The 53,133-nt window shown below is 36.9% G+C and carries 48 protein-coding genes, 1 other RNA gene and 1 CRISPR repeat array (1 of these 50 cut by a window edge); of the genes, 19 read left to right on the forward strand and 30 right to left on the reverse strand.

The window, feature by feature from the left end; all coding sequences use genetic code 11:
- On the reverse strand, positions 1–72 hold the 5' portion of the coding sequence (gene glyA / locus JEP40_RS11570) for a serine hydroxymethyltransferase (RefSeq protein ID WP_198623667.1). Its footprint begins 1,182 nt before the window's first position; only the first 72 of its 1,254 coding nucleotides appear in the window; the start codon lies at positions 70–72; its stop codon lies off the left edge, out of view.
- Between the two features lie 366 nt (positions 73–438).
- Between glyA and hmpA the strand changes: the two genes are divergently transcribed.
- Positions 439–1,635 carry an NO-inducible flavohemoprotein gene (gene hmpA, locus JEP40_RS11575; protein WP_198623668.1) on the forward strand — a complete coding sequence of 399 codons (1,197 nt, stop codon included), beginning with the start codon at positions 439–441 and terminating at the stop codon, positions 1,633–1,635.
- A 112-nt stretch (positions 1,636–1,747) separates the two neighbouring features.
- On the opposite strand, the gene JEP40_RS11580 is transcribed toward hmpA, so the two are convergent.
- From JEP40_RS11580 to purL, 7 genes are all read right to left on the reverse strand, one after another.
- Complete coding sequence (locus tag JEP40_RS11580) at positions 1,748–2,377, reverse strand: hypothetical protein (protein ID WP_232799261.1); 630 nt, start codon at positions 2,375–2,377, stop codon at positions 1,748–1,750.
- A 277-nt stretch (positions 2,378–2,654) separates the two neighbouring features.
- Positions 2,655–2,993: a nitrogen regulatory protein P-II gene (gene glnB / locus JEP40_RS11585; RefSeq protein ID WP_109392985.1), complete on the reverse strand. Its 339-nt coding sequence runs from the start codon at positions 2,991–2,993 to the stop codon at positions 2,655–2,657.
- Between the two features lie 15 nt (positions 2,994–3,008).
- Positions 3,009–4,625 carry an NAD+ synthase gene (locus tag JEP40_RS11590; RefSeq protein WP_198623670.1) on the reverse strand — a complete coding sequence of 539 codons (1,617 nt, stop codon included), beginning with the start codon at positions 4,623–4,625 and terminating at the stop codon, positions 3,009–3,011.
- Between the two features lie 73 nt (positions 4,626–4,698).
- Positions 4,699–6,036, reverse strand: a complete 1,338-nt coding sequence (glrR, locus tag JEP40_RS11595) for a two-component system response regulator GlrR (protein ID WP_087803278.1) — start codon at positions 6,034–6,036, stop codon at positions 4,699–4,701.
- An 11-nt stretch (positions 6,037–6,047) separates the two neighbouring features.
- Positions 6,048–7,058 carry a two-component system QseEF-associated lipoprotein QseG gene (qseG, locus tag JEP40_RS11600; protein WP_232799262.1) on the reverse strand — a complete coding sequence of 337 codons (1,011 nt, stop codon included), beginning with the start codon at positions 7,056–7,058 and terminating at the stop codon, positions 6,048–6,050.
- Positions 7,058–8,506, reverse strand: a complete 1,449-nt coding sequence (locus JEP40_RS11605; RefSeq protein WP_198623671.1) for a sensor histidine kinase — start codon at positions 8,504–8,506, stop codon at positions 7,058–7,060. Before JEP40_RS11605 ends, qseG begins: the two co-directional genes overlap by 1 nt.
- 689 nt (positions 8,507–9,195) lie before the next feature.
- Entirely contained in the window at positions 9,196–13,086 is a 3,891-nt protein-coding gene (purL, locus tag JEP40_RS11610; protein WP_198623672.1) for a phosphoribosylformylglycinamidine synthase, read from the reverse strand.
- Positions 13,087–13,350: 264 nt separating this feature from the next.
- On the opposite strand from purL, the gene mltF reads away from it, so the two are divergent.
- The 6 genes from mltF (at position 13,351) to JEP40_RS11640 (ending at position 21,291) form a co-directional block, all read left to right on the forward strand.
- Positions 13,351–14,823, forward strand: a complete 1,473-nt coding sequence (gene mltF / locus JEP40_RS11615) for a membrane-bound lytic murein transglycosylase MltF (RefSeq protein WP_198623673.1) — start codon at positions 13,351–13,353, stop codon at positions 14,821–14,823.
- 813 nt (positions 14,824–15,636) lie between these two features.
- On the forward strand, positions 15,637–16,185 hold the full coding sequence (locus JEP40_RS11620) for a fimbrial protein (RefSeq protein ID WP_198623674.1): 549 nt from the start codon (positions 15,637–15,639) through the stop codon (positions 16,183–16,185).
- A gap of 180 nt (positions 16,186–16,365) precedes the next feature.
- Complete coding sequence (locus tag JEP40_RS11625; protein ID WP_198623675.1) at positions 16,366–18,852, forward strand: fimbria/pilus outer membrane usher protein; 2,487 nt, start codon at positions 16,366–16,368, stop codon at positions 18,850–18,852.
- A gap of 30 nt (positions 18,853–18,882) precedes the next feature.
- Entirely contained in the window at positions 18,883–19,647 is a 765-nt protein-coding gene (locus JEP40_RS11630) for a molecular chaperone (protein WP_198623676.1), read from the forward strand.
- Positions 19,648–19,672: 25 nt separating this feature from the next.
- Positions 19,673–20,743 carry a fimbrial protein gene (locus tag JEP40_RS11635; RefSeq protein WP_198623677.1) on the forward strand — a complete coding sequence of 357 codons (1,071 nt, stop codon included), beginning with the start codon at positions 19,673–19,675 and terminating at the stop codon, positions 20,741–20,743.
- On the forward strand, positions 20,743–21,291 hold the full coding sequence (locus tag JEP40_RS11640) for a fimbrial protein (protein ID WP_198623678.1): 549 nt from the start codon (positions 20,743–20,745) through the stop codon (positions 21,289–21,291). Before JEP40_RS11635 ends, JEP40_RS11640 begins: the two co-directional genes overlap by 1 nt.
- A gap of 8 nt (positions 21,292–21,299) precedes the next feature.
- On the opposite strand, the gene tadA is transcribed toward JEP40_RS11640, so the two are convergent.
- Together tadA and JEP40_RS11650 are read right to left on the reverse strand one after the other, a co-directional pair.
- A complete protein-coding gene (gene tadA, locus JEP40_RS11645) occupies positions 21,300–21,827 on the reverse strand; it encodes a tRNA adenosine(34) deaminase TadA (RefSeq protein ID WP_198623679.1) in 528 nt (175 codons plus the stop codon).
- 107 nt (positions 21,828–21,934) lie between these two features.
- Positions 21,935–22,570 carry a LysE family translocator gene (locus JEP40_RS11650; RefSeq protein ID WP_198623680.1) on the reverse strand — a complete coding sequence of 212 codons (636 nt, stop codon included), beginning with the start codon at positions 22,568–22,570 and terminating at the stop codon, positions 21,935–21,937.
- Between the two features lie 354 nt (positions 22,571–22,924).
- Between JEP40_RS11650 and JEP40_RS11655 the strand changes: the two genes are divergently transcribed.
- Positions 22,925–23,185 (forward strand): YfhL family 4Fe-4S dicluster ferredoxin, encoded by a 261-nt coding sequence (locus JEP40_RS11655; RefSeq protein WP_198623681.1) that lies wholly within the window; start codon positions 22,925–22,927, stop codon positions 23,183–23,185.
- A gap of 40 nt (positions 23,186–23,225) precedes the next feature.
- Here JEP40_RS11655 and acpS read toward each other — a convergent pair whose 3' ends face one another.
- From acpS to trmN, 12 genes are all read right to left on the reverse strand, one after another.
- Positions 23,226–23,606: a holo-ACP synthase gene (gene acpS, locus JEP40_RS11660; RefSeq protein WP_198623682.1), complete on the reverse strand. Its 381-nt coding sequence runs from the start codon at positions 23,604–23,606 to the stop codon at positions 23,226–23,228.
- Positions 23,606–24,337: a pyridoxine 5'-phosphate synthase gene (gene pdxJ, locus JEP40_RS11665; RefSeq protein WP_198623683.1), complete on the reverse strand. Its 732-nt coding sequence runs from the start codon at positions 24,335–24,337 to the stop codon at positions 23,606–23,608. The genes acpS and pdxJ overlap by 1 nt, the downstream gene beginning before the upstream one ends.
- 69 nt (positions 24,338–24,406) lie before the next feature.
- Complete coding sequence (gene recO, locus JEP40_RS11670) at positions 24,407–25,147, reverse strand: DNA repair protein RecO (RefSeq protein ID WP_072068721.1); 741 nt, start codon at positions 25,145–25,147, stop codon at positions 24,407–24,409.
- Positions 25,148–25,156: 9 nt separating this feature from the next.
- Complete coding sequence (era, locus tag JEP40_RS11675) at positions 25,157–26,065, reverse strand: GTPase Era (protein ID WP_198623684.1); 909 nt, start codon at positions 26,063–26,065, stop codon at positions 25,157–25,159.
- Positions 26,062–26,742 carry a ribonuclease III gene (rnc, locus tag JEP40_RS11680; protein WP_198623685.1) on the reverse strand — a complete coding sequence of 227 codons (681 nt, stop codon included), beginning with the start codon at positions 26,740–26,742 and terminating at the stop codon, positions 26,062–26,064. Before rnc ends, era begins: the two co-directional genes overlap by 4 nt.
- 195 nt (positions 26,743–26,937) lie before the next feature.
- Positions 26,938–27,909: a signal peptidase I gene (lepB, locus tag JEP40_RS11685; protein WP_198623686.1), complete on the reverse strand. Its 972-nt coding sequence runs from the start codon at positions 27,907–27,909 to the stop codon at positions 26,938–26,940.
- A 14-nt stretch (positions 27,910–27,923) separates the two neighbouring features.
- The gene (lepA, locus tag JEP40_RS11690; RefSeq protein WP_115350079.1) at positions 27,924–29,720 is read right to left on the reverse strand and encodes a translation elongation factor 4; all 1,797 of its coding nucleotides are present in this window, start codon (positions 29,718–29,720) and stop codon (positions 27,924–27,926) included.
- 302 nt (positions 29,721–30,022) lie between these two features.
- Positions 30,023–30,487: a SoxR-reducing system protein RseC gene (gene rseC, locus JEP40_RS11695; protein WP_198623687.1), complete on the reverse strand. Its 465-nt coding sequence runs from the start codon at positions 30,485–30,487 to the stop codon at positions 30,023–30,025.
- Between the two features lie 12 nt (positions 30,488–30,499).
- On the reverse strand, positions 30,500–31,468 hold the full coding sequence (gene rseB, locus JEP40_RS11700) for a sigma-E factor regulatory protein RseB (protein WP_198623688.1): 969 nt from the start codon (positions 31,466–31,468) through the stop codon (positions 30,500–30,502).
- A 46-nt stretch (positions 31,469–31,514) separates the two neighbouring features.
- A complete protein-coding gene (gene rseA, locus JEP40_RS11705; protein WP_232799263.1) occupies positions 31,515–32,144 on the reverse strand; it encodes an anti-sigma-E factor RseA in 630 nt (209 codons plus the stop codon).
- Positions 32,145–32,182: 38 nt separating this feature from the next.
- Positions 32,183–32,761, reverse strand: a complete 579-nt coding sequence (rpoE, locus tag JEP40_RS11710; RefSeq protein WP_023581594.1) for an RNA polymerase sigma factor RpoE — start codon at positions 32,759–32,761, stop codon at positions 32,183–32,185.
- A gap of 295 nt (positions 32,762–33,056) precedes the next feature.
- The gene (gene trmN, locus JEP40_RS11715) at positions 33,057–33,812 is read right to left on the reverse strand and encodes a tRNA(1)(Val) (adenine(37)-N(6))-methyltransferase TrmN (RefSeq protein WP_198623690.1); all 756 of its coding nucleotides are present in this window, start codon (positions 33,810–33,812) and stop codon (positions 33,057–33,059) included.
- Between the two features lie 264 nt (positions 33,813–34,076).
- Between trmN and srmB the strand changes: the two genes are divergently transcribed.
- The gene (gene srmB, locus JEP40_RS11720; RefSeq protein ID WP_198623691.1) at positions 34,077–35,441 is read left to right on the forward strand and encodes an ATP-dependent RNA helicase SrmB; all 1,365 of its coding nucleotides are present in this window, start codon (positions 34,077–34,079) and stop codon (positions 35,439–35,441) included.
- 145 nt (positions 35,442–35,586) lie between these two features.
- Here srmB and grcA read toward each other — a convergent pair whose 3' ends face one another.
- On the reverse strand, positions 35,587–35,970 hold the full coding sequence (grcA, locus tag JEP40_RS11725; protein ID WP_023581591.1) for an autonomous glycyl radical cofactor GrcA: 384 nt from the start codon (positions 35,968–35,970) through the stop codon (positions 35,587–35,589).
- A 334-nt stretch (positions 35,971–36,304) separates the two neighbouring features.
- On the opposite strand from grcA, the gene ung reads away from it, so the two are divergent.
- Complete coding sequence (ung, locus tag JEP40_RS11730; RefSeq protein ID WP_198623692.1) at positions 36,305–36,985, forward strand: uracil-DNA glycosylase; 681 nt, start codon at positions 36,305–36,307, stop codon at positions 36,983–36,985.
- A gap of 117 nt (positions 36,986–37,102) precedes the next feature.
- On the opposite strand, the gene grpE is transcribed toward ung, so the two are convergent.
- Positions 37,103–37,714 carry a nucleotide exchange factor GrpE gene (grpE, locus tag JEP40_RS11735; protein WP_087803270.1) on the reverse strand — a complete coding sequence of 204 codons (612 nt, stop codon included), beginning with the start codon at positions 37,712–37,714 and terminating at the stop codon, positions 37,103–37,105.
- 100 nt (positions 37,715–37,814) lie between these two features.
- Between grpE and nadK the strand changes: the two genes are divergently transcribed.
- From nadK to bamE, 3 genes are all read left to right on the forward strand, one after another.
- Positions 37,815–38,714 (forward strand): NAD(+) kinase, encoded by a 900-nt coding sequence (nadK, locus tag JEP40_RS11740; RefSeq protein ID WP_198623693.1) that lies wholly within the window; start codon positions 37,815–37,817, stop codon positions 38,712–38,714.
- A gap of 87 nt (positions 38,715–38,801) precedes the next feature.
- Positions 38,802–40,463, forward strand: coding sequence for a DNA repair protein RecN (recN, locus tag JEP40_RS11745; protein ID WP_198623694.1), 1,662 nt, complete (start codon positions 38,802–38,804; stop codon positions 40,461–40,463).
- 113 nt (positions 40,464–40,576) lie between these two features.
- On the forward strand, positions 40,577–40,939 hold the full coding sequence (bamE, locus tag JEP40_RS11750; protein ID WP_036935295.1) for an outer membrane protein assembly factor BamE: 363 nt from the start codon (positions 40,577–40,579) through the stop codon (positions 40,937–40,939).
- A gap of 202 nt (positions 40,940–41,141) precedes the next feature.
- On the opposite strand, the gene JEP40_RS11755 is transcribed toward bamE, so the two are convergent.
- Positions 41,142–41,438 carry an RnfH family protein gene (locus JEP40_RS11755; protein ID WP_369961909.1) on the reverse strand — a complete coding sequence of 99 codons (297 nt, stop codon included), beginning with the start codon at positions 41,436–41,438 and terminating at the stop codon, positions 41,142–41,144.
- Positions 41,428–41,862 carry an SRPBCC family protein gene (locus JEP40_RS11760; RefSeq protein WP_006533588.1) on the reverse strand — a complete coding sequence of 145 codons (435 nt, stop codon included), beginning with the start codon at positions 41,860–41,862 and terminating at the stop codon, positions 41,428–41,430. Before JEP40_RS11760 ends, JEP40_RS11755 begins: the two co-directional genes overlap by 11 nt.
- A 155-nt stretch (positions 41,863–42,017) precedes the next feature.
- Here JEP40_RS11760 and smpB point away from each other — a divergent pair, with 155 nt between their 5' ends.
- Together smpB and ssrA are read left to right on the forward strand one after the other, a co-directional pair.
- Positions 42,018–42,500 carry an SsrA-binding protein SmpB gene (gene smpB, locus JEP40_RS11765; RefSeq protein ID WP_109407355.1) on the forward strand — a complete coding sequence of 161 codons (483 nt, stop codon included), beginning with the start codon at positions 42,018–42,020 and terminating at the stop codon, positions 42,498–42,500.
- A gap of 59 nt (positions 42,501–42,559) precedes the next feature.
- Positions 42,560–42,926, forward strand: a transfer-messenger RNA (tmRNA) gene (gene ssrA, locus JEP40_RS11770).
- A gap of 191 nt (positions 42,927–43,117) precedes the next feature.
- Positions 43,118–43,445: a CRISPR direct-repeat array (repeat unit 28 nt; unit sequence TTTCTAAGCTGCCTACGAGGCAGTGAAC).
- A gap of 536 nt (positions 43,446–43,981) precedes the next feature.
- On the opposite strand, the gene JEP40_RS11775 is transcribed toward ssrA, so the two are convergent.
- Positions 43,982–44,431 (reverse strand): DNA translocase FtsK, encoded by a 450-nt coding sequence (locus JEP40_RS11775; RefSeq protein ID WP_198623695.1) that lies wholly within the window; start codon positions 44,429–44,431, stop codon positions 43,982–43,984.
- 733 nt (positions 44,432–45,164) lie between these two features.
- On the opposite strand from JEP40_RS11775, the gene JEP40_RS11780 reads away from it, so the two are divergent.
- Entirely contained in the window at positions 45,165–46,040 is an 876-nt protein-coding gene (locus JEP40_RS11780) for a leucine-rich repeat domain-containing protein (protein WP_198623696.1), read from the forward strand.
- 411 nt (positions 46,041–46,451) lie between these two features.
- Here the strand turns inward: JEP40_RS11780 and JEP40_RS11785 are convergent, their stop codons facing one another.
- Positions 46,452–47,033 carry a histidine phosphatase family protein gene (locus tag JEP40_RS11785; RefSeq protein ID WP_198623697.1) on the reverse strand — a complete coding sequence of 194 codons (582 nt, stop codon included), beginning with the start codon at positions 47,031–47,033 and terminating at the stop codon, positions 46,452–46,454.
- 482 nt (positions 47,034–47,515) lie between these two features.
- On the opposite strand from JEP40_RS11785, the gene JEP40_RS11790 reads away from it, so the two are divergent.
- Positions 47,516–49,066: a methyl-accepting chemotaxis protein gene (locus tag JEP40_RS11790; RefSeq protein ID WP_198623698.1), complete on the forward strand. Its 1,551-nt coding sequence runs from the start codon at positions 47,516–47,518 to the stop codon at positions 49,064–49,066.
- A 228-nt stretch (positions 49,067–49,294) separates the two neighbouring features.
- Here the strand turns inward: JEP40_RS11790 and yafC are convergent, their stop codons facing one another.
- Together yafC and JEP40_RS11800 are read right to left on the reverse strand one after the other, a co-directional pair.
- On the reverse strand, positions 49,295–50,194 hold the full coding sequence (yafC, locus tag JEP40_RS11795) for a DNA-binding transcriptional regulator YafC (protein WP_198623699.1): 900 nt from the start codon (positions 50,192–50,194) through the stop codon (positions 49,295–49,297).
- A 254-nt stretch (positions 50,195–50,448) separates the two neighbouring features.
- A complete protein-coding gene (locus tag JEP40_RS11800; RefSeq protein WP_198623700.1) occupies positions 50,449–50,739 on the reverse strand; it encodes a putative quinol monooxygenase in 291 nt (96 codons plus the stop codon).
- A gap of 309 nt (positions 50,740–51,048) precedes the next feature.
- On the opposite strand from JEP40_RS11800, the gene JEP40_RS11805 reads away from it, so the two are divergent.
- Both JEP40_RS11805 and JEP40_RS11810 read left to right on the forward strand, forming a co-directional pair.
- The gene (locus JEP40_RS11805) at positions 51,049–52,209 is read left to right on the forward strand and encodes an MFS transporter (protein ID WP_198623701.1); all 1,161 of its coding nucleotides are present in this window, start codon (positions 51,049–51,051) and stop codon (positions 52,207–52,209) included.
- A 228-nt stretch (positions 52,210–52,437) separates the two neighbouring features.
- On the forward strand, positions 52,438–52,581 hold the full coding sequence (locus JEP40_RS11810) for a hypothetical protein (protein ID WP_198623702.1): 144 nt from the start codon (positions 52,438–52,440) through the stop codon (positions 52,579–52,581).
- Positions 52,582–53,133: the final 552 nt, after the last annotated feature.

The raw sequence follows: 53,133 nt of genomic DNA on the forward strand, positions 1-53,133 counted from the left end.
AGTCACTTCACCTTCCATTGCATTCCATAATTCTGGATCGTAATCAGCAATATTCATTTCACGTTTTAACATTCAGATCTCCTGACTCAGCTAACTTCACTAAAGACAAACTCCCATACGGGAGAAAGAATGGCATACAGTGTAAACTCTTTTTCTTCATTGAGATAGCCCCTAATGAAAAAATACGCAATCGTTTGCCATTCAATTATAACAGTACCTTATTACTTTTTAACAACCTCATTTTATCCTGTGCTTATTCCTCTTTTTGAGGCACATCTCGCCTTATTATGCAAACGTCCCGCATCATTCTCTAAGATTTGAGATTTTTTGTTAAAAAATAAAAACAATTATTTACAAAATAATCAAAAAGAGATAAGTTGCATATAAAATGCAATTTATAAAAATTCACAATAAACTGAAAATTTTTCAGGAGCAATTATGTTAGATGCACAAACTATCGCGACGATTAAATCAACAATTCCTCTTATTGCTAAAACAGGCCCTGCATTAACCGCACATTTTTATGATCGAATGTTCTCTCGTCATCCTGAGCTAAAAGATATCTTCACCATGAGCCACCAAAGTAATGGTGCTCAACGTGAAGCCTTATTTAATGCTATATGCGCTTATGCAACCAATATTGAAAATTTATCTACAATCTTACCGGCCGTTGAAAAAATCGCACAAAAACACACCAGTTTAAATATTCTTCCTGAACACTATCCCATCGTAGGTGAAAATTTATTGGCTACAATTGATGAAATGTTTAACCCAGGGCAAGAAGTGTTAGACGCTTGGGGAGCTGCTTATCAAGTATTAGCGGATGTCTTTATTAGTCGTGAAGAACAAATTTATCAACAAAAAGAACAAACAAGTGGTGGTTGGAGGGGATTGCGAGCTTTTAAAGTCACACATAAAGTAAAACAAAGTGATGTCATCACCAGCTTTGAATTAGCACCTGAAAACGGCCTTGATATTACGCCTTATCAAGCAGGGCAATATTTAAGCATTTATATCCGTGATGAACGTCTTGAAAACCAAGAAATACGTCAATATTCATTAACTCAATCGTCAAATAATAAAACCTATCGCATCGCGGTAAAACGCGAAGAGAAAGGTATTTTATCGAATTTTCTTCATGACCATATTCAAGAAGGGGATGTTTTACAAGTCGCCGCACCAGGGGGGGATTTCTATTTAGAGGTATCACCAACAACACCTGTTACATTAATTTCAGCGGGTGTGGGTTTAACCCCCATGCTATCAATGTTACACACACTTTCGGCTCATCAAGCCAATGTCAATTGGTTACATGCTGCTGAACATGGTGGTGTTCATGCCTTTAAAGGTGAAATTCATCAAGTCGGTAGCCAAATTCCACATTATCAACAAGCAGTTTGGTATCGCACACCACGGCCTGAAGATGTACAAAATAAAGAATATCAATTTGAAGGTCTAATGACATTAAAACAAGTTGAAGATTGGATAAGCATTCCTGATATGCATTTCTATTTTTGTGGGCCATTACCTTTTATGCAATCTGTTGCAAAACAACTTATTGAATTAGGTATTAATCGTGAAAAACTGCATTATGAATGTTTTGGTCCTCATGCTGTTATTATGCAAGATTTATAATCAATAAATAATCAAGCCATTAAGACTAAGCTTTAAAATAGAATAAATAAAAAGCGCTGATAGAGTTATATTTATCAGCGCTTTTGTTATTTATATCATGCTATTTTTATGGTCAGTATTTATTTTCAATCGCAGTGGGAATAACATGATCTTTAGCAGAAAAACCGTACCAAATAACACTAATTAGACAAAGTGTATAACCAAATAATTCACTGCCCTCTTCCACCATGTTTTTAACAGCGCGGTTATAATCCTCACCTAATAGTTTATTCCATAGTATTCCCATACCAAATAGACGAGAGAACAACAAAATACATAATAAGCCAGCAACTAACATTCCATGGCTTGGATGAGTAATAAAGTGAATTAAGCCTTTTAATGTTCTCTTACCTTCTCTAATCGCAATGGCAATACAGACAAACGTCACTGTCAACGCGAACCAAACCCAAGATCCGTGTGCAATCTGATCAAATACACCATCTAACTCACGAATTAAAATACACAGGAAAAAGCCCATAATTAGAGTGAACGCTCCCCGTTGTTCACTTTCTTGACACGCTTTAACAAAAAAGAATAAGCAAATCATTGCGACAATAATTTCTTGACCCAATTCAGTTACTGACGTTTCTGAAATGCCATTATCAAGAACCAAAATATCAAGAAAAATAAATCCCGTAGTGATAGCAATTAACACTGCCGCACATAAAAATAAAGCAAGACGCTTTAATAAATAATTAAACATTATTCTTCCCACACCTTAATGATTTTTTAATATAGATGATAATAACTTACTTAAAAGTTATTGAATAACATTTTGTGCCTTAATATTTATAAAAAATAGTAAAATAAATTGTTAACAATCATCAATAGACTTGAATAAGATATAAATAGCATTTTAGGTAAAACATAAAAAAAATAATTATGCGCAAGAAAAAGAAAAAGCCCGATATTTTGATTAAAAATATCGGGCTTTAATAAAAATAAATAATGTAACGATTTGGATTAAGCTTAATCAATAATTAAATAGCTTCTTCGTCTTGCTCGCCAGTACGAATACGAATAACACGATTCACATCAAAAACAAAAATCTTACCGTCACCAATTTTACCTGTTTGTGCTGTTGTCATAATTGTATCAACGCAAGTTTCAACAATTTCGTCAGCAACAACAATTTCAATTTTTACTTTAGGTAAAAAATCGACCATGTATTCTGCACCGCGATAAAGCTCAGTATGCCCTTTTTGGCGACCAAAACCTTTCACTTCAGTTACGGTCATTCCCGTGATACCGACTTCACCAAGCGCTTCTCTTACATCATCTAACTTAAACGGCTTAATTATCGCTTCAATTTTTTTCATCGTATTATCCTGCTATTACCAGTTGTGGCGACCAAAACCGCTTGTTATTGGGTATCTGCGATCTTTACCAAAATTACGACTTGTAATACGTGGCCCTACAGGGGCTTGACGCCGCTTGTATTCATTAATATCGACTAATTTTATCACTTTACGGACTGTTGCTTCATCAAATCCAGTGGCAACTAAATCAGAAATAGATTTATCCTGTTCAACATAACCTTCAAGAATAGCATCCAAAATGTCATAAGGTGGTAAATTATCTTGGTCAGTTTGTCCCGGCGCCAGCTCTGCTGATGGTGGTCTATCAATCACACGTTGAGGAATAGCCGGTGAAAGTGTATTACGATACTTAGAAAGTTCAAAAACCAATGTTTTAGGGACATCTTTTAACACATCAAAGCCCCCCGCCATATCACCATACAATGTCGAGTATCCCACAGCGGATTCACTTTTATTGCTTGTGGTGAGCACTAAGCGACGGCGTTTATTCGACATCGCCATCAAGATCACTGCGCGACAACGAGCCTGTAGATTTTCTTCTGTAGTATCAGCAGCAGTATCTTTAAACATTGGTGCTAGCTGTGCCATAAAGGCATCAAACATTGGTTCAATAGACACCGTATCGAACTCAACACCTAATAGATCTGCTTGTTCTTTGGCATCATGAATACTCATTTCGGAAGTATAACGAAATGGCATCATGACTGCTTGAACACTCTCTTTTCCTAATGCATCAGCAGCAATAGCAACCGTTAATCCAGAATCAATCCCACCAGATAACCCGAGAATTGCCCCTTTAAAACCATTTTTAGTGACATAATCACGCGTTGCAAGCACTAATGCTTGATAAACTTGTGCTAAAGGTGAAAGTTCTGGCGCTGGATCCACCATCGGGATAATGGTTAATTCATCAAGCTCTACAATTGCTGTTTGCTCATCAAATGCAACTAAACGATGAGTGATCGTGCCTCTTTCATCAAATACTTTAGAACAACCATCAAAGACCAACTCATCTTGACCACCAATTTGATTAAGATAGATCACGGGAAGGTGCGTTCTTTGGCAATGTTCTTTAATTAACTGTGTACGAACATGGGGTTTTTCACGGTTATATGGTGAGGCGTTTATAGATAAAACAAGATCTGCACCTGCTTGTTTTAATGCATCAATAGGCTCATTAATCCAGATATCCTCACAAATTAACAAACCTAAGTGGTAACCTTTAAATGGCACAACACAACGCTCATTTCCTTGTTGGAAATAGCGTTTTTCGTCAAACACACCGTAATTAGGTAATTGCTGTTTAAAATAACGTGCTTGTAACTCACCTTTATAGAAAAATGAGAGTGCGTTATAAATTTTGCCGTTTTGCCACCAAGGATGTCCCACAACAATCGCTGTTTTTTTACTTGCTTGTTCTAAACGTGTAAGTTGTGTTTCACAACGTTGCTGGAAATCAGGACGAAATAGCAGATCTTCAGGAGAGTAACCGCACAAAGCAAGCTCAGAAAACATGACCAGATCAGCCTCTTCTTGCGCTTTAACGGTAGATAACATGCGTTCACAGTTACCTTCTATATCGCCAACAACCCAATTGAGTTGGGCCATTGCGAGTTTTAATTTACGACTCATAAAAATTAGTCTCTCCGCTATCTTTCGCATTAAAGGAAAGCTAGTTTAAAAATATATTCGTTATCTGAAAAGGTTATTCTTTAAAATCATTCGCATCTAGCTCATGACGAGATAACAATTTGTAAAACTCAGTTCGATTGCGTCCTGCCATACGTGCGGCTTGAGTCACATTGCCTTTCGTCATTTGCAGTAACTTTCTCAAATAAGTCATTTCAAAATGCCCTCTTGCCTCAGCAAAAGTGGGTAAAGCGGTATTTTCACCTTGCAAAGCTTGTGTCACTAAAGCTTCACTAATAACTGGAGCTGTCGTTAAAGCGACACATTGTTCAATCACGTTAACTAATTGACGCACATTTCCGGGCCAACTTGCTGTCATTAAGCATTTCATAGCATCAGTGGAAAAACTTCGGACAAAAGGCTTATGACGTTTAGCTGATTCACGTAATAGATGATTTGCAAGAACAGGAATATCTTCAGCTCTCTCACTTAATGTCGGAATTCGTAAATTCACCACATTTAAACGATAAAACAAATCTTCACGAAATTCATTACGTTCCATCGCTTTAGGTAAATCACGATGTGTGGCAGAAAGGATACGGACATCAATATCAATATCACGGTTGCTTCCTAATGGGCGAACTTTTCGCTCTTGTAAAACACGTAATAATTTAACTTGTAATGCCATTGGCATATCGCCAATTTCATCTAAAAACAGTGTACCGCCTTCTGCCGCCTGAAATAGGCCTTCACGACTACTTACTGCTCCTGTAAAAGCGCCTTTTGCATGACCAAATAGTTCAGATTCTAAAAGTTGCTCTGGTAAGGCACCACAGTTAATGGCAATAAAAGGTTTTTTGGCTCTAGGGCTTGCACGATGAATAGCTTGAGCAAGAACTTCTTTACCTGTCCCACTTTGGCCGTTAATAAGCACACTGACATCAGATTGTGCAACTAACTTTGCTTGCTCTAATAAACGTAGCATTTGTGGGCTACGTGTCACGATATCTTTTGACCACTCTTCATCTGAAACCGTGGTCACTAATTCCAGCGCTTCATCAATTGCCTTGTAAAGTGCGTCTCGATCAACGGGCTTAGTTAAAAAGCTAAATACACCTTGTTGTGTTGCTGCGACTGCATCTGGAATAGAGCCATGAGCAGTTAGAATAATCACTGGCATTCCGGGTTGCTGACGCTGTATTTCAGCAAACAATGCCATACCATCCATTTCATCCATGCGTAGATCGCTAATAACAAGGTCTATTTTTTCTTTTAAGAGAAGTTTTAGTGCTTCTTGCCCACTTTCAGCGGTGAAGATATGAAAACCTTCACTTGTTAACCGCATACCAAGTAACTTTAATAACCCAGGATCGTCATCGACAAGTAAAAGATTTGCTGATTTATGGCCAGCCATGCACATTCTCCTTATTTAGATCCTGCTTCAGTTGGTTTAGCATCCTGTTTTTCTATTTCAGTTTTAACAGGCTCAGGTTTAACCACTTCAGGTTTAGTAGATTCTGGTTTTGAAGGTTCTGGTTTAACCGTTGTTGCAGGAGGTGTTTTTTCCTCACCCTTTGGCTTTTCTGTTATCGATTGTGTAGAAACAGGCTTCTCTGTCGGTTTTTCAACAACTGTTTTTTCTGTTTCAGGAGAAGTGGTTGCCATACTCTCTGTTAAATCCTCATTTTGAGATAACGAATCAACAGAACCACTTTGTTTTCTATTCGATAACTGCCTTTCAATTTGGGTAAGGCTTTCAAGCTTTTTCAGTGTGACATTAAGTTCATGCTGTAATGCGTTATTCTCTTTTCTTAGAGTATCTATTTTATTATCTGTTTCTGTAGTTAAACGACGATAACGATTTTTTTCTTCAGCTAAAGAGAGAATGAGTGTTTGATTTTCAATCCATGTCGATAATAAAACACGCATAGAGCTTGGAAATTGTAGTTTGTAGCTTTCTAGTAACACTAATTGTGTTCGACGATCAGCTATCGTCATACCAGCACGTTCTAATAAAATGCTTTTATAAAACGCATCATCCCAACCTGTAACGACAACACTATTTGCTTGGCGTTGTGCTTCTGTAGTCATAATGCGGTTCGTACATTCAATTGTGCGTAACCAATAAAGTGCATTGTTAATGCCTTCATCATAAAAAGCACTTAATGTTTTACATTCTGCCCAACGGTAATCAATTGTTCTTTGTTTAACAACGGGTATATCGGGCTCGGGTTCTAACGACGCAGTGAGCGACTTTGGTGTACAGCCTGAAAGAACCAGTGGAAGCATAATAAACAAGACACACTGTTTCCAATTTAATGCGATTTTTCTAGTTGATGCAGGAGCCATAGATAACGGTTCAGTACCAAGCATCTGTTTATTTATTTTTTTATACCCATGAGGAGGAGATGCTTGTATTTGTGACCTGATTTGCATTATTTATTCTCAGAAAGTAGCGGTAATTCAATACGAAAACAGACATCGGCATAGTCAGAAGGAACAACACTTAAGTCACCTTCCATTCTTTTGATACAGTCATGAGCAATGCTTAAACCTAAACCGCTTCCTTTTACAGCACCTTTGCGGAGTAAAGAACCTTGAAAAAAGGGCTCAAAAATCATTTTTTGTTCAGATTCAGGGATAGGCGTTCCTTTATTGGCTATATCAATCACTATCTTCTGTTCAACTTGATAACTAGAGATCCAGATATTACCTGATTCAGCACCATAGTGCACCGCATTCGAGTAGAGATTGTCGATAACTCGTGATAATAATGTCGCCTCTGCTCGACATTTTGTCAGATTAAGTGAAATTATCGTTTTAATCTCCTTTGCTCTAGCAGGTAAGCTGTGTGCTAATACCACATCATTCACTAAATGAGTTAAATCGACTTCTTCAATTTGCTGAGGAACCTCAGAAAGTTTACGATTATAATCAAGTAGTTGTTCAATCAACAACTGTAACTGCTTACTACTATTATCAAGAATCGAAACCACTTCTTTTTGATCTAGCGTCAAAGGGCCAGCAACTTCATCAGCTAATAATTCTGTTCCTTCCCGCATACTAGCAAGTGGCGTTTTTAATTCATGAGAAATATGGCGTAAAAACTCATGACGTTGTGATTCAAGCCATGCTAATCGTTCACTTAACCAAATAATACGTTGAGCTAATGATCGAAGTTCCCGAGGCCCTTGAAAAGAGTCCAAATTATTACTAAGTGTTCGCCCTTCTCCCAATCGATTGATCATCTTTTCAATCCCCTTAACAGGACCGATGATCATTCGTGTAAATAGTGCGATGAGGATCAAACTGAATACGAACACAATAAGACTTTGCCAGCCGAAATAACGTCCTTTCTCAGCAATTGCCATTTGTAACTGTTCGCCACGGCTAAAAATAATTTCTTTTGTTAGCATCACAATACGGTTATTGGCATAAGAAAACTGCTCTAGTGCTTGTTGCATATCTTTCGTAGGTTCACTGCTTTCGCACTGAATAGACTTTAGCTTTTCAAGTGAAGAATTAAGCACGTCGGCTTCTTTAGATGAAGAAAGTGGAATTATGGTTTGTTGTAATGTTGAGAAGAGTTTGGTGTATTGCTGATAGCGTTGTTGGTACATATCGTCATCAGTCTTATCACGTAATACACAATAACGACGATAGTTTCCTTCCATCTCAATAGCTAAATTTCGCATGACTTCACTTCGTTCAGTGTCTGCCAATGCATTTTTATTAGTAATTGCTGCTTGATTACTTAATTGATCGAGACTTTGATAAGCTTGATAAGCAAGGACAAGTAAAGGCAATAGCACCATCCAAAATGCCATTATCACAAGCTGTCTTAAAGAACGAGGAAAAATACGCCACTTTTTCAATGAAATCATCTCAACACCTATTAGAGTAATGCGATGCTACATGACTTGATAACAAGAAAAAAGTCCGACATTAGAAAATCAGGTAAGGATAACAAACACAAGCGAGAAAATATGACAGGCTCTAGAAGTGGGAGAGCGGAATATCTTACTGAGATATTCCGCTCGTCAATATTTCATCTCTTTTCTCTCTAAAAGAGAATGAAGGTGGTGCCTCACTCCACGTGTCGCCCTGTGTTTGATAAGGTCCGAAGACGAGTATCATGATGTTGGACGGTAGGCACCTTACTCTGGCGTCATTCCTGGCTTATGTGGTATGTTCCCACCCATATTGTGGACCGACATAAAAAGTTGAATGAGCAACTGATTTATATAATGCACAAGGCGTGCCAACTTTAAAAATAATTTATTAAATAACTGAAATAGAACAAAAAATAAAAAAATTCCTATGATATTTTATTTATGTCTCTCTTTTATCTAGTCACAAAGTAACCAAGCTGTCTCCATATCCAGACAGAGTTACCTTAAATTTTATAACTACTTATATTTCAATAATTTAAATGTCGCCAAAAAGAGACAACTTAATTACCAAGTGTCGCCGTTTTTACACAACAAAAAATAATACCTTTATTATCAATACAATAAAGCCTCTCGCAAAGTAGAGGCTTTATGTATTTACTACTAAGATAATTTGCCACTAATTAATCAAACTGCTTCCTAGCATTGCGGAATAATCGCATCCAAGGGCTATCTTCCCCCCAATTATCTGGATGCCAAGAGTTACTGACCGTTCTAAATACACGCTCAGGGTGAGGCATCATAATAGTTGAGCGTCCATCCCTTGTTGTGACAGCAGTGATCCCTTTTACTGAACCATTAGGATTTAACGGGTATTGTTCTGTTGGCTGACCATAATTATCAACAAAACGTAATCCTACTAAATTTTGTGCCTCTAATTGTGCCAATTGTTCAGCATGACGGAACTCTGCAAAGCCTTCCCCATGAGACACAGCGATAGGCATTTGCGAACCCACCATGCCTTGCAACAATAACGATGGGCTTTCTGTTACTTTGACCAAACTAAAGCGAGCTTCAAAACGCTCAGAACGGTTGCGAACAAAACGAGGCCATAAATCCGCTCCCGGAATAAGTTCAGATAATGTTGACATCATTTGACAACCATTACAGACACCAAGTGATAAGGTATCTTGGCGCTCAAAGAATTGAGCAAATTCATCACGTAAACGAGAATTAAATAGAATAGATTTAGCCCAACCCTCGCCTGCACCTAATACGTCACCGTAAGAGAATCCTCCGCACGCCACCAGCACATCAAAATCACTTAATGAACGCCGTGACGAATGTAGGTCACTCATATGAACGTCAATAGCATCAAAACCAGCTCGGTCAAAAGCAGCCGCCATTTCAACATGAGAGTTAACACCTTGCTCTCTTAGTACGGCAATACGAGGACGACTTCCTGTTGCAATATAGGGAGCCGCAATATCTTCGCTTGGATCAAAGGTCAAATGTACGTTTAACCCCGGATCATTGATATCTTGTTTTGCCTGATGTTCTTCATCAGCACACTCAGGGTTATCGCGTAAACGTTGCATTTGCCATGTTGTTTCAGCCCACCAAAGACGTAGCGTACTACGTTTTTCATTATAAACTTCGGTTTCACGGCTTTGAATTATAATGGCATCATCTTGTGTTGCTTGACCTAAATAGTGCAAGCAATCTGCTAAACCGTATTGTGCAAATAATGATTCAACTGTATCTTGATGTTCAGTACTAATTTGGATCACACCACCTAGCTCTTCATTAAAGAGCCCCGCTAAGATATCTTCATCATAAGCACTAATATCAACGTTTAACCCACAGTGCCCCGCAAACGCCATTTCTGCAAGCGTGACAAATAAACCACCATCAGAGCGATCATGATAAGCCAACAATTTGCCTTCATTAACCAATTGTTGCATCACATTAAAGAATTGTTTTAGTTGTTCTACATTACGGAGATCTGCAGCTTTTTGACCTAGCTGGCGATAAACTTGTGCTAAGGCTGTCGCACCCAATGCATTATGTCCATTACCCAGATCAATCAGATATAAACAGTTGCCTGATTGTGTCGATAATTCAGGCGTTACCGTTTTACGTACATCTTCAACACGAGAGAATGCCGTAATGACTAAAGAAAGTGGAGAGGTAACTTCTTTGTTTTTTCCATCTTTATCCTGCCAGCGCGTTTTCATTGACATCGAATCTTTACCAACAGGAATGGTGATGCCTAACTCTGGGCATAACTCCTCACCAATAGCTTTCACCGCGTCATATAAACCAGCATCTTCACCAGGATGCCCCGCAGCTGACATCCAGTTAGCCGAAAGCTTAATACGATTAAGTGATTGCACATCACTGCCAGCCATATTCGTTAAGGCTTCACCCACTGCCATTCGTGCAGATGCAGCAAAATCTAATAGCGCGATTGGCGCTCGCTCACCAATCGACATTGCCTCACCATAATAGCTATCTAATGTGGCTGTCGTAACAGCACAGTTAGCAACCGGGATTTGCCAAGGACCAACCATTTGATCACGAGCAACCATGCCTGTTACAGTGCGATCACCAATAGTAATTAAGAAAGTTTTTTCAGCAACGGTAGGTAAATGAAGCACTCGATAAACTGCATCTTTTAAATCAATATCTTTACGATCTAGATACTCACCTTCTGTTTTTTGTGATTTCACATCACGTAACATTTTAGGCGCTTTACCTAATAATATGTCCAATGGCATATCAATAGGTTTATTATCAAAGTGTGTATCGTTTAATACTAATTCACGCGCTTGCGTAGCTTCACCAATTACGGCGTAAGGTGCTCTTTCACGCTGACATAACGCATCAAACAGAGGCATTTTTTCTGGTGATACTGCCAACACATAACGTTCTTGAGATTCATTACACCAGATTTCAAGTGGGCTCATTCCGGGCTCATCATTTAAAACATCACGCAGTTCAAAACGACCACCACGACCACCATCATTGACTAATTCAGGCATCGCATTAGAAAGACCACCAGCCCCTACATCATGAATAAATAAGATAGGATTATCGTCGCCTAACTGCCAACAACGATCGATAACTTCTTGGCAACGTCGCTCCATTTCTGGATTATCGCGTTGAACAGAAGCAAAATCTAAGTCCGCATCAGATTGCCCTGAGGTCATAGAAGAAGCTGCTCCGCCACCTAGACCAATATTCATCGATGGGCCACCTAATACGATCAACTTAGCGCCAACAGTGATCTCCCCTTTTTGAACATGATCTTCACGAATATTACCAATACCACCAGCTAGCATAATTGGTTTATGGTAACCGCGAATTTCAACACCATTGTGGCTATTGACTTGTTCTTCATAAGTTCTGAAGTAGCCTAATAATGCAGGACGTCCAAATTCATTATTAAATGCAGCACCACCTAATGGTCCTTCTGTCATAATATCTAATGCATTCACAATACGTTCTGGTTTACCAAAATCTTCTTCCCAAGGTTGTTCAAATCCTGGAATACGCAGGTTAGATACCGAGAATCCGACTAAACCCGCTTTAGGTTTTGCACCACGCCCCGTTGCACCTTCATCCCGAATTTCACCACCAGAGCCTGTCGCAGCCCCTGGCCAAGGTGAAATTGCTGTTGGATGGTTATGTGTTTCCACCTTCATTAAGATATGTACGGGTTCTTGATGATAATGATAACGCCCTTTTTCAGCATCGGGATAAAAACGCCCCGCAACCGATCCTTCCATAACAGCCGCATTATCTTTGTATGCCGACATGACATAATCAGGAGTTTGCTCAAACGTATTTTTAATCATTTTAAATAATGATTTATCTTGCGCTTTGCCATCAATAATCCAATCTGCATTAAATATTTTGTGGCGACAATGTTCAGAGTTGGCTTGCGCAAACATATAAAGCTCAACATCAGTTGGATTACGTGCTAAGCGATTAAAAGCATCAACTAAATAATCGACTTCATCATCAGCAAGTGCTAATCCCATTTCAATGTTTGCTTTAACAAGCGCATCTTTGCCTTTAGCAAGCACATCTATCGTTTTTAATGGTGTAGGCGTTTGCTCCGCAAACAGTGCATTCACATCTTGATAATTTAAGAAAATGGTTTCCATCATTCGATCATGAATTAAACCATAAAGCTGTTGCCATTGCGTTTCTGTCATCGTATCGCCTTCAATAAAGTAAGCGATACCACGTTCAATTCTGACCACTTTGGATAAACCACAGTTATGTGCAATATCGGTTGCTTTAGAAGACCAAGGTGAAATCGTTCCAGGACGAGGTGTCACTATTCGCATTTCCCCAACAGGCTCATGCTCTGTTAATGAAGGCCCATAATGCAATAATTGGCTTAATTTAATGTGGTCATCTTCAGATAACTGCCCTTCCACTTTTGCGAAATGAACAAATTCCGCATATATACCTTGTACAGGAAGGTTATTTTCCTGACATTGAGTGAGTAATTTATTAATACGAAACGCGGATAAAGCGGGGGAGCCACGCAGGATTTCCATAGTATTGAGTTCTCTCTTTTAGCAGCTAGCCTGATCAATCATTCAGGGGAAACGCGCCTAGTATAATAGAATAACCCCTCAGACGAAACCGTTTGCGTGAACAAAATAACGGCATTTAACTTAGTGTGTTTTAATGATTAATTGGTGTAATCAAGTTGCGTATTACCGATATGTTAAGCAAAATGCTCGATTACTGGAAATTTATCCATGTTAAGATAACGACTTTACACACAACAACAAACAACGTTAACGAGAAATAACCTATTGAATAATATAAGGATAAACTATTTCGTTATCGTTATCATAGCGCTCTTTTCAGCGGCAATTATTGCGTTGAATATTACTTGGCCCGATAGGCAAAAAGCGCAGATAAATAAGATTTTATCTCGTGGTGAGTTAAGAATTAGTACGATGCCGTCACCATTGATAACGATGAACGATAAAAAGGACCCCGTAGGTTTCGATTATGAATTAGTGAAGCGCTTTGCTGATTATCTAGGCGTGAAGCTTGTCGTTAATATGCGGACAAATATCAACCAAATGTTTGATGATCTGGAGAACAATAAAGCAGACTTTATCGCAGCTGGATTACTTTATAACAAAGAGAGATTAGATACGACACGCAGTGGGCCTGCTTACTTTTCAGTATCTCAGCAATTAATTTACCGTAAAGGGACATTAAGACCACGTAGCTTTGATGCTTTAGATGGGCGCCTTGTCGTCACAGCAGGTTCAGCTCATGCAAGCTTATTGCGCACACTAAAAGAAACGCAATACCCCGAGCTTGAGTGGGAAGAATCAGACAATCAAACAACCTCTCAGCTACTTGAAGCGTTATCAGAAGGTAAAATTACCTATGTCTTAGCCGACTCTATCAGTGTTGCGGTACAACAACGTATTCACCCTAATGTTGCCGTAGGATTTGAAGTGACTGAAAGCCGTCCTCTTACATGGTATTTATCTGATAGCGAAGATAATAGTTTGTATGCCGCTATGCTAGATTACTTTAATCAATTATCTCAAGAAGATGTATTAGCACGATTGGAAGAAAAGTATTTTGGTCATGTAGGTTCATTTGATTACTTCGACACTATCTCTTTTATTACTGCAATTGATTCCATTTTGCCAAACTATCAACCTCTTTTTGAGAAATATGCGGATACCTTTGATTGGCGATTATTAGCGGCAATGGCATGGCAAGAATCACATTGGGATCCTCATGCAACGTCACCAACAGGCGTTAGAGGTCTTATGATGCTAACACGCCCTACTGCATCAAGTATGGGAGTCACTGATAGGCTTGATCCTGAAGAGAGTGTTCGTGGTGGTGCTCAATATCTTAAACATCTTCTTTCTCGTTTACCTGAGTCTATTCCTGAGGATGAGAAAATTTGGTTTGCATTAGCCGCCTACAATATGGGCTTTGGTCATATGCTTGACGCCAGAAGGCTGACAGAACAACAAGGCGCAGATCCCGACAGTTGGTTAGATGTAAAATCAAGGTTACCACTACTGAGCCAAAAAAAATATTATGTTGACCTTCCTTATGGCTACGCAAGAGGACATGAAGCTTATCGCTACGTTGAGAATATTCGTCGATATCAACTGAGTCTCGTAGGCTACCTTCAAGCTAAAGAGAGTAAAAACAAGATCCTATCTAAAGACAAAGAAAGTAATGAAGATACAGATCAAGAGATATCATCATTAACATTAACTCAAGAACCCTCTCGTCATTAATGATGTACTACATACCGCTCAGCCTCTTTTATAGAGGCTTATTCTAGGCTTAACACTTTTATCATGCCATTTCTGATATCCCATAGCAGATTTTTATCCTCATCAATATCCTCTTAATATTTTCTTAATATTAAAAATTGTTACATTTTTTCTTATCTTTATTTAACCAAAGTTGGAAAAAAGCCATGTTAAAAAATGGTAACACTCATTAGTTAAACCACTCACTCTATGAGTAAAACGTATCTAAAATAGCCCAGAAAGTCTTTTTTTGACTATCAGAATAGGTGAAGTATAAGAAAAAATTAACTTAAATACGTAGGAATTATCTCATCAGTTATTATTCATTTTATGATTATTCTTTTTGGGAAAACTTTATTCGCGATAAAAATTAACCTAATACCTACGTTATTAACATATAACCCTTTGAATTATATGTATTAAGATAATTTGTAATTGATTTTATTAATTTTCTTAAACTAATGTTAATAATATCAATTTTTATAAAGTTAAAGTAATGTTAATTATATTGTCTATTAAATTTATCTGCCTGATAAACTTTTTTACCCATAAATTGAGTAATAAAAAGAATAAATCTATACAAAACTCTATTAATGTGGAATAGGCCAGATTAAATCTGAAATTTGCGGAAACTGACAAAACGTTATATCAAATAGAACACCTTTGTTGATATCATATAAACCAGTCATTATTCGAAACAACTCGAAATATAATGCAAATCAATTTTTATATTCCGACATTAATATTATTTTTTCATAAATAATAATACGCACGATCTTCAAGGGATTATCTATAATGAAACTGAGTAAAATTGCTTTAGCTGCTGCTTTAGTATTTGGTATTAATTCTGTTGCAACTGCTGAAACTTCTACACCAAAAGTTGGCGCAACTAAAGGCGAAATTCAATTAAAAGGTGAAATTGTTAATTCAGCTTGTGGATTAGCAGCTTCTTCAAGTCCAGTTATTGTTGATTTCAGCGAAATCCCAACATCTGCATTAGCAAATATGCAAAAAGCGGGTAACGTTAAAAAAGATATCGAATTACAAGACTGTGATACTACCGTAGCAAAAACAGCAACTGTTAGCTATACACCAAGCGTTGTTAATGCAACAAACAAAGACTTAGCTTCTTTCGTTTCTGGCTCAGCTTCTGGTGCAGGTATCGGTTTAATGGATGCTGGTAGTAAATCAGTTAAGTGGAATACAGCAACAACACCAGTACAATTAATTAATGGTGTTTCAAAAATTCCATTCGTTGCTTACGTTCAAGCTGAATCAGCAGATGCAGCTGTAACTCCGGGTGAGTTCCAAGCCGTTATCAATTTCCAAGTTGATTATCAGTAATCGTTTTATTTATTTAAATTAATTAAATAATAAATTACTGCATTAACGCAGGGGATTTCCTCTGCGTTAAATTTGATAAAACACTTCAATTTAATAAAAAATAAAAATAAAAAGTAATTAAATAAATATTCATTATTTAATTAATTAGTTTCTATTTAATTAATAATTAGGCGTTTATTCATGTTAATTTCTTATTTTCACAGCACAATATGGAAAAACATTTGTGCCATTTTGCTATTGTGCTTAGCGTTTTTCGCTCAAGCCGAGCAAGATGACTCTGTGGAATTTAACATTCACATGTTAGATGCTGAAGATAGAGATAATGTCGATCTATCTCGCTTTGCCACTTCTAATTACATTATTCCTGGCATGTACTATCTGGACATCCGTATAAATGGACGAGATTTTCCTCGCCAAAACATTAATTATGTTGAAGTAAAACCTAATTATTCTGTTGCTTGTATTGACCCTTCTCTTCTAAAAAAATTAACCATTAACGAAGAAAATCAAAGGTTTATCGAAGAGATTTCCCCTGATTGCTTTAACATTAATCAATTACCCGGTATCTCCATCAAAAATGATGGCGGCATTCTTGATATTGTTATTCCTCGTTCATTAATGAAATACGAAGATGCAGACTGGACGCCTCCTGAATTATGGGATCCCGGGATATCAGGGATATTACTTGACTATACCTTAACAGGAACATCGACACGTCCTAATAAAGGTAACAATAACAACTCGCTGACAGGTTATGGCCAAGCGGGTATTAATTTTGGTGAATGGCGTTTACGTGCTGAATACCAAGGAAATTATTCATCTGAATATTCATCAAACAATAGTTTTGATTGGGATCAGATCTATGCCTATAAACCACTACCCAATCAAGCAGCTAAACTAACGTTAGGTGAAACGTATTTAAACTCCCAAGTTTTTGATAGTTTTCGTTTTACTGGTGCCAACATCCAAAGTGATGAAAGAATGTTGCCACCATCTTTGCAAGGTTATGCACCAGAAATTCATGGTATTGCAAATACCAATGCTAAAGTTACCGTCACTCAGAATGGTCGTTTAATTTATGAAACTACTGTTCCTGCTGGCCCTTTTGTTATTAAACATTTACAAGATACAGTACAAGGCCAATTAGATGTCAGAGTGGAAGAACAAAACGGTAAAGTAAACGAATTTCAAGTACAAACAGCCAATCTACCTTATATGACGCGTCCTGGCTCAGTGCGTTATAACACATCAATCGGTCAGCCATCGCTCAACAACCATAAAATGCAAGGTCCTGTTTTTTATCAAGGTGATTTTTCATGGGGGGTGAACAACACGTGGTCTCTGTATGGTGGTGTTTTATTAACAGCTAAAAATTACAATGCGTGGTCATTAGGTTTAGGCCACGATATGGGGCGTCTAGGTACGCTTTCTGGTGATGTTACTCAATCTTATAGCCAAACCTATGATAATAAAAATATCAACGGAATGTCATTCAAACTGAACTATGCTAAAACATTCGATGAATACCATAGTACAATTACTTTTGCAGGCTACCGTTTTTCAGAGAAAACATTCCGATCTTTTTCTCAATATATTGATGAGCGTTACAACGATATTAATAACAATGGTTATGAAAAAGAGATGTATACCATTACAGGTAACAAAACTTTTTGGGCTGATGATATTGAAAAATCAACAACGCTTTATCTTTCTTATCGTCATCAAAATTATTGGGATAAAAATACACAAGAGCAATATGGTGTAACAGTAAGCCGTAACTTTTCTATTATGGGTATAGAGCAGATTAACACTAATTTATCGGCTTTCCGCACTCAGCATAAAGGAAATACTGATGACAGTATTTCTTTCAATATTTCAGTTCCATTGGGCAGTGGTAAAAGTATAGGTTATAGCCTACAAGACAGTAACGGAAAAGTGAACCAAATGGCCTCTTATTCTGATAATAGCAATTATAATAATTTATGGCGTGTCCGTGCGGGGTTAAGTTCAGACCATAAAGCCAATACTGATGGTTATTATCAACACCGTTCTCAATATGCAGAAATTAATGCCAATGCAAGCTATCAACAAGATAATTATGTTGCTGTAGGTGCAACAGTGAAAGGTGGATTTACGGCTACTCGTCATGGGGCTGCATTACATAGTAGCAGTATGACATCAAGTACCGCTCGAATGATGGTTGATACTGACGGTGTTTCAGGTGTGCCGTTTAACAACCAAAGTACGACAACAAATCTATTTGGTATTGGGGTACTCACTGACTTAACCAGCTATAACAACGTTGATGCGCGTATCGATGTTGATAAAATGGATCCAGATATTGAAACACATAAAGCCATCACCTCCACAACATTAACTGAAGGGGCTATTGGTTATTACACATTCCCAGTGCGTCAAGGTGAACGTCTAATGGCTATCTTGCAAACTGCTGATCAAAAACACCCTCCGTTTGGTGCTGAAGTCACTAATAAAAAGGGTGAAAATATGGGAATGGTGATGGAAGAAGGCCTAGTTTATATTGCTGGTGTTAACCTCAATGAATCATTAAACGTGATCTGGGGTGGTAAAACCCAATGTACGATTACGATCCCGGCAACAATTAACGATCCACTAAAACGTGAATTGTTATTATGTCAGGGATTTTAATGAACAAAATGAATTACTAGAGATAAATGTATGAACACATTCAACACACTTAAAAAACTTTTTTGCGGTTCATTACTTGTATTAAGCATGGTGAATACAACACAAGCTGGTGTGTCATTAGATAGAACGCGGATCGTATTAACTGGTAATGAAAATTCAGCCAGCGTAAATTTAAAAAATACGAGTCCTGATATCCCATTTTTGGCTCAATCATGGGTTGAAAATGAACACGGGCAAAAAATTGCTTCTCCTTTAGTGGCGCTTCCCCCTTTACAACGTCTTGATGGTGACCAAAAAGGTGTTGTGAGAATAACCAAAACTGCAGAAATTGGGCTTTTGCCGCAAGATAGAGAATCGCTATTTTATTTAAACGTTCGTGAGATCCCACCAGCACCAAAACAAGCGAATGTGTTGCAAATGGCAATGCAATCACGGATTAAATTATTCTATCGACCTACGGCTATTATTCCTGAAAAACCAGGTATGATTTGGCAAGATCAGTTGATGTTTAAAAAACAAGGTAATCAATTTATTGCAGAAAATCCAACACCTTACTACATCACCATTATTGGTCTTTCGAATAAATTAAATGGTGAAGATAGTGATAAATTAACGACATTCCCTGGTTTAATGATTGCACCTAAATCGTCACTGGAAATTCCCGTTAAAACCAGTAACGTCAATCAATTTTATATGATGTATGTAAATGATTATGGTGGACATCCTGAATTGAAATTTGTTTGCCAACAAAATAGCTGCAAAGTGGCCCCGAAAGAACAACAACCAAAATATTAATTAACTTGACGCCGGTAGGAATAAAATGAAACCAACAACAGCAAATTTTTATTTCAATACGCTAAAATTATTTTTTACTGGCGCAATATTATGTACTCCAATTGTGGCATCTGCTTATATTCATGGTGAAGTCCGCACTGTTGGAGGCCCTAATATTTTTAGAGTTGAGTTAAATAACGCAACATTTCCTAATAACAGACCCGGTGAAACTGCCACAGTAAATTTTTCTTTGCCTGATAGATATTTAGCAACGGTTTACTGTCCTAAAGATCCCTTAGTTCCGAATTCTCGCACTTATTATATGGCGAATTCTGACCTACGCTATTTAGGTAATAATTACTATGAACTTAATGAATACGTCGATGTTCAAATCAAATTTTCTATTTGGGGTCCTGAATCACTTCCTATCGTTCCTTTTATTGAAAAACCTAACAATCGAAATGGACAACAAGGTTGCCGTATTCCTGAATCACCAAAACCCAACATGTCATCAGGAAGTAGCGGTGTATTAGTGTTTCGCCTGAAAAAACCGATTATTAATGGGGTTTCATTAACAGGGCAAGCTGTAGCTCAAATGTATGCCCGTGTAGGTAATGGCTTATATCGAGAGTATGGCCCTGAGCCAATTTCAAAATTAGTGATTAGCTCAGGAATATTAACCACGGAAGATAAATGCATATTTAATAATGGCTCTCCAATTACCTTTGATTTTGGTAATGTTGGTAATACTTCTGATTATTTGAATGGCCAAAACTACAAGATCACGCGCAATATTCCAATTAAATGTGAAGGTGGTAGTTTTACTAATCCTAACAGTCGAATTATGTTTAAAATTCAAACAGGAAGCTCAGGTGTCGCTAGCTTTAACCCTAATTATCTCGGCACAACAGGACCTGTAGATAGAACAAATTTAGGTATTGTTTTAAGAGACAAATCAGGAACGATTGTGCCACCTAATAAATATTTTTCTGTCGGGAAGCTGAATAATTTTAAAGGTAATTGGGAAGTCACTGCGGCTCCTATTGCAAAGACAGGGAGCAAAATTACAGAAGGTGAGTTTTCAGCACATGCCACATTAGTTGCGGAGTTTATGTAATGGAAAATCCACTAATAAAATCTGCTATTTCTCTTTTATTGTTACTGTCGCCTTCTACCTTTGCTGCAACAGAGCTTATTGGCGGTGATATGGAGTTTAAAGGCGTTGTGGTTGCACATGGTTGTACCATAGTTGCTGGTGATGAAAATAAAGTAATCGACTTCAAGCAGATATCCGCAAAAGATCTCTATACCTTTCAAAAAAGTGAACCCGTTGCTTTTAGTATTAGTTTAGAAAATTGCAGCCAAGATATTTATAAAAGTGTCACAATTACACTTGATGGAAAAGAGCATCCGACAATGCCGGATCATCTTGCTGTTATTGGAACAGGATCTGAAGATCCTAAAAGTATCGGGATTGTATTTACCGATATTCAACGCAATGTTATTCAATTAAAAAAGCCGAGCACTACTCGACTTCTTAATAATAAACGTATTCAATTTAATTTTATAACGTATGTTGAGGCATCACCCTCTGCGCTGAAAAATCAAACATTGCTAACAGGACCTTTCCAAGCACAAGCAACCTATACCCTTAATTATCAGTAAATAGATATTTATTTTGTTGTTTGTTCCGTATTGACTAAAACAGGGCTAATCTTTTGCTTTTTAAGTTGTTTCTTTTCAGCCCTTCTCATCTTAAAAAATTGACTTAAAAGCTGTGAACACTCTTCGCCTAATACACCTGATGTTATCTCAACTTTATGGTTCATTCCGGGATGCTGTAAGATATCAATAAATGAGCCAGCCGCACCTGTTTTTAAATCAGACGCACCATAAACCACTCGTTTTACACGACTATGCACAATCGCTCCAGCACACATCACACATGGTTCGAGAGTAATATAGAGGGTAGCATCGAGAAGACGATAATTTTGCAAATGCTTTCCCCCTTTACGTAATGCCATAATCTCTGCATGTGCCGTGGGATCGTTATCGATAATTGAATGATTCCATCCTTTAGCAATGATTTTATTATCGACGACTAATACAGCACCCACCGGTATTTCACCGATTTCTTGTGCTTTGTGCGCTTGCTCAATCGCTTTATGCATCCAATAAATATCATCTTTAACTTTATTCACAAGGATATCTCTTCATTATCATATAGCGGGATATTGTACCCTGTTTTCTATTGATAACTAAAGAGATTGCCATGAATTGTTTATGATAAAAATAGCCAGATATAACTTTAGTTTACACGGACTTCTGTTGCTAATTTAATCGCTAAAGCCCCTAAAATTGTTGCCATAAACCAACGTTGAATTAATGCCCAACGTGGTCTTTGTATAAAGATCCCTGCAATTGAACCCGCAGCAATAACAATCAAGGCATTCACCGCAATACTAATAATAATTTGGATACTGCCAAGAACTAATGATTGATTTAATACACTGCCATTTCCAATAGTTATAAATTGGGGCAAAAGTGAAAGGTACATCAATGCAATTTTAGGATTGAGAAGATTAGTGACAAATCCCATCACAAAGAGCTTTGTCGTATTACCTGAAAGGAGTTTTTTCGGATGAAAGATAGAACGACCACCGGGTTTAATAGACTGCCAAGCAATATAAAGCAGATAAATTGCACCACAAATTTTCAAGGTATCATAAGCATAAGGCACTGCCATAAAAATTGCGGTAATACCAAATGCAGCCAATAACATATAAAAAATATAGCCAACAGCCACACCGATTAATGAAATAAATCCAGCTTTTTTTCCTTGAGAAATTGAGCGTGAAATCAGGTAAATCATATTAGGGCCCGGTGTTAGCACTAAACCCAAGGATAAAAGTGCAAACGTCCACATATTAAACAGTGTTGGCATAGTATCCCCCCTTATTTGAACATTATCACCAACAGAAAACCCAACATTAAAAATATTACGTAATAATATTAGTGCAACTGACTTTCATTTTTCTTCATTGGCAAGTATTTAATATTTTATTTATACATTCTAATAAACCATTTGGGCGATGCTACTTTAGGAAATTCCCTATAAATGGTAATCTTACTCCCCCTTACTTAATGCCTATTAAGCAAAAAGATTGGGGTAATATTCCTATTTGAATGATAAAACACTACTTTATCGGATATAGCGACACACAACTGATAGATGGTAACATATAAGTGCAAGATATAAGTTACTGAAATTTAATAATTTATATATTAAGTGACTGATATGGCTTTACTAATTACGAAGAAATGCATCAACTGCGATATGTGTGAACCCGAGTGCCCGAATGATGCTATTTCAATGGGGGATGATATTTATGAAATTAATCCTGACCTTTGCACTGAATGTGTAGGACATTACGATAAACCAACTTGCCAATCGGTTTGTCCCATTACCAACACGATCATCACTGATCCTGCTCATACTGAATCTCAAGATGAATTATGGGAAAAATTTGTGTTGATCCATCACGCAGATAAGATCTAAATCTTAATCCATAATTTTGTGGGTGATAAATCTAAGAGAGCTATTTTTCTAAAATAACTGTCGCACAAGCATAGCGCTGTTCATCAGCAAGTGTTACGTGAATAGAGTTTATCCCCGCTTTCTCTGCCATTTCTTTGGCAACCGCTAAAAAATGCAGTGTGGGTTTGCCTAACTCATCATTGCGCACTTCAAAATGATTAAAAGCCAACCCTAAACGGATACCAGTACCTAATGCTTTTGCCGCAGCCTCTTTTACTGCAAATCGCTTGGCCAAAAAACGTATAGGTTGTTTATGTGACTGATAGATTTCCCACTCTGTTTCAGTAAGAATTCGACGGGCAAGGCGTTCACCAGAACGCCCTATAATTCCTTCGATACGCGATATTTCAACAATATCCATACCTAAACCAACAATAGCCATTAGCGACGCGCTTCTCGCATTAAACGTTTCATTTCTTCAACTGCAGGTGCTAAGCCACTAAATACTGCTCTGCCAATAATGGCATGACCAATATTCAGTTCATACAATTCAGGTAAGGCAGCAATGCGCTGTACATTGTGATAATGCAAACCATGCCCTGCATTCACTTTTAAGCCTTTAGATGCAGCATAAGTCACTGCATCACGAATACGTACAAATTCTTTTTCTTGAGCCAATTCATCTTCAGCGTCAGCATAAGCGCCAGTATGGATCTCAATAAAAGGTGCGCCAACACGATCTGCAGCGTTAATTTGTTCATGGTCAGGATCAATAAACAGAGAAACTTTGATACCCGCTAAAGATAAGCGTTTAATGGCATCTGCTATTTTTTCTTCATTAGCAACAACATCTAAACCACCTTCAGTTGTTACTTCTTGGCGTTTCTCAGGCACTAAACAACAAAAATCAGGTTGTGTTTGGCACGCGATCTCAATCATCTCTTCAGTGACTGCCATTTCCAGATTTAATCTTGTCTGAACTGTTTGGCTTATCAGCATTAAGTCACGGTCAGTGATATGACGTCTATCTTCACGTAAATGAATAGTGATACCATCAGCGCCCGCTTGTTCTGCAACAAAAGCCGCTTGTACAGGATCGGGATATGTTGTGCCACGGGCATTACGAAGGGTGGCGATATGGTCAATATTAACGCCAAGTAGAATATCAGTCATGCTCTTCTCCTGAAAAATAACGTTGCATTACCTTAGTTTACACATTCCATAGAGAAGAAAAAGACAATATTACTGTTCTACTATCAATGCCCTTTTCTTTGGGGCTTTTTTAATAGCAAATTGTCTAAAAAGTTCTCTACTTTTTAATGGTTTTCCGCCTAAATAGGGTTTTAATGCCATTCTGGTAAATCTTTTTGCCGCTTTTAATGTTTCCACAGTAGGAAATTCGCGACTGGCTAAGGATTTTAATTCAAATCCAGTAAAACTATTATGATCAACCACTAAACTCGCAATAAAACCTTTTTCTTCTCGATATCGATAGGTCATCGAATCTGAAACAGGCTCTCCACTTCCGGCACAATGCAGAAAATCTAGGCCATAACCAAGTTGAGTTAATAACGCCAGTTCAAAGCGTCTTAAGGCCGCTTCAGATGTAGTGTCACTAGCCGCAAGAATTTGTAAGCAAGAAAGATATTCAAAAAAAAGCACACTGTAAGAAGTGCCATTTTCCAAAACACGAGATAAGAGTTCGTTAAGATACAGGCCACTATAAAGAACAGAGCCTGTCAGCGGTAAAGCTAAAGAGATAGGTTCAGCATCACGAAGTGTTTTAACTTCTCCTCGCCCACTCCAACGAATGAGCAAAGGAGTAAAAGGTTGAAGTGCCCCTTTTAGGGGTGAACGACGGCCTCGAGCACCTTTTGACAATATGCGTACTCGCCCTTCATTTTCAGTGAAAAAATCGAGTAATAAACTCGTTTCACTGTAAGGTCGAGCATGGATAACGAATGCACGTTGCCAGCCATCCACTTCAGTTACCTACTTTAAATCGTCCACATAGCCAAGGCTACGTAAAGCACGTTCATCATCAGCCCAGCCAGCTTTAACCTTCACCCAAAGTTCTAAGTGAACTTTGTTTTCAAATAGGTCTTCCATATCCATACGGGCTTCAGTACCAATTTTCTTGATTTTTACGCCTTTATTACCAATAACCATTTTTTTCTGGCCTTCACGTTCAACCAGAATTAATCCGTGGATATCGTAACCACCGCGTTCATTAGTAACAAATTGCTCAATTTCAACAGTGACAGAATAAGGTAGTTCCTCACCTAAGAAACGCATCAATTTCTCACGAATAATTTCTGACGCCATAAAACGTTGAGAGCGATCAGTAATATAATCTTCAGGGAAATGATGAATAGCTTCTGGCAGACATTTACGAACAATTTTAGCAATCGTATCGATATTCATGTCTTTTTCTGCACTAATTGGCACAACATCAAGAAAATCCATTTGTTGGCTTAAAAAGCCAATATGTGGAAGTAACTTGGTTTTATCAATAACATTATCCACTTTATTAATTGCTAATAAAACAGGGCAACGCAATGATTTTAATTTGTTTAATACCATTTCATCGTCAGGCGTCCAGTTGGTACCTTCAACAACGAAAATCACCAATTCAACATCACCAATCGAGCTACTTGCCGCACGATTCATTAGTCTATTGATGGCTCGCTTTTCTTCAATATGCAAGCCTGGTGTATCAACATAAATCGCTTGATAAACACCATCAGTATCAATACCCATGATACGATGACGCGTTGTTTGCGGTTTACGTGATGTAATAGAAACTTTCTGCCCCAATAATTGGTTCAGTAGTGTTGATTTTCCCACATTTGGGCGACCGACTATCGCAATAAATCCGCAATAGGTTTGTTCTTCGCTCATTCAAGCTCCAATTGTATTAATGCCTGTTCAGCAGCGGCTTGTTCAGCTTTTCGACGGCTTGTGCCCATCCCTTTGACGGGTTGATCGATACCGCTTATCTGACAATGGATCGTAAACTCTTGGTCATGGGCTTCACCACGAACCTGTACCACAATATAAGATGGTAGTGGTAGATGGCGCCCTTGCAGATACTCTTGCAGACGAGTTTTAGGATCTTTTTGCTTATCGCCTGGGCTGATTTCAGCCAAACGATTCTCATACCATTCTAAAATAATTTTTTCGATATTTTGAATATCACTATCAAGGAAAATAGCACCAATTAAAGCTTCCACCGTATCCGCTAAAATTGATTCTCGGCGGAAACCGCCACTTTTTAATTCTCCAGGACCTAAACGCAGACATTCGCCTAGTTCAAATTCACGTGCTAATTCAGCGAGTGTATTACCACGAACAAGCGTTGCTCTCATTCGGCTCATATCCCCTTCATCAACACGAGGGAAGCGATGATAGAGCGCATTAGCAATAACATAGCTTAGAATTGAATCACCTAAAAATTCTAAACGTTCATTGTGTTTACTGCTTGCACTACGATGCGTTAAAGCCTGTAGTAATAATTCATTTTGCGTAAAAGTATAGCCCAGTTTCTTTTGTAACTGGTTTACTAATAAAGTATTCATGTGCGATCAAGTTCCATAACTTAATTTGAAGCACACGCAACAAATCTGTTTAAGACAACGAGAGATTATCGGGTTGGATAACAGAACTGTTGCGTTTGCACTGGCTCCTGTGAATAACAGGAGCCAATCATATTTAAAGAAGTGGCATATTCTACACTGAGATAGAAAGGAATGCTGTAGCTATTTTGTCAATAGTTACTTAATGCCACCGATACGACTGAGACGAACGCCTGTAGGCCATTCATTCTCTTGTTTTTCAAAGCTCATCCAAATCGTTGTCGCTTTACCGACTAAATTTTTCTCTGGCACAAACCCCCAGAAACGACTGTCTGAACTTCCATCTCGATTATCCCCCATCATAAAATAATGATCTTCAGGGACAATCCAAGTACCAACGGGTAATCCTGGTTGGATAAACTCAGGCATCGTCATATCACCAGGTATTGTCATAATACGGTGAGAGACTTTTCCTATCGTTTCTACGCGTTCTTCTTCACGTAATTGAGTTGCTGTTGAAATAGGATCTTCAATTGGAATTGATTTCATGCCATTTATACGCTGACCACCCGGTACATTTTGTAACAACAGCGTCCATTCACTTGGATAAGCGGTACCATAAGTTACCGAAATCTCATCGTTACAAATCGCTTTATTACAATTTGGGTAGATGTGTATTTTTTTCGACATCATATCATAAACAATTTTATCACCCGGTAACCCAATAACGCGTTTAATAAAGTCAGTAGAAGGATCACGAGGATATTTAAAGACTGCAATATCACCTCGTTTTGGCTTTCCTGTATTTATTAACGTTGTTTGTGTTATTGGATCTTTTAATCCATAAGCAAACTTTTCAACCAAGATAAAATCGCCAACCAATAAGGTTGGCATCATGGAGCGAGAAGGTATTTGAAACGGCTCATACACAAATGAACGCAGAACCAAAACAATAATCAATACTGGAAAGAGAGAACCTAAGGTTTCAGCCCAGCTTGGCTTATTAATTGATTTTGCTAACTCTTGCTGATCCTCGGTACCTTGCGTCATATCTTGAAGACGCTTTAGTTTTGCTTTTCGGGCAGGTTTGAGCTTAAAACGCTCAATTCCCCAAAAAACTCCCGTTATTAGCGTTGCCAGCGTTAGGATCAAGGCAAACGTGTTAGCCATGTTTTCTCCTTAAATTATTTATCTTTACCAACATGAAGGATGGCTAAAAACGCTTCTTGTGGTAACTCTACATTACCAATTTGCTTCATACGTTTTTTACCATCTTTCTGTTTCTGTAACAGTTTTTTCTTACGGCTAACGTCACCACCATAACATTTGGCTAATACGTTTTTACGTAACTGTTTAACAGTTGAACGAGCAATAATATGGTTACCAATTGCTGCTTGAATAGCGATATCAAACTGTTGACGTGGAATAAATTCTTTCATTTTTTCCACCAATTCACGTCCACGATAAGGTGCATTATCGTTATGTGTAATCAATGCTAATGCATCAACACGATCGCCATTTATTAAGACATCGACACGTACCATGTTAGAGCCTTGGAAGCGGATAAAGTTATAGTCTAAAGAGGCATAACCGCGTGATGTGGATTTTAATCGGTCAAAGAAATCTAAGACCACTTCAGCCATTGGAATTTCGTAAGTCAATGAGACCTGATTACCATGATAGACCATATTGGTCTGAACACCGCGTTTTTCGATACATAAAGTAATTACATTACCTAAGTATTCTTGCGGTAATAACATATGACATTCAGCAATAGGCTCTCTGATTTCTTCTATATTATTCAGTGGCGGTAATTTAGACGGACTATCCACTAATACAATATCACCATTGGTCATTTCAACTTCATAAACAACGGTTGGTGCTGTTGTGATCAGGTCAAGGTCATATTCACGCTCTAAACGCTCTTGGATGATCTCCATATGAAGAAGACCCAAGAAACCACAACGGAAACCAAAACCTAACGCTGTTGAGCTTTCTGGTTCATAGAATAATGATGCGTCATTAAGACTTAGTTTTCCTAATGCATCACGGAATGATTCATAGTCGTCAGAGCTAATTGGGAATAAACCCGCATAAACCTGTGGCTTCACTTTTTTAAAGCCTGGTAATGGTTTATCTGCTGGTTTTTGTGCTGCTGTTAAGGTATCCCCAACAGGGGCACCTAAAATATCTTTAATACCACAAACAACCCAGCCTACTTCACCACAATTTAATGATGTTGTATCAATTTGTTTTGGTGTAAAAATACCAATACGGTCAATGTTATAAACTTGGCCAGTACTCATCACCTTAATTTTATCGCCTTTACTCACTTTACCGTTTTTAACACGGATCAGTGAAACAACACCAAGATAGTTATCAAACCATGAATCAATGATCAATGCTTGTAATGGGGCTTCAGGATCACCTTCAGGTGCTGGAATTTCTTTGACAAGACGTTCAATAACTTCTTTAACACCTATACCTGTTTTTGCGGAGCAACGTACTGCATCTGTGGCATCAATACCCACGATATCTTCAATTTCTTCAGCAACGCGCTCAGGTTCAGCCGCAGGTAAATCTATTTTATTTAAAACCGGAACGACGGTGAGATCCATATCCATCGCTGTATAACAGTTTGCTAATGTTTGTGCTTCAACCCCTTGTCCTGCATCAACGACCAATAAGGCGCCTTCACAAGCAGCAAGTGAACGAGATACTTCATAAGAGAAGTCAACGTGTCCAGGGGTATCGATAAAGTTAAGCTGATAAACTTCACCGTCATCTGCGGTGTAATTCAAGGTTACGCTTTGCGCTTTGATTGTAATACCACGTTCACGCTCAAGATCCATAGAATCAAGAACCTGCGCAGCCATTTCACGATCTGATAAGCCACCACAAATTTGAATAATTCGATCTGATAACGTCGATTTACCGTGGTCAATATGTGCGATAATGGAAAAGTTACGTATGTTTTTCATTCTGAAATTATTTTTCTCTATTGCTTTGCTCTATAAATCTGGCTTTGGAGTCATTCATGGACACAAAGCGAAAACTCTATATTGCAGGAGTTATTATTGATGACGCATTCTACACACTAGAGACATTATACTCAAAGAAACGTTCATCAAACACAAACATTTATGCTAAGACTTACATTTATTTGTGATTTTTTTAAGGTAATTTCCAGATATTGAAACGCGTTAATTTGAGATGAAAACAATAATGAAATTAGCCAAACAAAAAATAATGGGGCTAATGCCCCATCTTTTTTATCTGCTAACTACTCTTGAAATTGAACCTTAAGTTCATGAGGAGGAAGGCCTATTTGTAATATAACAGGCTCAAATCCTTCATCTCTACTCCACCATGTTGCCACTTTTTTTGCTAATAAAAAGCCAAGAAGACCACCAATAAGGCCACTACAAAAAATAGCAAACTCACTGGAAAACCAAAGGCTCGCAATGCCCGCGACAATAAATAAGCCAATCAGTGGCGTTAAATACACCAACATAGCAGAAAGAAGTAAATTATTTTCAGGGATCCCAACTTCCACTTTTTGCCCTTCAACTAAAGGTTGTGCAACAGGAAGTTCGAGTTGGTGAACAGTTTCGGGTCCTATTTTATTTAATAAATAAGAGCCACACGCTGCACGAGCTTGGCAACTACCACAGCCAGAAGAGGAACCGTAGCGCAATAACGCTCTTCCTTCATGCCAATGTATAACTGTTGCCCACTCTTTAACCATAACTTATACCTTTTACTTTTTCGTAAATACAACACTGTTGACTATCTTCTGTGCTGTAGAAAATGGTAATTGACCAATAAAGGTAATTTCATTGCCTTCTTTGTCATAGGTATAAATTGTATTACGACCATACCTTAACATTTTATCGCGTTCGGGCGAATTTGTTTGCTGACCACTTTTATTAACATAAATAGAGAAGTCAAATAAGCCATCGCTAAATAAAATAGACTGACTAAACTCAGTTTCAGAAATCTGATGATTACTACGTTTTACTTCTTTAAAACCATCAGGTAACTCGCTGACTGACCAGTTATAAACTAAAGATTTAGATTTAGGGATAAGTAACACTGGCGGCATATTCACAGTACGCAATGAACTCAATTTTGTTTCAACCTCATTGCCTTCATTCACCGTGATCACTCTAAATTGTTCAATAATGTCATTATTTTTATCTAAGAGATCCACTCTTAAAGGAAGATATCTTTCTTCATCAATAAACAAGACATAATCATAACGGTCATTATTTTTTGATAGCACTCGAACAACACGGCTCGGAATATCACCAATATGGGTTCTACCTGCATCGATAAAGTTATAATATCCCGATAATTCATTGAAATCCTGGTAGATAATAGCAGGAACATAATCAACGATATGATCATTTCTCAAGCTAAAGGCATCTAATCCTGGCTCAAAATAGCTAATTTCATTACCACGTTGAACAATTTCACGGCGTGTACTATCCATTTGCATTAGTTGTGCAATAGGCTTGCCATCAATAAGAGCATGACGATAGCGAATAGGAACAATACCTTGAGAATTGATATTGATAAAAGATAATTCATAGGTAGAAGTTTGACTTGTATGACCCATCTTTTGCAACAAAGCCTCGACACTACCTGTTTGAGGTTGTGCCAAGGCTTGTATCGACATTGACAGGCTGCCCGCCAACAATAAGGCGGATAACCATGATTTTTTCATTACGACTGTTTTATTCCCACACGTTATTTATACATTCACGTCGTTATTATTGCTGTGCTACTACTGGTTGAGTTACACCTTGCTCATTCAGTGGTGCTTCATTTTGTGGTGCATTATAAATACGACGATCTAACTCGTACTGTTGTAACATTAAGCCAAGACGCTGATTGCGCTCTTGTAAACGTGTTTGCTGGTCTTTGCCTAAAGTATCGTTTTGAAGATTTAAACTTACTGGCGCACCTGAACCCATAATAGGTTGGGTATTAAATACAGGTGTGTCTACTTGGAAATCTTCAGAACCATTCTTTCCATTATATTGCTGAACACCAACAATAACAGCTAATGAAACACAAGCCGCGACACCGATTTGAGTTAACTGACTTGCCCAAGGACGTAACGTTTGTAAGAAAGAGTGCTGACGCCATTGTGATGGCGCAGGTTGCTGCTCTCGTTGTTGTTCAGGACTTATGCGGACAGGTTCATTCTCTAAAGCGAGCGCAACGCGACTTGCGATATCAAAGTGGACTACTTCACCTACATCACCACGCATTGTGTCACGAATTAAATGGTAACGTTGCCATGTCTCTTTCATGGAGTCATCACGCGCAATTGTTCCCATTAATTCTTTATCAAGAACTTCGCCATCCATAAATGCAGAAAGTTTTTCTTTTTGCATGTAAAAGTACCTTTCAGTCAATGATGGTTCACCCACAATCAAAACTCTTGTATTAATGGTTGAACCTTATTATCAATAGCTTCTCGCGCCCTAAAAATACGTGAACGTACTGTTCCGACAGGGCAATCCATAATGACGGCTATCTCTTCATAGCTCAGTCCATCAAGTTCCCGAAGTGTTATAGCAACCCTTAAATCTTCAGGTAATGACTCTATGGTGTGAAAAACTACTCTCCGTAACTCTTCAGACAACATTAAATTCTCAGGGTTCGAAATTTCTTTTAATGCGTTTGGTGATTCAAAATTTTCAACATCACTCGCATCTAAATCATTCGAAGGCGGACGTCGCCCTTGTGCGACCAGATAATTTTTTGCAGTATTCACCGCAATGCGGTAAAGCCATGTATAAAAAGCACTATCACCACGAAAAGAACCTATGGCACGGTAAGCTTTAATAAAGGCTTCCTGCGAAACATCTGGCACATCACCCTGTGGTACATAACGGGAAATCAGGCTTGCTACCTTGTGTTGATAGCGGATAACCAGCAAATTAAACGCATTCTGGTCACCATTTTGTACCTTTTCAACCAACATTTGGTCCGTTAACTGCTCGCTCATTAGAGATGGACTCTCCCGAAGTCAAGCTTCGCACTATTTTTAAATGACTCCGTCATATTTACTCTCGTTATTCCTTCTCGTTTTTATGAGCTACGTGACTTAGAGCGTAAAAATAGTATGAAGTTCAATTCAATCATTATTTTAAGAGATGAATCACAAAAAAATTATCAGGGTGATCACCGACCAACATGCAATTTGCCAATAAAGAAACGATAACACAATGATATTATTTAGATATATACGATTACTTACAACAATATATATTATCTTAAACAATGTAATATTAAATATAGATTTAATAATATAAATAAAAGTCAGTTACCCAAGATTGAAACTTATCAGTGTAATGACCTTCATTATGACGAATAATAAGCTCTTCTATATTACATTCAATGCAACTTTCACTTTGCTTTTGAAAAGCTAACAATATTCGATGATAAGGTTTGTCTGCACTATCTTTGATATTCACTCGTTTGGCAATATTCCATCCTTTTTTTTCTGCTATTTCAATAAATTGTTCACCAATAGCATAGGGCAACACCACACAAAATAAACCGTTATCTGTAATAAGTGATTGTGCACTGTCCAATAATCCCTCATGCGTTAACGTTTTGGTATAACGAGCTTGTTCACGAATATCATTGCGACAAGCAATTGCTGGCTCAAAATAAGGAGGATTACTGACAATTAAATCATATTTATCTTGTGTTTGTTCTACATAATGATGAATATCACAATGATAAATATGAATTAATGAACACCATTGTGATGCTTGGGCATTATCTGTAGCTTGTAATGCTGCGTTTTCATCAAGTTCAATGCCATCAATAGACTCAATTTGGTTTGCCCGTTGAGCCAACATTAAAGCAACTAATCCACTTCCCGTACCGATATCAAGAGCTTTTTTTACATTTTCAATAGGTGCCCAAGCACCTAATAAGACACCATCTGTCCCGACTTTCATTTCACACTTATCATGAGCAACAAAAAATTGTTTAAATGTAAAACCGCCTTTGCGTAATCCCGCTTTTTTCACTTTCTTTTGATTCATCTATTGGCTCTATTGATTCGTATTACTATCTCTTTTTTATTACTTATCATTCATGTCATTGAAAAAGAGATATATGGTATGATAAAGCTTCTGCAACCCCTATCTTAACATTAAACTATTTGTATACGATGCGCGCTTATTTAGATTAAGCCTAAAAACAACGAATACCTTCGTCTATCGGTAATATATAATGTGATAGCGGTAAATCTGCTGGCTTTTAGCAGGGGATAATGTCAAAATCCGCGCCCTAAACAGAGGTATACAATGACAGCCACGACATTTTCTAGTCTTGAACTTGATGAAAGTTTATTGACCGCATTAGAAGAAAAAGGATATCAACGTCCTACTGCAATTCAAGCAGATGCTATTCCAGCAGCAATGGATGGACGTGATATTTTAGGCTCTGCGCCAACAGGCACAGGGAAAACTGCGGCCTTTTTGCTTCCGGCAATTCAACACTTGCTTGATTACCCACGTAAAAAATCAGGCCCGCCACGTATTCTTATCCTGACACCAACACGCGAACTTGCCATGCAAGTTGCCGAGCAGGCAAAAGAATTATGTGCGCATACACATTTAGATATCGCCACTATCACGGGCGGTGTTGCTTATATGAATCACGCTGAAGTTTTCAGCGAAAATCAAGATATCGTTGTTGCAACAACAGGTCGTTTATTACAGTACATCAAAGAAGAAAATTTTGACTGCCGCGCGGTAGAAATGCTGATTTTAGATGAAGCAGACCGTATGTTAGATATGGGTTTTGCTAATGATATTGAAACCATTGCGGGCGAAACTCGCTGGCGCAAACAGACATTATTGTTCTCTGCAACACTTGAAGGTAATGCCGTCATTGATTTTGCACAACGTATCCTTAATGAACCTGTTGAACTGAATGCAGATCCGTCACGTCGTGAACGTAAAAAAATTCAGCAGTTCTATTATCATGCTGATAACCTTGAACATAAAACAGCATTACTGGCAGCATTGCTAAAGCAAGATGATGTTAAAAAATCGATTGTCTTTGTACGTAAAAGAGAACGAGTAAGAGAACTCGTCTCTGCATTAGAAAAACAAGGTATTAAATGTAGCTATCTTGAAGGTGAGATGGCGCAAACACAACGTAATGATGCAATAAAACGATTAGAATCAGGCCAAATGAATGTATTAGTCGCGACAGATGTTGCTTCTCGTGGTCTTGATTTAGACGACATCACTCATGTGTTTAACTTTGATTTACCTCGTACTGCTGACGTCTATTTGCACCGTATTGGTCGTACAGGACGTGCGGGCCGTAAAGGTATCGCTATCTCATTGGTTGAAGCACACGATCATCCATTATTAGGTAAGATTGGCCGTTATGTTCAAGAGCCAATTAAATACCGTGTTGTCGCTGAGCTACGTCCAACCACTAAAGCACCGAGTCAAAAAGCAACGTTTAAACCATCTAAAAAAGTGCTGGCTAAACGTAAAGCGAAAAAAGACGAAGAGAAAAAAACAGTTAAAGAGAAAGTACGCGCTCGCGATCGTAAAAATATTGGTAAGCGTCGTAAAACGGCAACCAATAGCACGACAAAAAGTGTAGCACCAGTAAACTCAGCAAAAGAAACGCTAACAGATAGCGAATAGTCTGCATTATTTCTTCATTTATTTAGAACCGTAGCGAATTAATATCGCTACGGTTTTTTATTATTCAATAATGTTTATCGTGTATAAAAAAAGCCCGATATTTTCATATCGAGCTTTGGTATTAACTTATTACTTTAGTGAGAAATTACAGGCTTTCAGTGAAAGTACGAGTAATAACATCACGTTGCTGTTCTGGAGTCAGTGAATTAAAACGCACTGCATAACCAGAAACACGAATAGTTAATTGAGGATATTTCTCAGGATTGTTAACTGCATCTTCCAATGTTTCACGGCTTAATACGTTAACGTTAAGGTGTTGACCACCTTCTACACGAACAACCGGTTTAGATTCTACAGGTACTTCACGGTATTCGATATTGCCTAACTCTTTACGGTTAATCACTTGGCCTTCTTCAAAGCCTTTTTTAGCACAGATGCAACGAGCTTCGCCGTTTTCATCATCTAATAACCAGAAAGAGTGTAATAAATCGTCGTTATCAGCTTTAGTAATTTGGATACCAGTAATCATTTCGACCTCCAATATGGGCACAAAATCAAATTCCAATCTCGTATCAGAACTTGGGTATTTGGTCTAACCAATGTTTCTATCTACTTATATACCAGTATAAATGGCGCCATTCTTTGATTAATATCAATAAAATTCATAAGCACTTTGCTGATCAAGGCGCAAAGTGTTGTTTTAAATCAATAATCATTCCCTCTTCATTTGCAATTTTTTTTGTAAATTTTAAAAGAAAATTTGAAAATTCAATTAATTCTAATTTTTAAACCGTTATATTTTCATTCATTCAATGAAATCTGTAAGCTTAGGCACTATAAGATATCAATAAGGATTTTATGTTATGACTACCGCATTAACTTGGCATGATGTAATCGGTGCTGAAAAAGAAAAGCCTTACTTTCATCAAATTATGTCTCAAGTCGCACAACAAAGAGAAGCCGGCAAAATTATTTATCCCCCTCAAGAAGACGTTTTTAATGCTTTTCGTTTTACGCCTTTTGAAAATGTGAATGTTGTTATTTTAGGACAAGATCCTTATCACGGCCCAAATCAAGCTCATGGACTCTCTTTTTCAGTACGCCCAGGTGTACCTGCTCCCCCTTCACTCGTTAACATGTATAAAGAGCTTGAAAAAGAATACCCTGATTTTAGACGCCCTAACCATGGCTATTTAGAAAGCTGGGCAAAACAAGGGGTTTTATTGCTTAATACCGTATTGACCGTAGAGAAAGGCCAAGCACATTCTCACGCTAATTATGGTTGGGAAATATTTACAGATGCTGTTATTGAACAAATTAATCAGCGTAGAGAGGGGGTTATTTTCCTACTTTGGGGAGCACATGCTCAGAAAAAAGGTCGTTTTATTGATACAAATAAACACGTTATCTTAAAAGCTCCTCACCCATCACCACTTTCTGCACATAGAGGCTTTTTAGGCTGTGGTCATTTTAAACAGGCTAATGATATTTTACAGCAACAAGGCCGAACACCTATCAATTGGTATCTCGACTCGATTGAGTAACTCCTGTCTTTAAAAACATAAAACCGCACAATAACAAGAAGATTTATAAACTTCATATTGTGCGGTTTACTTTATCTACACCTAATAAAACGTGTAATAACGAATACTTTATTAATGCTATTTAGAAACAATAACCATAGCTGGGCGTAATAAACGACCATTTAAGGTATATCCTTTTTGCATAACATCAACAACATGATTAGATTCATGTTCAGGGCTATCAATCAATGTCATCGCTTGGTGAACATCGGGGTTGAATGCCACATTTTTTTCTTCAACCACTTCAATGCCAAATTTACGAACGGCATCTAAGAATGACTTCAGTGTTAACTCTAACCCTTCAATCATTGGTTTTTGCGATTCATTTTCATGATCAGCGGCAGATAAAGCGCGCTCTAAATTATCAAGTACTGGCAATAACTCATTAGAAAATTTTTCAAGTGCAAATTTATGTGCTTTCTCAATATCTTGTTGAGTACGACGACGCACATTTTCAACTTCAGCTAAAGCACGGGCCATGGCTTCACGCTCTGTTTTTTGTGATTGCTCCAGTTGTTTTTCAAGAGAATCAATACGCGCTAATGCCTCAACTAATTCAGCTTGAGCATTGAAATCCGCTTGTGCTTCTTCGGTCATTACCTGCTCTTGAGAATCATCCATTACAGATCCCATTCCTTCTTTTTCTTTTGAGACTTGCTCTTCATGTACATTTTGTTCTTTACTACTCATGAACATCTCCGCGTAGTTTTGGTATTCATCTTCATATTTAGTTTATTATGGGGATCAATAAACGGGTTTCAAGGAATTGGCGCAAAACGAGGGTAAAAAAATGCCAGATAATACCGTAACAGAAAAAAAACACTTTAAATGCATTGGCATTGTCGGCCATCCCCGCCACCCTGAGGCACTTTCAACACATGAAATGCTTTATCATTGGCTACAAGCTCAAGGCTATGATGTTATTATTGATACACAAGTCGCTCAAGAGCTAAAACTTGAAAATGCACAAACGGGTGATTTAACACAAGTGGGTAAAGTCGCTGATCTCGTTATTGTCGTCGGGGGTGATGGCAACATGCTCGGTGCTGCGCGTGTGTTATCACGCTATAATATCAAAGTCATTGGCGTTAACCGTGGTAACTTAGGTTTTCTTACTGATCTTGATCCAGATAATGCCTTACAACAATTAACCAATGTCTTAGCAGGGCACTATCGTGAAGAAAAACGCTTCTTACTTGAAGCTCGAGTCTGCGCAGAAGGTCAAAGAACACGCATTGGTACAGCGATAAATGAAGTGGTACTTCATCCTGGTAAAGTGGCTCATATGATTGAGTTTGAGGTTTATATTGATGATCGCTTTGCCTTTTCACAGCGTTCTGACGGCTTAATTATTGCTACCCCCACAGGTTCAACCGCCTATTCATTGTCTGCTGGGGGCCCTATTTTAACGCCCAATCTTGATGCTATTGCGCTTGTACCTATGTTTCCCCACACTCTGTCAGCACGCCCTTTAGTTATCAGTAGCGATAGCCAAATTCGCCTAAAATTCTCACAAACAAATATCGATTATGAAGTAAGTTGTGATAGCCAATTAGTGTTACCTATTAAAGAAGGCGATGAAGTCATCATTAAACGCAGCCGTCAAAAACTCAATTTGGTTCATCCGACTGATTATAATTATTTTAATACACTTAGCTCAAAATTAGGCTGGTCAAAAAAAATGTTCTAATTTTTGTGCCTCACTACTTTACTGTATAAAAAACCAGTTTATACTGTATGTAATTACAGATATGTTTTTATACACAGGAGAGGCACTATGCTGACTCAATTAACTATTAGTCATTTTGCCATAGTCCGTGAACTTGAAATCGATTTTTCTGGCGGCATGACTACCATTACGGGTGAAACGGGTGCGGGTAAATCTATTGCCATTGATGCACTAGGTTTATGCTTAGGTAACCGTGGTGATGCCAATATGGTGCGCCCAGGTGCAGCTAGAGCAGATTTATGTGCACGATTCTCACTCTCTGACACGCCGTCGGCACAGCGTTGGCTTGAAGAACATCATCTTGATGATCATAACGAATGCCTATTAAGAAGAACCATCTCTGCTGATGGGCGTTCTCGTGGTTTTATCAACGGTACTTCCGTACCCCTTTCACAATTAAGAGAGCTAGGTTCTTTACTTATCCAAATTCATGGGCAACATGCTCATCAGCAACTTTTAGAACCTCGTTATCAAAAACAACTGCTTGATATTTATGCTCATGAACCTGCTTTATTAAAAAGCATGAAGTCAGCCTATCAAACATGGCATCAAAGTTGTCAGACATTGGCCTCGTTTCAACAACTCTCTCTAGAAAGAGAAGCAAGACAACAACTTGTTGATTATCATTTAAAAGAGCTCAATGAATTCCAACCAGTACAAGGTGAATATCCTGAATTAGATCAAGAATATAAACGTCTATCTAACTGTGGACAATTTTTGACCTTAAGCCAAAATAGCTTGCAACTCTTAAGTGACAACGAAGAGCAAAATATTTTAAGTATGCTCAATGTCGCTAAACATGAAATTGCAGAACTTACCTCTATGGAGAGTCAATTTAATTCATTATTAGAGATGCTAGAAGAAGCCACAATTCAAATTAGTGAAGTTAGTGACGAACTTCGCCACTATAGCGATCGTTTAGAAATGGATCCTAATCGCTTATTTGAAGTTGAAAAACGTATGTCTAAATACATTAGTTTGTCACGTAAACATCGCGTAGCACCTGAAGAATTATATGTCCTTCATCAGCAATTAATTGAAGAGAAAAATGCTTTACTTCGCCAAAATGATGATTGTGAAACGTTAATCGAACAAGTGAAAGCAGATCATTTAATTGCGTTAAATATTGCTAAACAATTACATCAGGTTCGCCAACAATATGCTAATGAACTAAGCCAACTTATCACTAACAGTATGCATCAGTTATCAATGCCTCATGGTTATTTCACCGTTGATACTTACTTTGATGACAGTTCACTACAAATCGACGGTGCCACAAAAGTTGAGTTTAATGTCACCACAAATCCTGGACAACCTCACCAAGCTCTTTCTAAAGTGGCTTCTGGTGGTGAGCTATCTCGCATTGCACTCGCAATTCAAGTGATCACAGCGAAAAAAATGGATACACCAGCCTTAATTTTCGATGAAGTGGATGTGGGGATCAGTGGCCCTACAGCCGCAATTGTAGGAAAATTATTACGAGAATTGGGTGAATCAACTCAAGTAATGTGTGTCACTCACTTACCTCAAGTAGCCGGCTGTGGACATCAACACTATTTTGTTAATAAAGAAACAAACGGTGAAGAAACAGAAACCTCAATGAAACTATTATCGAGAAAAGAACGTTTACAAGAGCTCGCCCGTTTATTAGCAGGAAGTGAAGTCACCAAAAATACCTTAGCAAATGCGAAAGATTTGTTGGCTGCATAACGATTAACAAACTTTTATTGATATTTAGGGTCATAGGCAGAGCGTGAAAGGTTTTCAATTGCTGCGTTGTCGATTATCATCGTCACTATGACCCTAAAAGGAATGTAATAACCATGCGTTTTAAACTGTTAAAAGTTGCCGCCTTATCTTTAGTCGTAATGACTTCAGGTTGCTCTATGTTCGAGAGACTGGTTTATCACCCAGATATCAATCAGGGAAATTATTTGACACCAGCCGAAGTCGCAAAAGTTCAGCAAGGAATGACACAGCAGCAAGTTCAATTTGCCCTTGGTACGCCAATGCTTAAAGATCCTTTCGGAAGCCAAACTTGGTATTATGTTTTCCGTGAAGAGCCCGGTCACCAGAAAGTACGTCAAGAAACGCTGACACTAACTTTTGATAGCAATGGCATACTGACTAAGATTGACAAGCAAGGCAATATGCCTAATTTCTCAGCGCCTGCAACAAAAGCATAATGCTGTCATTGCGCTAAGAAAACTTAGTTTTGTATAAGATTGGCAAAAACGAATTGCACCCCATACGTTAAACTTTACGTTGGGGTGTGTTTTTATAAAGAGAAAATGCTTTATAGCAGTGCTGTCTTTCATTGTATCCGTCTGTAACCAAACGGCCTATCAATCTAGTATGTGACGTCCCTATCTTGGGCAAAGCATGATATTAATCCGCTTTTTGTCGTGCTTTTTCTGCACGTTTACGACGCATTTCTTTAGGATCGGCAATTAAAGGTCGATAAATTTCAACTCTATCACCGTCTCTCACATTATCACTTAGCTTTGCTGGTCGACTATAAATACCAACTTTATTCTTAGTTAAATCAATATCATTACAAATCGTTAAGATATTTGAAGCAATAATGGCTTGTTCAACAGTGTCCCCTAGCGTTAGTTCTACAGGGATAAGGTACTGTTTATCGGGTAACGCGTAGGTTACCTCTACCCATATTTTAGTCACGATAGATCTCTTTCGCTCTGTGAGTAAATGCTTGAACCATATTGTTCGTTAAATCTTTAAAAATACGGCCAAAAGCTAACTCAATTAATTTATTAGTGAACTCAAAGTCTAGCTGAAATTCTATCTTACACGCATTATCATCAAGTGCGGTAAACACCCATCCCCCAGTCAATTTACGGAAGGGGCCATCAACAAGACGCATATCAACACGTTCATTAGTCTTTAAAAAGTTATGGGTAGTAAATGTTTTACTAATTCCCGCTTTTGAGACATTTATTGATGCAATCATTTCTTCTGGTGTGCTTTTGATCAGTTTACTTCCAACGCATCCTGGTAGAAAATCAGGATAAGTAAGAACATCATTAACCAGTTTAAACATTTGCTCCGTGCTAAAAGGGACGAGAGCAGATCGACTAATCTGAGGCATAGTTATTCCTGTACGACAACACTGTGTGGATCATATCATTGAACAGTGACTAATTAAAAATCTAATGGAATATAGCTTAAGTTTTATGCAATTGAAAAGAAAACAGTCGGTTAAATGATTTCTTTCTATTGCTCATACAGTATAATGTGGACATTATGACAAAGAAAAAATCACACAAACCTGGTTCCGCGACCATTGCGTTAAACAAACGTGCTCGCCATGAATATTTCATCGAAGATGAGATTGAAGCGGGTCTGTCGTTACAAGGCTGGGAAGTTAAATCACTGCGTGCCGGTAAAGCAAACATCAGTGATAGCTATGTTATCATGCGTGATGGCGAAGCTTATCTTTTTGGTGCAACCATTACTCCTTTAAATGTTGCATCAAGCCATGTCGTTTGTGACCCGACTCGTACCCGTAAACTATTATTAAAACAACGCGAATTAGATTCACTTTACGGTCAAATCAATCGTGATGGATACACCGTCGTTGCTCTTTCCCTTTATTGGAAAAATGCATGGTGTAAAATTAAAATTGGCGTAGCCAAAGGTAAAAAAGATCACGATAAACGCGATACCATCAAAGATCGTGAGTGGAAATTAGACAAAGCACGTATCATGAAAAATGCTAACCGCTAAATTGCGTTAAGTACTAGCAATGACAAGTATTTTTCTGATATACTCGCTTTCAACAACTTGGGGCTGATTCTGGATTCGACGGGATTTGCGAAACCCAAGGTGCATGCCGAGGGGCGGTTGGCCTCGTAAAAAGCCGCAAAAAAGATAGTCGCAAACGACAATCAGTACGAAGCACTAGCAGCTTAATAACCTGCTTAGAGCCCTCTCTCCCTAGCTTCCGCTCTTAAGACGGGGATCAAGAGAGGTCAAACCCAAAAGAGATCGCGTGGAGACCTAGCTTGGGGTCAAAGCGTTAAACTTAATCAAGCTAGCTTATTCATGGCGCGTCTGTCCGCAGTGGGTAAGTGAAATTAAAGATAGACTAAGCATGTAGTACCGAGGACGTAGAAATTTCGGACGCGGGTTCAACTCCCGCCAGCTCCACCAAAATTCTCCATCGATGATTACCAGAGTCATTCGATGAAGTTCTAAGAGCCTGCAAGGCACAAGCCCTGCAGGCTTTTTTATGTCCTGTATAGTCTAATGTTACCTAATTAAATACAATCATCTTAGACTTTCCCATAACTGGATTTCTTAGTTGCCTATGTAGCGCTGGCGGGAGTTGAACCCGCATCTGATTTCTAAGCTGCCTGTGCGGCAGTGAACCAAATCAATGCCTTACATTTGATATTGCAAGATTTCTAAGCTGCCTGTGCGGCAGTGAACTGGTCGAGGTGCGATTGTAGTTAAGAGTACATTTTCTAAGCTGCCTATGCGGCAGTGAACCAACGGGTAAATTGGGTGATGCCGGCATTCAATTTCTAAGCTGCCTACGAGGCAGTGAACCTCCTAACGCTATCTGTTTTTGAATGCTTGAATTTCTAAGCTGCCTACGAGGCAGTGAACGCCGATATCATGCTGTCAGATAAAGCCCGTATTTTCTAAGCTGCCTACGAGGCAGTGAACAATAGCATTATCACGAAAAAATAAACTATGGCAAGGGATTAGCAAAATTTTGCTACTTTTACCTTATTAAAAATACCTAAAAATAACTTATTGTTTTTATTGATATTTTTAAATGGCTAAAAATAAAGGGTTGAGCATTGAATATTTAGGTTAAAACTAAAGTGCAAAAGTCTACTTTCCTGTTTCTTTCTTACTCCACTTATAACAACAAAATATGTTGATATGACTCAATTACAAATTTGTCTTATTACTGGTTAATGATAAGTAGTAGTATTTATTTGCTCCCTGTCATCTGCAAACATTATGTATCAAATTGAATTTATTACATTTTAAAAATAAATACGGGTGAAATCTTTAGCCTTATATCAACTATTATTTTTATATTTTCCAGGGAAATGTCCTTGTATTTGATTAGGTAATTAACTTTTTCTATTTAACACACTGCTAGATATTTAAATAAATTCAGAATAATGATAATCAAATAAGGCAATAGTCTTAATATTATTTTAGCCACACCCTCTAATAAAAATCACAAATCATATTAAAACAGTCCGGGTGCCATTATGATCAAGAATATTCACTAACCCTTGCATTTCTAGTTGCTCTACAATCATGGCACTTCTGTTATATCCAATTCTAAATTTTCTCTGAATACCTGATATAGAAACTCTATTTGTTTCTGCGATAAACTCAACAACGTCGTAAAATAAAATATCTAGCTCATCAAATTCGCTAGTTTTTAATAAATAATCAGTGTTAGAATTTAAATTAATATGTTCAGCCCTTTCCCATTTAAAAGAGTAATCTATTGCTTGCCGTATATCTTCATCAGTAACAAATGCACCTTGAATACGCTCTAACCTTTCAAGATAAGGTGATAAATAAAGCATATCTCCATTTCCAAATAATTCTTCAGCACCATTTTGATTTAAAATAGAACATGATTCTTTTTTAGAAGGCATAGTAAGAGAGATACGAGTCGGCATATTAATTTTCAGTTGATTATCTATGCTCAATAATAGTAGATTTCTTGTAGATAAAATAAATAAACTTATAAATAACAAAATTTAGAGAAAAAGGATTAACTAACGAGATTATTGAAGATGGAATTCGACATTTCGGTAAGAATGTAACCCTGTTTGCATTAAAATCATTTCCTCTTCATTTTGAATATCATAATACTCACAGTGATATTTATTATGGCTGAAAGATATGCAATTAGATTTGCTTAAAAAATATGAAGAAAAAGTATTTTCATATCTCAATCAATATTATGAATCACTTGGTTTTACTAAATTAAATGATGATAACATTATGATAAAAGTGATAGAGTAATGTTACTGGCATAATACTCGAGTGAATTTTGGACCAAAAAAGTTTGTTTTATATTAGTAAAATTCAATCTTGAATGGATGATAGAATTGCATTAAATAGGTTATATCTTGTTCTTTATTTTTTGATGTATGGTGCCAGCTAAACCTTCCATCAATAATAAATATATCCTTTAATTACAGATAGATACAAAGACCCAATTAAGAATATCAAACCTATTCTCTTTATAAATCCAGCGGTAATGAGGTTGAATTTTTCCCAAAAAATACCCACCCACGCTAATGATCTTTATTCTATTGCTTACTTTCTTTAAAATGGCAATATGATGATAAAAAAATCAGCTAACCAATAACTGCACATAAACAGTTTAAGATAAGGAAAATATAAATGTTACATCAGCACTCAACATCAAAATCAGAGTTAAACGTAGACTCAGCCACTCATAAAGAAATAGACTCCTTTATTACATCACCTTTTCTTTATACTATAATTAGTGCTTATAATAACCAGTTAGCGCATTTTCCTTTATCTATTCTTAAATGTAAACATCTCAATGTACTTAACCTTTCTTGCAATCAACTTACTGATATTCCTATTGAAATAGAAAAGCTAACTCAACTTAAAATGCTTGATTTAGGACATAATAAAATTAACCACATTATTGATGAGATAGGAAAATTAAAAGAGCTACAATTCCTTTATCTGAGTGATAACAGCTTAAATAAACTACCCGATACATTATCAGAACTCAGTAATTTATTATATTTAAATGCGACTGATAATAACTTAAAAGTGATCCCTAAAAGCTATGTTAAGTTAAAATCAATAAAAGAGTTACGGCTTTATAATAACCAAATAACTAATATATCGGGTGCGATTTCACACTTAAGTAATGCACGTGAAATCTATTTAATGAATAATAAAATCACAGAGATCCCAGATGATATTAATCATCTAGAACAAGTGAGAATATTAGATCTTAATAATAATAAAATTAGTTTAGTTTCATCTAATATTGCTAAACTGAAAAACATTAACACACTAAATCTTCGATTTAATCAATTAACTCAATTACCTAATGAAATCGGAGAGATATCCTCAATCCAACATATTGATTTGCGTGCAAATCAGCTTTCAACATTACCAGAAGGCATGATTAATTTAACAAAACTCACCAAACTAGATTTACGCTGGAACAATTTCACCACAGAGCCAACAATAATAAAAAAATTAAGAGATAATGGATGTGTTGTTTTTATATAAATTATTTAAAATATGAAGGCGCTAGCTTTACCCTAAAGCCTATTAGGAATAACTTTATATATAAAATACCGCTATTCTTTAAAGAGTAATAATCTTCAAGCCTATCGATATCGCTTTTCCACCCACTCTCACTCGACTAATTGTATTTTCCGTTGAATCAATAATAACGTGAATAAGAGAGGAGCATTACATTGCACGCCAGCAGAATTACTACCTTTATTATTTCGAGTAAATTAATTTACAAGGTGTACTTTAACCTCGTGATCTACTGAGCGTATAACTTCATTTTACATATATTTCCCGCATTACTTCAAATAGCATTCAGCCTGCGTGTAAAAATAGAATGTTTTAGCTCTATCTGGTATAGATCTATTTTAAATATCTTTTTTTAAGCGTTAGATAAATAATACACTAACTAGGGCAAACTTCCGACACACCATTCAATCCTTGTTGTCTTTGTTCAAATATAACGCTTTTCTTATCATCCTCTCGGATTATTTTTAAGATATAAATACTATCAAAATCACTGCTCTTCCATTTAGGGACTAATTTAGGATCTCCCCCTTCTTTCTTCATGATATCTCGTGCCACTTTGACTAAATTATCATGCTCCCATGCAATAAAAATAACTGAGTTTTCATATTGCTGACTTAACAGATCTTCACGTAATTCTTTTATCTCTTTAGCATGATAATGAAGATGGATAGGTAATGACATTTTAATAGCAATGGGAGAGATAGTTTGAAGTGAACGTAATGAATTACCTAACTTATTTTGCTTAGGCGTGGCTGCGAATAATGCGTCAGGTTTGCCAAATTGATTGATAAGTACATCAGGTAAAGCGAGAGCTCTATTTAATCCTTTACAAGTCAGTTGCCCACTTTCATTATCAGGTTTTTCACCATGCCTTATAAAAACGAGTGTTTGATCTGAATACGCCATATGACTAAATCCTAAAATAAATACGCTCAAAAATATAAATACACTGCGCATACAGCGTTACCTTTAAGTCAATTAAGTATAAGAAATATGGAGAGTTAAGTATATTTAACATTAACCATAAATTCACTAGTTACAGATCTCTCAGTTTATCATAGTCAAAAATTTTTCAGGGACGGTATCATCTTAATCGTGCAAATTAACCATTTCTTATCTTCCTAATCTTCAAGATCAAATTAACATACATAAAAACCAAACAAACAATTGTTAACAAAAAATAAAGAATATCCTTAGTTATTATTACTGAGTCCTCAACTTTATAAAATTGAATGAAAATTAAATACTAAGCGCATTTAGATAAAAAAAGGGAAGAAATCTCTTTTTTACACTAAAAATAGTGTGTTAAAAATCAATGCAAGTCTTTTTATCTGCCTTTATTTCGTTTAATGACTAAAGTTCTGTCACTGCTTACCGATACTGTCTTTTCTTCAATAAGTTACTAATACTTATTAATTATTATTTATCCAGGGTTAAGCATGTTCTTTAAAAACGTTAAAATTCGTACAAAGTTAACTATCGCATTTGCAACATTGGTAATGTTAATTATATTGGGTTCTAGTTTCGCATTAATGGGATTGAATAGTGCGAATCAAGATATTCATGATGTTGTTGATGATATTTATCCAGCCACAGTAAAAGCCAATTTGCTAATTAATAATTTCAATGAATTTATTATCTTCCAGCAACTCACCATGCTCGATGAGCAAGGAAGTTTAGCCTCTGAACAAGAGAGCAAAAAGGCTGAGATCACCGCCAAGGTTGCTCAATTACTTAAAGAGTTAGAGGAAACAGCTCACGATAATGAGTCAAAAAAAATACTCGCTGAAGTTTATGAGATCCGCCAGAAATATATCACCTCTCAAAATTTTGTAGTAAAAGCATTTAACGAAAATAATCGGCACGCTGCTGTTAATGAATTAATCACCAAAACAGCAGGTATTCAACTTATGTATCGCAATAAACTTTTGGAGTTTATTGAGTTACAAAACCAAAAAATGAATAAGGCAGGTGATGCTGTTGAGCGTGATTTTATTGAGAAGAGAGTATTTTTAGTATTATTAACGCTTATTAGTATTATTGTGGGTAGTGTTCTAGGGTGGTTTATTACGAAAGGTATTACTCGCCCGTTAGATGAAGCTATAAACCTTGCTAAAGCGATTGCTAATGGTGATTTAACACAAGAAGTAAACACCAATTATCATGATGAGGCTGGAATGTTATTACAAGCGCTTGCTGAGATGAAAATCCATCTATTAGATGTTGTACAAAACGTACAAAACGGTGCTGAAAACATTTCATCTGCTGCTGAACAGATTACAGCAGGTAGCCAAAATTTAGCAGCCAGAACAGAAGAACAAGCAACCTCCGTAGAAGAAACGGCAAGCTCAATGGAGCAAATGACTTCAACAGTTAAAAATACAACGGAGCACACTAATGACGCAATTAATGTTGCTGAAAAAACAGAAATTGCTGTACATCATAATGGTGAAATGATGCTACAGTTAACGGAAAAAATGAGAGCAATCAATAATTCATCATCTCAAATGACAGATATTATTAACTTAATTGATTCCATTGCATTCCAAACAAATATTCTTGCACTTAATGCTGCGGTTGAAGCAGCAAGAGCTGGCGAACATGGTAAAGGCTTTGCCGTTGTCGCGAGTGAAGTCAGATTATTAGCACAAAAAAGTGCTGATTCAGCAAATGATATACGTACACTGATTGAAAACTCATCAACCCAAACACAAGAAGGGATGGAGTTAGTGGAACAAGCTGAATTACAGATCCAAAAAATGATCACAGATGTTGAAGAAATCAGCGCATTATTACGAGAAATTGGACAAGCGAGTAATGAACAAAGTGATGGTATTTCACAAATCAACAATGCAGTAAGCCAGCTTGATTCGACAACACAACAAAATGCAGGATTAGTAGAAGAGTCGGTTGCTGCTGCAGGTTCACTCAATGAACAGGCACTCAATCTTAATAAATTAGTCAATTACTTTCAGATTAAAAGTATCTAATACTTAATTGAATCAGTTATTGGAAAATAAAGGTCACCTATATTGTATTGTGGTGGCCTTAAAAGGTTTTTTTCTATCATCCAATCGAAGATAGGAATTAATTATTTTAGCCAAACACGTGTGTCAAATGGGCTTTATATTCGACAATATCTTTTATCCCTGTAAGATTGTCTTGCTATCACACTAAGATAAGCGGTAATAAATTAAGGACATGAGTAAGCCAAAAAGTTATAGCTTTAATGTGTCAGATAAATATTGCGTTAAACTATCAATAAAAACGCGAATACGCTGGCTCACGACTCGGTCACTATAATAAACAGCATGAAATGGCCAAGATACCGGTTGTAATTTATCGTCGAATAATTCAACCAAATTACCCTCTTGAATATCCTTATTTAGCATAAAATCAGATAAACACGCTATTCCCTCGCCATTAACACAAAGTCGCCTTAATGTCTCTCCACTATTTGATGACAATCCCTCGATAACATTTAGTAATGTTCCTTTTTCAATTTCTAAAGGCCATGTATTTAATGTAGCCGGCTCTGTAAACGTTAAACAAGTATGATGACGTAGATCTGAAACAGAATTAGGTTTCCCATAACGTTTTATATAGCTAGGAGAAGCGACAATTTTACGATAACTATTAAATAAAGGGCGAGCACGTAGACTTGAATCCGTTAATTGTCCTACACGTATCGCGACATCTACTTTGCGTTCAATTAAATTTACAAAGGTTTCAGAAGAAACCAATGAAAGAATAATATCGGGATATTGTTGGCGAAAGATAGAGATAAACGGGATCAAAAGATGTAACACAACTGGCGTTGCCGCATCAATACGTAATAAGCCTTTAGGTGAACTTTGTGTGCCATGTAATTCATTTTCAATTGTCTGCATCTCTTGCAAAATAACTTTCATTCTTTGAAAGTACAATTCACCTTCTACCGTAAGGCTAATTTGTCGAGTCGTTCTATTAAGTAAATTAACACCCAATTTATCTTCTAGCTTTTTTACTGTTCGGCTTACTGCAGAGTTGGCAAGATTTAATTTATCAGCTGCTTTTGTAAAGCTTTTATGTTCAACAACTTCAACGAATACATGAGCTTCTTCTGACGTTGCTCTCATATAATAAGCCTCTGTGGTATTAGGTAATATATTGAGATTTAAGATACGGACATTTTTTCATTATTGCAATTAAGTTAATAATAGGACGAAAATAGTGAGTTATTGCGAATAGTTTGTTCTATATAAATAAATACTAATACTTAAAAAAAACAAGCAGATACATACAATGGGATATCTGCTTAAATGATGACTTGAGTATGCAACTCACCGGTTTAAAAAATAGGTGGTACATTAAAGAAGGAGGATAAATCAAATTAAGCTAATTTTTCTATAAATTTAATGTCTAATGAATCAATTTTATCTTTTAAATTTTCAATAAATGTTTTCATGTGTACCGTTTCATTATGTTTATCAATAGCTTTCTGGCTTTCCCATATCTCAAAGAAAATAAATGTTCTTGACTGAGTTGTATCCTTATGTAGTTCATATTGGATACAGCCTTCATCTTGAAGGCTGGGTTTTATCATTGCTTTGCAAGCGGATAACACCTCATTTTCATAATTTTCTTTCGCTACAATCGTGGCAATTAATCTAATATTGTTCATACAAAATCCTATAATCCAACATAAATAAGAGTGGCAAATTTAATAACAAACTAGAATAACTCTAACATAATTCTTACGTTATTCTTCATTCCATTATTTACATTCAAGCAAAATTAATTATCGACATCACCATTATCGTGATCGTATCTCTCTTTGTTAAACATCATCTATTAACATAAAACTCAATAAAAATTATTGCTATTACAGCAATAGTCTATTGTTTTTTACTTTATTTATTGCCTTAAGTTATCTCATTACACTACTGCCATATTAAATATTGAGTTATTACTCATTTTATTAGGAATATTTATGAAAGCATTTCTTCCCTTATTAGCGCTAGCTACTGGGGCTTTTGCCATCGGTGCAACTGAATTCACACCAATGGGATTATTACCAAATATTGCCTCCGGTTTAGATATCTCAATCACAACTGCCGGTGGATTAATTACAGGCTATGCTGTCGGTGTCATGATAGGTGCTCCTATTATAACCTTAGGCTTAGGGCGATTAACAAAACGCCATGCTTTGGTATTTCTATTATTACTCTTTATTGCTGGTAATTTATTAGCCTCGCAAGCTGACAGCTATTGGGGCTTAATGATGGCTCGTTTAGTGACGAGTCTTAACCATGGTGCCTTTTTTGGGATTGGTTCCGTTGTTGCCGCTAGCCTTGTCGAAAAACACAAACAAGCTGCGGCGGTTGCAGCAATGTTTATGGGATTAACTATCGCAAATTTAGTCGGTGTGCCATTAATCACCTGGATAGGTCAACAATATGGCTGGCGTTTAGCTTTTATACTGATTTCAGGATTAGGTTTTATAACCTTAATTGGCTTGATTCTGTTTCTTCCGATTATCCCACAAGGTAATAAACCTAATATCAAATACGAATTAAAAGTATTAACTCGTTTACCTGTTGTGCTGGCCTTACTCACAACGGTATTTGGTGCCTCTGCTCTTTTTGCACTTTATACTTATATTGCACCTTTTTTAATTAACATTGTGCATATCAATGAAAGTGATGTAGCGATGTTACTGGTTGTTATTGGTTTAGGATTTACAGTAGGTAATTATTTAGGTGGGAAGTTATCAGCAAATGGAATTGAAAGAACGCTGGTCATATTTTTTGTATTACTGATCGTGTCTATGCTCATCCTCCCCCTTGTTTCAAATAACCTATACCTAACTGTGATCACGCTCTTTATTTGGAGTGTAGCAAGTTTTGCACTTGTACCTCCATTGCAGATAAAAACAATGCAGATTGCGTATGATGCACCAAGCTTAGTTTCTTCTGTCAATATTGGGGCATTTAATTTAGGTAATGCTATTGGTGCTATCATCGGAGGGATAGCATTAAAATACAGTTACAATATCGTGCCATTAAGTGCTGCTTTAGTCGCTATCATTGGTTTATTACTGGTTTTTTCACAATTAAAAATAAAAAAAGCACCAGAAAAAAGCTTAGCCTAGATAATTAGTGCTGAATTGAAGGTGAATAAAAAGAGATCAAGTTCACAATTTGATCTCTTCTTTTTGTGTGTAATATATCAAAAAATAAAATTCATACGATTATTTCAATGTTAGACAAATTGTTTATAACGCTGACTTAATTTTAGAAAAAAGTACCACTTCAAATGTTAAATCCTAAAACATCACTAACATAATCGCTGATTTTTGTTATCAAAACAGGGCTATTTAATGATGGAAATAATCTTTTCATCATCAATGTTCTCACAATTAATTACCCATAATAATGCCATTAGTTGTGGAAAAAATACTGATAACGAAAAAGAAAGAAAAGAAGCAACAGTTGCTTTCCACCAAAAGAAAATACCTCATTAGAGGTTATTACGTAGTTAATGCTACAATGATTATCTATACACTCATTTTCAGCCAACTTTTTTTTATCTTAACTATTTGTATGACAATTACCAAGGTGAAATCTATATCTCTTCTAAAATGAGTCCAGCAATTTCAAAAAAATTTTACCTTTTCTTTTTTCTTTAAAGAATCCATTTAAGCACTCTAAAAAAGTAAGCAAACTAGTTTAATAATGTATTCTCTATTATTAAAAATAAATATATTGTCTATTTTTTCATGATGAAAAAAGAAAAAATATAGCTATACTTTTTTATCCATATAATGAATATCGCTTTATATATGCCGTTATATAAGTGGATTTAAAAAGAACCATTCTCATTTATTAATCACTCTCCCTCATCAAACATTCGTTATCCTCATGATTTGTATTACAAATGATAGGACTCATAAAACTGAATAACCATGCCCCTCAAGCATCAAAAAGAAGTTAATCATTGATGATAAACTCGTATTAAAAATCATTTAAACAATTAATATAAAAATATTAAATATGTATAATAAAAAATCAAAAAA

It is taken from the genome of Proteus vulgaris (assembly GCF_016239305.1).
Taxonomy (GTDB): Bacteria; Pseudomonadota; Gammaproteobacteria; order Enterobacterales; family Enterobacteriaceae; genus Proteus; species Proteus vulgaris_C.

Bases quoted from the DNA above. Each gene is read 5' to 3' on its own strand.
- hmpA (WP_198623668.1), top strand. From the start codon at position 439: ATGTTAGATGCACAAACTATCGCGACGATTAAATCAACAATTCCTCTT.
- JEP40_RS11580 (WP_232799261.1), bottom strand. From the start codon at position 2,377: ATGTTTAATTATTTATTAAAGCGTCTTGCTTTATTTTTATGTGCGGCA.
- glnB (WP_109392985.1), bottom strand. From the start codon at position 2,993: ATGAAAAAAATTGAAGCGATAATTAAGCCGTTTAAGTTAGATGATGTA.
- JEP40_RS11590 (WP_198623670.1), bottom strand. From the start codon at position 4,625: ATGAGTCGTAAATTAAAACTCGCAATGGCCCAACTCAATTGGGTTGTT.
- glrR (WP_087803278.1), bottom strand. From the start codon at position 6,036: ATGGCTGGCCATAAATCAGCAAATCTTTTACTTGTCGATGACGATCCT.
- qseG (WP_232799262.1), bottom strand. From the start codon at position 7,058: ATGCAAATCAGGTCACAAATACAAGCATCTCCTCCTCATGGGTATAAA.
- JEP40_RS11605 (WP_198623671.1), bottom strand. From the start codon at position 8,506: ATGATTTCATTGAAAAAGTGGCGTATTTTTCCTCGTTCTTTAAGACAG.
- purL (WP_198623672.1), bottom strand. From the start codon at position 13,086: ATGGAAATCCTGCGTGGCTCCCCCGCTTTATCCGCGTTTCGTATTAAT.
- JEP40_RS11620 (WP_198623674.1), top strand. From the start codon at position 15,637: ATGAAACTGAGTAAAATTGCTTTAGCTGCTGCTTTAGTATTTGGTATT.
- JEP40_RS11625 (WP_198623675.1), top strand. From the start codon at position 16,366: ATGTTAATTTCTTATTTTCACAGCACAATATGGAAAAACATTTGTGCC.
- JEP40_RS11630 (WP_198623676.1), top strand. From the start codon at position 18,883: ATGAACACATTCAACACACTTAAAAAACTTTTTTGCGGTTCATTACTT.
- JEP40_RS11635 (WP_198623677.1), top strand. From the start codon at position 19,673: ATGAAACCAACAACAGCAAATTTTTATTTCAATACGCTAAAATTATTT.
- JEP40_RS11640 (WP_198623678.1), top strand. From the start codon at position 20,743: ATGGAAAATCCACTAATAAAATCTGCTATTTCTCTTTTATTGTTACTG.
- JEP40_RS11650 (WP_198623680.1), bottom strand. From the start codon at position 22,570: ATGCCAACACTGTTTAATATGTGGACGTTTGCACTTTTATCCTTGGGT.
- JEP40_RS11655 (WP_198623681.1), top strand. From the start codon at position 22,925: ATGGCTTTACTAATTACGAAGAAATGCATCAACTGCGATATGTGTGAA.
- acpS (WP_198623682.1), bottom strand. From the start codon at position 23,606: ATGGCTATTGTTGGTTTAGGTATGGATATTGTTGAAATATCGCGTATC.
- pdxJ (WP_198623683.1), bottom strand. From the start codon at position 24,337: ATGACTGATATTCTACTTGGCGTTAATATTGACCATATCGCCACCCTT.
- era (WP_198623684.1), bottom strand. From the start codon at position 26,065: ATGAGCGAAGAACAAACCTATTGCGGATTTATTGCGATAGTCGGTCGC.
- rnc (WP_198623685.1), bottom strand. From the start codon at position 26,742: ATGAATACTTTATTAGTAAACCAGTTACAAAAGAAACTGGGCTATACT.
- lepB (WP_198623686.1), bottom strand. From the start codon at position 27,909: ATGGCTAACACGTTTGCCTTGATCCTAACGCTGGCAACGCTAATAACG.
- lepA (WP_115350079.1), bottom strand. From the start codon at position 29,720: ATGAAAAACATACGTAACTTTTCCATTATCGCACATATTGACCACGGT.
- rseC (WP_198623687.1), bottom strand. From the start codon at position 30,487: ATGGTTAAAGAGTGGGCAACAGTTATACATTGGCATGAAGGAAGAGCG.
- rseB (WP_198623688.1), bottom strand. From the start codon at position 31,468: ATGAAAAAATCATGGTTATCCGCCTTATTGTTGGCGGGCAGCCTGTCA.
- rseA (WP_232799263.1), bottom strand. From the start codon at position 32,144: ATGCAAAAAGAAAAACTTTCTGCATTTATGGATGGCGAAGTTCTTGAT.
- rpoE (WP_023581594.1), bottom strand. From the start codon at position 32,761: ATGAGCGAGCAGTTAACGGACCAAATGTTGGTTGAAAAGGTACAAAAT.
- trmN (WP_198623690.1), bottom strand. From the start codon at position 33,812: ATGAATCAAAAGAAAGTGAAAAAAGCGGGATTACGCAAAGGCGGTTTT.
- srmB (WP_198623691.1), top strand. From the start codon at position 34,077: ATGACAGCCACGACATTTTCTAGTCTTGAACTTGATGAAAGTTTATTG.
- grcA (WP_023581591.1), bottom strand. From the start codon at position 35,970: ATGATTACTGGTATCCAAATTACTAAAGCTGATAACGACGATTTATTA.
- ung (WP_198623692.1), top strand. From the start codon at position 36,305: ATGACTACCGCATTAACTTGGCATGATGTAATCGGTGCTGAAAAAGAA.
- grpE (WP_087803270.1), bottom strand. From the start codon at position 37,714: ATGAGTAGTAAAGAACAAAATGTACATGAAGAGCAAGTCTCAAAAGAA.
- nadK (WP_198623693.1), top strand. From the start codon at position 37,815: ATGCCAGATAATACCGTAACAGAAAAAAAACACTTTAAATGCATTGGC.
- recN (WP_198623694.1), top strand. From the start codon at position 38,802: ATGCTGACTCAATTAACTATTAGTCATTTTGCCATAGTCCGTGAACTT.
- bamE (WP_036935295.1), top strand. From the start codon at position 40,577: ATGCGTTTTAAACTGTTAAAAGTTGCCGCCTTATCTTTAGTCGTAATG.
- JEP40_RS11760 (WP_006533588.1), bottom strand. From the start codon at position 41,862: ATGCCTCAGATTAGTCGATCTGCTCTCGTCCCTTTTAGCACGGAGCAA.
- smpB (WP_109407355.1), top strand. From the start codon at position 42,018: ATGACAAAGAAAAAATCACACAAACCTGGTTCCGCGACCATTGCGTTA.
- JEP40_RS11775 (WP_198623695.1), bottom strand. From the start codon at position 44,431: ATGCCGACTCGTATCTCTCTTACTATGCCTTCTAAAAAAGAATCATGT.
- JEP40_RS11780 (WP_198623696.1), top strand. From the start codon at position 45,165: ATGTTACATCAGCACTCAACATCAAAATCAGAGTTAAACGTAGACTCA.
- JEP40_RS11785 (WP_198623697.1), bottom strand. From the start codon at position 47,033: ATGCGCAGTGTATTTATATTTTTGAGCGTATTTATTTTAGGATTTAGT.
- JEP40_RS11790 (WP_198623698.1), top strand. From the start codon at position 47,516: ATGTTCTTTAAAAACGTTAAAATTCGTACAAAGTTAACTATCGCATTT.
- yafC (WP_198623699.1), bottom strand. From the start codon at position 50,194: ATGAGAGCAACGTCAGAAGAAGCTCATGTATTCGTTGAAGTTGTTGAA.
- JEP40_RS11800 (WP_198623700.1), bottom strand. From the start codon at position 50,739: ATGAACAATATTAGATTAATTGCCACGATTGTAGCGAAAGAAAATTAT.
- JEP40_RS11805 (WP_198623701.1), top strand. From the start codon at position 51,049: ATGAAAGCATTTCTTCCCTTATTAGCGCTAGCTACTGGGGCTTTTGCC.
- JEP40_RS11810 (WP_198623702.1), top strand. From the start codon at position 52,438: ATGATGGAAATAATCTTTTCATCATCAATGTTCTCACAATTAATTACC.